Source organism: Paenibacillus sp. JCM 10914 (assembly GCF_001315105.1).
Taxonomy (GTDB): Bacteria; Bacillota; Bacilli; order Paenibacillales; family Paenibacillaceae; genus Paenibacillus_AQ.
In genome coordinates this window covers 1-57386 of record NZ_BAZR01000012.1, presented here as the reverse complement: position 1 = coordinate 57386, position 57386 = coordinate 1, and the positions used below count along the sequence as shown (strand labels likewise).

The 57386-nt window shown below is 50.2% G+C and carries 58 protein-coding genes, 5 pseudogenes and 1 riboswitch (1 of these 64 running past the window's edge); of the genes and pseudogenes, 12 read left to right on the top strand and 51 right to left on the bottom strand.

All coding sequences use genetic code 11. The annotated features are described in order from the left end of the window. Together JCM10914_RS15010 and JCM10914_RS15005 are read right to left on the bottom strand one after the other, a co-directional pair. Positions 1-460, bottom strand: the 5' portion of a protein-coding gene (locus JCM10914_RS15010) for a sugar transferase (protein WP_023962366.1). It extends 212 nt beyond the left edge of the window; 460 of the gene's 672 nt are visible here — the first part of the coding sequence; the start codon lies at positions 458-460; its stop codon lies off the left edge, out of view. Positions 461-827: 367 nt separating this feature from the next. Next, positions 828-1190, bottom strand: a complete 363-nt coding sequence (locus tag JCM10914_RS15005; protein WP_023962364.1) for a hypothetical protein — start codon at positions 1188-1190, stop codon at positions 828-830. Positions 1191-1454: 264 nt separating this feature from the next. Here JCM10914_RS15005 and JCM10914_RS15000 point away from each other — a divergent pair, with 264 nt between their 5' ends. Next, positions 1455-1823, top strand: coding sequence for a helix-turn-helix domain-containing protein (locus JCM10914_RS15000; protein ID WP_023962362.1), 369 nt, complete (start codon positions 1455-1457; stop codon positions 1821-1823). A gap of 108 nt (positions 1824-1931) precedes the next feature. Here JCM10914_RS15000 and JCM10914_RS29275 read toward each other — a convergent pair whose 3' ends face one another. From JCM10914_RS29275 to JCM10914_RS14985, 4 genes and pseudogenes are all read right to left on the bottom strand, one after another. Then, positions 1932-2078: a hypothetical protein gene (locus tag JCM10914_RS29275; protein WP_162834834.1), complete on the bottom strand. Its 147-nt coding sequence runs from the start codon at positions 2076-2078 to the stop codon at positions 1932-1934. 254 nt (positions 2079-2332) lie between these two features. Further along, positions 2333-6925 (bottom strand): annotated as a pseudogene (gltB, locus tag JCM10914_RS14995) (glutamate synthase large subunit). A 486-nt stretch (positions 6926-7411) separates the two neighbouring features. Continuing rightward, entirely contained in the window at positions 7412-9679 is a 2268-nt protein-coding gene (locus JCM10914_RS14990; protein WP_023962352.1) for a YhgE/Pip domain-containing protein, read from the bottom strand. Positions 9680-9858: 179 nt separating this feature from the next. Beyond that, on the bottom strand, positions 9859-10440 hold the full coding sequence (locus JCM10914_RS14985; RefSeq protein ID WP_023962350.1) for a TetR/AcrR family transcriptional regulator: 582 nt from the start codon (positions 10438-10440) through the stop codon (positions 9859-9861). 244 nt (positions 10441-10684) lie between these two features. Between JCM10914_RS14985 and JCM10914_RS14980 the strand changes: the two genes are divergently transcribed. Then, the gene (locus JCM10914_RS14980) at positions 10685-11860 is read left to right on the top strand and encodes a glycosyltransferase (RefSeq protein WP_023962348.1); all 1176 of its coding nucleotides are present in this window, start codon (positions 10685-10687) and stop codon (positions 11858-11860) included. A gap of 78 nt (positions 11861-11938) precedes the next feature. Here the strand turns inward: JCM10914_RS14980 and JCM10914_RS14975 are convergent, their stop codons facing one another. From JCM10914_RS14975 to thpR, 3 genes and pseudogenes are all read right to left on the bottom strand, one after another. Continuing rightward, on the bottom strand, positions 11939-12622 hold the full coding sequence (locus JCM10914_RS14975) for a metal-dependent hydrolase (RefSeq protein WP_023962346.1): 684 nt from the start codon (positions 12620-12622) through the stop codon (positions 11939-11941). 42 nt (positions 12623-12664) lie between these two features. Further along, a pseudogene (locus JCM10914_RS31875) lies at positions 12665-13562 on the bottom strand (cell wall hydrolase). Between the two features lie 107 nt (positions 13563-13669). Further along, positions 13670-14209, bottom strand: coding sequence for an RNA 2',3'-cyclic phosphodiesterase (thpR, locus tag JCM10914_RS14965; RefSeq protein WP_231638660.1), 540 nt, complete (start codon positions 14207-14209; stop codon positions 13670-13672). Positions 14210-14472: 263 nt separating this feature from the next. Here thpR and JCM10914_RS14960 point away from each other — a divergent pair, with 263 nt between their 5' ends. Beyond that, entirely contained in the window at positions 14473-15426 is a 954-nt protein-coding gene (locus JCM10914_RS14960; protein ID WP_023962338.1) for a D-2-hydroxyacid dehydrogenase, read from the top strand. 139 nt (positions 15427-15565) lie between these two features. Continuing rightward, entirely contained in the window at positions 15566-15898 is a 333-nt protein-coding gene (locus tag JCM10914_RS14955; RefSeq protein ID WP_023962336.1) for an MGMT family protein, read from the top strand. 12 nt (positions 15899-15910) lie between these two features. Here the strand turns inward: JCM10914_RS14955 and JCM10914_RS14950 are convergent, their stop codons facing one another. The 28 genes from JCM10914_RS14950 to JCM10914_RS14835 form a co-directional block, all read right to left on the bottom strand. Continuing rightward, the gene (locus tag JCM10914_RS14950) at positions 15911-16912 is read right to left on the bottom strand and encodes an RsmD family RNA methyltransferase (protein ID WP_023962334.1); all 1002 of its coding nucleotides are present in this window, start codon (positions 16910-16912) and stop codon (positions 15911-15913) included. Between the two features lie 18 nt (positions 16913-16930). Further along, positions 16931-17917, bottom strand: a complete 987-nt coding sequence (locus tag JCM10914_RS14945) for an LLM class flavin-dependent oxidoreductase (RefSeq protein ID WP_023962332.1) — start codon at positions 17915-17917, stop codon at positions 16931-16933. Between the two features lie 21 nt (positions 17918-17938). Further along, the gene (locus JCM10914_RS14940) at positions 17939-19354 is read right to left on the bottom strand and encodes a deoxyguanosinetriphosphate triphosphohydrolase family protein (protein ID WP_036718386.1); all 1416 of its coding nucleotides are present in this window, start codon (positions 19352-19354) and stop codon (positions 17939-17941) included. 506 nt (positions 19355-19860) lie between these two features. Next, positions 19861-20526 (bottom strand): glycoside hydrolase family 73 protein, encoded by a 666-nt coding sequence (locus JCM10914_RS14935; RefSeq protein WP_023962326.1) that lies wholly within the window; start codon positions 20524-20526, stop codon positions 19861-19863. Then, positions 20513-20965 carry a holin family protein gene (locus JCM10914_RS14930; protein WP_023962324.1) on the bottom strand — a complete coding sequence of 151 codons (453 nt, stop codon included), beginning with the start codon at positions 20963-20965 and terminating at the stop codon, positions 20513-20515. Before JCM10914_RS14930 ends, JCM10914_RS14935 begins: the two co-directional genes overlap by 14 nt. Before the next feature lie 82 nt (positions 20966-21047). Further along, positions 21048-21179, bottom strand: coding sequence for a hypothetical protein (locus JCM10914_RS31405; RefSeq protein ID WP_269433891.1), 132 nt, complete (start codon positions 21177-21179; stop codon positions 21048-21050). A gap of 46 nt (positions 21180-21225) precedes the next feature. Further along, positions 21226-21651, bottom strand: a complete 426-nt coding sequence (locus JCM10914_RS14925; RefSeq protein WP_023962322.1) for a hypothetical protein — start codon at positions 21649-21651, stop codon at positions 21226-21228. A gap of 27 nt (positions 21652-21678) precedes the next feature. Continuing rightward, a complete protein-coding gene (locus tag JCM10914_RS14920; RefSeq protein WP_023962320.1) occupies positions 21679-22521 on the bottom strand; it encodes a hypothetical protein in 843 nt (280 codons plus the stop codon). A gap of 70 nt (positions 22522-22591) precedes the next feature. Next, positions 22592-22741, bottom strand: a complete 150-nt coding sequence (locus JCM10914_RS28895; protein ID WP_156332322.1) for a hypothetical protein — start codon at positions 22739-22741, stop codon at positions 22592-22594. A 56-nt stretch (positions 22742-22797) separates the two neighbouring features. Then, positions 22798-22881 (bottom strand): hypothetical protein, encoded by an 84-nt coding sequence (locus JCM10914_RS31870; RefSeq protein ID WP_370570257.1) that lies wholly within the window; start codon positions 22879-22881, stop codon positions 22798-22800. A gap of 17 nt (positions 22882-22898) precedes the next feature. After that, on the bottom strand, positions 22899-23333 hold the full coding sequence (locus JCM10914_RS14915) for a hypothetical protein (RefSeq protein ID WP_023962318.1): 435 nt from the start codon (positions 23331-23333) through the stop codon (positions 22899-22901). 246 nt (positions 23334-23579) lie between these two features. Continuing rightward, complete coding sequence (locus JCM10914_RS14910; RefSeq protein ID WP_023962316.1) at positions 23580-24749, bottom strand: phage tail protein; 1170 nt, start codon at positions 24747-24749, stop codon at positions 23580-23582. 2 nt (positions 24750-24751) lie between these two features. Further along, positions 24752-25303, bottom strand: coding sequence for a putative phage tail protein (locus tag JCM10914_RS14905; protein ID WP_023962314.1), 552 nt, complete (start codon positions 25301-25303; stop codon positions 24752-24754). After that, positions 25300-26358: a baseplate J/gp47 family protein gene (locus tag JCM10914_RS14900; RefSeq protein ID WP_023962312.1), complete on the bottom strand. Its 1059-nt coding sequence runs from the start codon at positions 26356-26358 to the stop codon at positions 25300-25302. The genes JCM10914_RS14905 and JCM10914_RS14900 overlap by 4 nt, the downstream gene beginning before the upstream one ends. Further along, positions 26351-26764, bottom strand: a complete 414-nt coding sequence (locus JCM10914_RS14895; protein WP_023962310.1) for a DUF2634 domain-containing protein — start codon at positions 26762-26764, stop codon at positions 26351-26353. Before JCM10914_RS14895 ends, JCM10914_RS14900 begins: the two co-directional genes overlap by 8 nt. Continuing rightward, positions 26739-27056, bottom strand: coding sequence for a DUF2577 domain-containing protein (locus JCM10914_RS14890; RefSeq protein ID WP_023962308.1), 318 nt, complete (start codon positions 27054-27056; stop codon positions 26739-26741). Before JCM10914_RS14890 ends, JCM10914_RS14895 begins: the two co-directional genes overlap by 26 nt. An 8-nt stretch (positions 27057-27064) precedes the next feature. Continuing rightward, the gene (locus tag JCM10914_RS14885; protein WP_023962306.1) at positions 27065-28030 is read right to left on the bottom strand and encodes a hypothetical protein; all 966 of its coding nucleotides are present in this window, start codon (positions 28028-28030) and stop codon (positions 27065-27067) included. A 12-nt stretch (positions 28031-28042) separates the two neighbouring features. Further along, positions 28043-28744, bottom strand: coding sequence for a LysM peptidoglycan-binding domain-containing protein (locus JCM10914_RS14880; protein WP_023962304.1), 702 nt, complete (start codon positions 28742-28744; stop codon positions 28043-28045). 1 nt (position 28745) lies between these two features. After that, on the bottom strand, positions 28746-30464 hold the full coding sequence (locus JCM10914_RS14875; protein WP_023962302.1) for a hypothetical protein: 1719 nt from the start codon (positions 30462-30464) through the stop codon (positions 28746-28748). A 192-nt stretch (positions 30465-30656) separates the two neighbouring features. After that, a complete protein-coding gene (locus JCM10914_RS14870) occupies positions 30657-31079 on the bottom strand; it encodes a hypothetical protein (RefSeq protein WP_023962300.1) in 423 nt (140 codons plus the stop codon). Between the two features lie 30 nt (positions 31080-31109). After that, complete coding sequence (locus JCM10914_RS14865) at positions 31110-31568, bottom strand: phage tail tube protein (RefSeq protein ID WP_023962298.1); 459 nt, start codon at positions 31566-31568, stop codon at positions 31110-31112. 1 nt (position 31569) lies between these two features. Beyond that, complete coding sequence (locus JCM10914_RS14860; protein WP_023962295.1) at positions 31570-32889, bottom strand: phage tail sheath family protein; 1320 nt, start codon at positions 32887-32889, stop codon at positions 31570-31572. Beyond that, positions 32890-33063 (bottom strand): hypothetical protein, encoded by a 174-nt coding sequence (locus JCM10914_RS29270; protein ID WP_023962294.1) that lies wholly within the window; start codon positions 33061-33063, stop codon positions 32890-32892. Beyond that, a complete protein-coding gene (locus JCM10914_RS14855) occupies positions 33060-33491 on the bottom strand; it encodes a DUF6838 family protein (protein WP_036718383.1) in 432 nt (143 codons plus the stop codon). The genes JCM10914_RS29270 and JCM10914_RS14855 overlap by 4 nt, the downstream gene beginning before the upstream one ends. Positions 33492-33510: 19 nt before the next feature. Continuing rightward, positions 33511-35382 (bottom strand): glycosyl hydrolase family 28-related protein, encoded by a 1872-nt coding sequence (locus tag JCM10914_RS14850; RefSeq protein WP_023962290.1) that lies wholly within the window; start codon positions 35380-35382, stop codon positions 33511-33513. After that, the gene (locus JCM10914_RS14845; protein ID WP_052019812.1) at positions 35369-35695 is read right to left on the bottom strand and encodes a hypothetical protein; all 327 of its coding nucleotides are present in this window, start codon (positions 35693-35695) and stop codon (positions 35369-35371) included. Before JCM10914_RS14845 ends, JCM10914_RS14850 begins: the two co-directional genes overlap by 14 nt. 32 nt (positions 35696-35727) lie before the next feature. After that, entirely contained in the window at positions 35728-35988 is a 261-nt protein-coding gene (locus JCM10914_RS14840) for a hypothetical protein (RefSeq protein ID WP_023962288.1), read from the bottom strand. Positions 35989-36389: 401 nt separating this feature from the next. Continuing rightward, a complete protein-coding gene (locus JCM10914_RS14835; RefSeq protein ID WP_023962286.1) occupies positions 36390-36851 on the bottom strand; it encodes an ArpU family phage packaging/lysis transcriptional regulator in 462 nt (153 codons plus the stop codon). 299 nt (positions 36852-37150) lie between these two features. On the opposite strand from JCM10914_RS14835, the gene JCM10914_RS14830 reads away from it, so the two are divergent. Beyond that, positions 37151-37570, top strand: coding sequence for a transcriptional regulator (locus tag JCM10914_RS14830; protein WP_023962284.1), 420 nt, complete (start codon positions 37151-37153; stop codon positions 37568-37570). Between the two features lie 69 nt (positions 37571-37639). Next, positions 37640-38065, top strand: a complete 426-nt coding sequence (locus JCM10914_RS14825; RefSeq protein ID WP_023962282.1) for an ImmA/IrrE family metallo-endopeptidase — start codon at positions 37640-37642, stop codon at positions 38063-38065. Between the two features lie 199 nt (positions 38066-38264). On the opposite strand, the gene JCM10914_RS14820 is transcribed toward JCM10914_RS14825, so the two are convergent. The 6 genes from JCM10914_RS14820 to JCM10914_RS14795 form a co-directional block, all read right to left on the bottom strand. Then, positions 38265-39041 carry an rRNA methyltransferase AviRa gene (locus JCM10914_RS14820; protein ID WP_023962280.1) on the bottom strand — a complete coding sequence of 259 codons (777 nt, stop codon included), beginning with the start codon at positions 39039-39041 and terminating at the stop codon, positions 38265-38267. 19 nt (positions 39042-39060) lie between these two features. Further along, a complete protein-coding gene (locus JCM10914_RS14815) occupies positions 39061-39840 on the bottom strand; it encodes an AraC family transcriptional regulator (protein ID WP_023962278.1) in 780 nt (259 codons plus the stop codon). 6 nt (positions 39841-39846) lie between these two features. Beyond that, entirely contained in the window at positions 39847-40443 is a 597-nt protein-coding gene (locus JCM10914_RS14810; protein ID WP_023962276.1) for a LysE family translocator, read from the bottom strand. Positions 40444-40523: 80 nt separating this feature from the next. Next, positions 40524-41330 carry an energy-coupling factor transporter transmembrane protein EcfT gene (locus JCM10914_RS14805; RefSeq protein WP_036718380.1) on the bottom strand — a complete coding sequence of 269 codons (807 nt, stop codon included), beginning with the start codon at positions 41328-41330 and terminating at the stop codon, positions 40524-40526. After that, positions 41327-42949, bottom strand: a complete 1623-nt coding sequence (locus JCM10914_RS14800; protein WP_081739808.1) for an ABC transporter ATP-binding protein — start codon at positions 42947-42949, stop codon at positions 41327-41329. The genes JCM10914_RS14805 and JCM10914_RS14800 overlap by 4 nt, the downstream gene beginning before the upstream one ends. A gap of 10 nt (positions 42950-42959) precedes the next feature. Further along, complete coding sequence (locus JCM10914_RS14795) at positions 42960-43589, bottom strand: ECF transporter S component (protein ID WP_036718378.1); 630 nt, start codon at positions 43587-43589, stop codon at positions 42960-42962. A gap of 92 nt (positions 43590-43681) precedes the next feature. Beyond that, a riboswitch (TPP riboswitch) is annotated at positions 43682-43793 on the bottom strand. A gap of 181 nt (positions 43794-43974) precedes the next feature. Here JCM10914_RS14795 and asd point away from each other — a divergent pair. Then, complete coding sequence (asd, locus tag JCM10914_RS14790) at positions 43975-44781, top strand: archaetidylserine decarboxylase (protein WP_023962268.1); 807 nt, start codon at positions 43975-43977, stop codon at positions 44779-44781. A gap of 50 nt (positions 44782-44831) precedes the next feature. Here asd and JCM10914_RS14785 read toward each other — a convergent pair whose 3' ends face one another. The 4 genes from JCM10914_RS14785 to JCM10914_RS14775 all read right to left on the bottom strand — a co-directional run bounded on the left by JCM10914_RS14785 (position 44832) and on the right by JCM10914_RS14775 (position 48418). Then, entirely contained in the window at positions 44832-45692 is an 861-nt protein-coding gene (locus JCM10914_RS14785) for an SDR family oxidoreductase (RefSeq protein WP_023962266.1), read from the bottom strand. Positions 45693-45889: 197 nt separating this feature from the next. Further along, positions 45890-46012 carry a hypothetical protein gene (locus tag JCM10914_RS31400; protein WP_269433890.1) on the bottom strand — a complete coding sequence of 41 codons (123 nt, stop codon included), beginning with the start codon at positions 46010-46012 and terminating at the stop codon, positions 45890-45892. A 114-nt stretch (positions 46013-46126) separates the two neighbouring features. After that, positions 46127-46915: an AraC family transcriptional regulator gene (locus JCM10914_RS14780; protein WP_023962264.1), complete on the bottom strand. Its 789-nt coding sequence runs from the start codon at positions 46913-46915 to the stop codon at positions 46127-46129. A 42-nt stretch (positions 46916-46957) separates the two neighbouring features. Next, the gene (locus JCM10914_RS14775) at positions 46958-48418 is read right to left on the bottom strand and encodes a PLP-dependent aminotransferase family protein (protein ID WP_023962262.1); all 1461 of its coding nucleotides are present in this window, start codon (positions 48416-48418) and stop codon (positions 46958-46960) included. Between the two features lie 119 nt (positions 48419-48537). Here JCM10914_RS14775 and JCM10914_RS14770 point away from each other — a divergent pair. The 3 genes and pseudogenes from JCM10914_RS14770 to JCM10914_RS28430 all read left to right on the top strand — a co-directional run bounded on the left by JCM10914_RS14770 (position 48538) and on the right by JCM10914_RS28430 (position 50875). Further along, a pseudogene (locus JCM10914_RS14770) lies at positions 48538-49150 on the top strand (pyridoxamine 5'-phosphate oxidase family protein). Between the two features lie 132 nt (positions 49151-49282). Continuing rightward, on the top strand, positions 49283-50581 hold the full coding sequence (locus JCM10914_RS14765) for an aminotransferase class I/II-fold pyridoxal phosphate-dependent enzyme (protein ID WP_023962257.1): 1299 nt from the start codon (positions 49283-49285) through the stop codon (positions 50579-50581). A gap of 168 nt (positions 50582-50749) precedes the next feature. Then, positions 50750-50875 (top strand): sporulation protein YjcZ, encoded by a 126-nt coding sequence (locus tag JCM10914_RS28430; protein ID WP_081739801.1) that lies wholly within the window; start codon positions 50750-50752, stop codon positions 50873-50875. Positions 50876-51012: 137 nt separating this feature from the next. On the opposite strand, the gene JCM10914_RS14760 is transcribed toward JCM10914_RS28430, so the two are convergent. The 4 genes and pseudogenes from JCM10914_RS14760 to JCM10914_RS14745 all read right to left on the bottom strand — a co-directional run bounded on the left by JCM10914_RS14760 (position 51013) and on the right by JCM10914_RS14745 (position 55445). Continuing rightward, a complete protein-coding gene (locus tag JCM10914_RS14760; RefSeq protein WP_023962255.1) occupies positions 51013-52236 on the bottom strand; it encodes an ABC transporter permease in 1224 nt (407 codons plus the stop codon). After that, positions 52233-52985 (bottom strand): ABC transporter ATP-binding protein, encoded by a 753-nt coding sequence (locus tag JCM10914_RS14755; protein WP_023962253.1) that lies wholly within the window; start codon positions 52983-52985, stop codon positions 52233-52235. Before JCM10914_RS14755 ends, JCM10914_RS14760 begins: the two co-directional genes overlap by 4 nt. A 51-nt stretch (positions 52986-53036) precedes the next feature. Continuing rightward, positions 53037-54382 (bottom strand): annotated as a pseudogene (locus JCM10914_RS14750) (DEAD/DEAH box helicase). Positions 54383-54560: 178 nt separating this feature from the next. Beyond that, positions 54561-55445, bottom strand: coding sequence for a LysR family transcriptional regulator (locus tag JCM10914_RS14745; RefSeq protein WP_023962246.1), 885 nt, complete (start codon positions 55443-55445; stop codon positions 54561-54563). Between the two features lie 183 nt (positions 55446-55628). Between JCM10914_RS14745 and JCM10914_RS14740 the strand changes: the two are divergent. Together JCM10914_RS14740 and JCM10914_RS14735 are read left to right on the top strand one after the other, a co-directional pair. Continuing rightward, a pseudogene (locus JCM10914_RS14740) lies at positions 55629-56904 on the top strand (adenylosuccinate synthase). Between the two features lie 233 nt (positions 56905-57137). Next, positions 57138-57386 (top strand): nucleotidyltransferase domain-containing protein (locus tag JCM10914_RS14735; protein WP_036718375.1); only part of this gene is annotated, 249 nt, incomplete at its 3' end.

Here is a 57386-nt window from a genome sequence, read left to right as displayed (position 1 = left end):
CTTCAGGCAGAGGAGGTCTCGGTCCAACAAGGCTCATATCCCCCTTGATGACATTCCAGAGCTGCGGCAATTCATCAAGACTCGTCTTACGAAGCCAACGTCCCACTCTCGTGATCCGGGGATCATTCTTAATCTTGAACATGGCACCGGATACTTCATTCAAATGAAGAAGCTGCTCTCTCATCTTCTCGGCATCGCTGACCATGGAGCGGAACTTATACATCCTGAATAATTGTCCGTTCTTACCTACCCTTTCCTGTGAAAAAAAGACGCTGCCGCGTGGATCCTCCCGCTTTATGCACAAATAGATTACGGCAAACACCGGCAACAGAAGAATCACACCGCTACCTGCTAGGATAACATCCATTAACCGTTTGGAAATTTGCATCTTAGCGTCCGGAGTTTGGGCATATATCGTTACATCTGGCGTTGTTCTTTCAATTAATGCATTGGATTCCATGATAAGCTTATCGTCTCCCCCTATACTTATTGAGGCTATAATCCATACATGCTTATTGACCCACCCCATTTAGACATAGGAAATCTGCACCATTTCAACATGCTGATCTTCCCTCACCCCAGTCTCCAGCATGGAATTGGCGATAGCCCCGAACACAATAAGATAATATATACATATGAAAATCAAATATGTATTTCATTGCAACTAAAAATAAATAACATTAGCCCACCCTCTCCCCTTATAGGCGCTCGGATTTAAGGTAAAAGAACTAATGACCACACATCATAAATATAGTAGAATAGCTATTAGCGGCAATCTTTATCCCAATTCCCTGTTAGCAGCAGGTAATTCTATACTAAATTAAGCTTCAATTATAGTAGCGGAGTTTGCCAGTATCCATCTTGCTGAACATCATTCTATTCAGCATGCCAATCATTCGGGTTTTTTGCTCACTGTCCAGGTCAAAATCAGTCTGATACAATGGATGGCCATCGCAAAGCCCCCGTGATTTAATGTTGCCTGTTAGCAGCAGGTAATCCACCTGATCATCCATTTCATAACCTAGCTTGACATTTGTATTCATCGGAATATCCCAGGGGCAGAGGAAAACAAGCCCACCAGGCAGCAGCTCAAGCGGTGTAATGGAATGACTTCTTCCATGAATGGTTAAATTTCCGATTTGCAAAATCCGGATTTTAACCGTAATTTGGTGTTGTCCTTCATATAACATCTCAGGTATGCCAACCGCTCCTTATTTTAGATTTTGGGGGTATGAGACAACTTTTGTTTGGATATCATGATACTAATTGTTTCACCACCGCAATTATAGATACAATATGTATCGTCTTATGCCTTTATAATACGATACATATTGTATCTAGTCAACAGAAAGCTGACCTTTTTGCAGCTTATTTCCAGCATTTTTTTCAACGTACATATAGATGTAACCAAACTAACTTCTATAGATACAAAACATTTGAAAGGGGGACAATGCATGAACTACGGAGAACGGATCTCAGAATTACGTGAACAGCACGGATGGACACAGGAAGAGCTCGCCACCTCTGTTGGTATTACACGTGCGGCACTATCCCACTATGAAAAGAACCGGCGCAAACCGGACTTCGAAACATTGACCCGCCTGGCCGACCTCTTTGAAGTATCCATAGATTATTTAATCGGGAGAACCACACAAGAGAAGTCTGTTCTCGATCCGGCGGTTCGCTCCTTCGTTGATGGTCTTGAACTGTCTGATCAGGATCTACTAGAGCGGTTTAATCTTACCGTCGATGGCCATAAGTTAACCGAGGAAGAAGCAAAACGCTTCATCGCCTTTGTACGCATGGAACGGTCGATGAAATAGCCAAGATGCCACAGAAAGTACCGACAAAAAATCCCCGTAGCCTTGATACTGATTATCAGCGGCTTCGGGGATTTTGGTTTATACAGCATCATGATCATTGACATCCCGCTAATCTACAGAAGTCTTCTCCACGTAATGCCATTTATCAGGATGGATTCCGATTTGGGTCATGAGCAGGTAGATGTCGATTTCCGTCTTGTGCTGATCAAGCTGCTGCTCGGTGCTTCCAGAGCCATTCTCCTTATCTACTGTCATTTCCGCAATAACCTCACTTATTATAGTTTTCTCTCCACCCTGGATGCGATAACCCGATGTTAAACGACTTTCGTTCTTTCATAATTTACTTATCCATATTATACCTAATGAATTTACATGATGCTGTCGTCTCATGGAACCATTGTCCTATGCTTCTGGTTCTATTTTTGTCGAATAAAAAAAACCACCCTGTATTCAGATGAATACAGGGTGGTATAGGGCACATGGTCAAACTTCTTAGCCACTAGTAGTTACTAGTTACCTGCGCGTGCCAGTTCCTTCATATTCGCTTCGAACGCCGCCAAGAGCGCGGCCTCGCCGGTCAGACCTTGACCGTGAACCTTCTCGATGTGCAGCAGCATCCGCTTATAATCCTTCGGAATGATGCGCACGAAGTCCTTCTTCGCTTGGTCCCAAGTGGCAAGAATCTGCTCTGCCGGGACACTGTCTGTGTATGCCTTATGCTGCTCGATCATCTGACGCAGGCCTTCAGCCTCCAGATCATCTTCGATTCGCTCCAGCAATACCATCTCCAGGTTGCAACGGCTCATAAACGTACCGTCCGGATCGTAGACATACGCGATACCGCCGGACATTCCTGCTGCGAAGTTACGGCCAGTCTCGCCGATTACGACAACACGTCCGCCAGTCATATACTCACATCCGTGATCACCGACGCCTCCACAACGATGTTGGCTCCTGAGTTCCGCACGGCGAATCGCTCTCCCGCGATACCGCGGATATAAGCTTCCCCGCCGGTAGACCCATAGAACGCGGTATTCCCGGCAATGATGTTCTCTTCGGCTTTAAACGTTGCTTTTGGTGATGGCTTCACGATCAGTTTGCCTCCGGAGAGACCTTTACCGATATAGTCATTCGCGTCTCCTTCAACGGTCAATGTCATCCCCTTCGGCACGAATGCACCAAAGCTCTGACCTGCGGAGCCCACAAAGTTGAATTGAATCGTATCTTCCGGCAAACCGGTTGCACCGTACTTGCGGGTTACCTCACTACCGAGAATGGTACCGACTGCACGATCGACATTCGTAATCGGGAAGGTACCTTCGACGGCTGCACCGTTCTCCAGAGCAGCTGCTGCACTGTCAAGCAGTGAACGCATATCCAGCGTATGCTCCAGTCCATGATTCTGACGCTGTGTACGATAGCGCGTGCCGCCTTCCGGAAGCTCAGGTGTATACAGTAGCGCGGAAATGTCCACGCCTTTCTTCTTCCAATGATAATCGGCTTTAACCGCATCCAGACAATCGGTACGGCCAACCATTTCGTCAACGGTACGGAATCCAAGCTCAGCCATGAGCTCACGCATATCCTCAGCCACAAATTGCATGAAGTTCACCACATGAGACGGATCGCCTGTGAAGTTCTTACGCAATTCCGGATTCTGAGTCGCGACACCGACAGGGCATGTATCCATCTGACAGACTCTCATCATGATACAGCCGACAGCAACCAGCGGTGCTGTGGAGAAGCCGTATTCCTCCGCCCCTAACAGAGCGGCTACAACCAAATCGCGACCGTTCAGCATTTTGCCGTCGGTCTCCAGTACGACACGATCCCGAAGATTGTTCATCATCAGCGTCTGATGAGTCTCGGCCAATCCGAGCTCCCACGGCATACCGGCGTGACGAATCGAACCTTGCGGCGAAGCACCGGTACCGCCATCATAACCGCTGATCAAGATAATGTCTGCACGGCCCTTGGCAACCCCTGCCGCAATCGTGCCGACACCGACTTCAGATACGAGTTTTACGTTAATATCCGCACGCGGATTGGAGTTCTTCAGATCATAGATCAGTTCAGCCAAATCCTCGATCGAATAGATATCATGATGCGGAGGTGGCGAGATCAGGCCCACGCCCGGTGTTGAGCCACGAACTTCGGCAACCCAAGGATAGACTTTACGTCCTGGCAGTTGACCGCCTTCACCCGGCTTCGCGCCTTGCGCCATCTTGATCTGAATCTCATCGGCATTTACGAGATAGTTGGAAGTTACCCCGAAACGTCCCGATGCCACCTGCTTGATCGCACTACGACGGGAATCGCCGTTCGCATCCGGAATGAATCTGGCCGGATCTTCGCCGCCTTCACCCGTATTACTCTTACCGCCAATTCGGTTCATACCGATAGCCAAGCTCTCGTGCGCTTCCTTACTGATCGAGCCGAATGACATCGCGCCCGTCTTAAATCGTCTCATGATCGATGCTGCCGACTCTACCTCTTCCAGCGGAATCGGCTCCCCGGCCGGCTTAATCTGCAGCAGCGAACGCAGCGTCAGATGCTGCTCATTCTCGCCTTGCACCAGCTCTGCGTATTTCTTATATGTCTTATAATCATTAGTCCGCACGGCTTGCTGCAGCAGATGGATCGTTCTCGGGTTGAACAGATGCTCTTCCCCGTCGCTCGCCATTGATACTCACCCGCAGAATCCAGCACCTTATCGTTGCCGTCCTTATCGGTAAAGGCGCGATCGTGATGAGCCAGCGTTTCCTTGGCGACTTCCTCAAGTCCGATGCCACCGATACGGGATGGCGTACGCGTGAAGTAACTTTCGACGAAATCCTCTTTCAGACCAACCGCCTCGAAGATTTGAGCTCCGCGGTATGATTGGATCGTGGAGATCCCCATCTTGGACAATACCTTCACGACACTCTTACTTGCCGCTTTAATATAATTCTTCACAGCCTTCTCATGCGAGATGCCGCGAAGCATGCCTTCCTGAATCATATCGTCCAGCGTCTCGAATGCGAGATATGGATTGACGGCACTTACACCATAACCGAGTAGAAGCGCATAATGATGTACCTCGCGCGGCTCCCCCGATTCGAGCATAATCGCCACCTTCGTCCGGGTTCCCTGACGAATGAGGTGATGATGCAGTGAGGAGACAGCTAGCAGCGATGGAATCGCCGCATTATCTTTATCCAGTCCACGGTCGGACAGGATAAGAATGTTATGCCCTTTCGCGATAACGCGATCTGCGGCCTCGCACAAGGTATTGATCGCTTTACGCATGCCTTCCGCGCCCTCGGCGGCCGGGAAGAAGATCGGAATCGTCATCGATTTGAATCCTGGACGACGGATATGCCGCAGCTTCGCGAACTCTTCATTCGAGAGTACCGGCGAATCGAGCCGGATATGACGACAGCTCTCCGGTTCCGGCTGGAGCAAGTTACGCTCCGGTCCAATCGTCGTTGCCGTGGATGTAACCAACTCTTCGCGAATCGCGTCAATCGGCGGATTCGTTACTTGGGCGAACATCTGCTTGAAGTAGTTGAACAACCGCTGCGGGCGGTCAGACAAAACGGCGAGCGGTGCATCATAACCCATCGATGCTACGGCTTCTGCACCGGTAATTGCCATCGGCTCCAACACTTTGCGAAGTTCTTCATAGGTATAACCGAAAGCTTGCTGAAGTTGACGCACGTTCTCGTGCTTCGGATCCGGCAGTTCCGGTGCTTCCGGAAGATCATGGAGCTCGACAAGATGCTCATCCAGCCAATCCGAGTATGGAAGCTCAGCGGCAATGCTGGCTTTAACCTCCTCATCGGAGATAATACGGCCTTCCTTCGTGTCGACCAGGAGCATCCGTCCCGGACGCAAGCGGTCTTTATAGAGTACATTCTCCGGCGGCACATCAAGTACGCCCGCTTCGGAGGAGAGAATGATCAGATCATCTTTCGTTACATAGTAACGGGATGGACGAAGGCCGTTACGATCGAGTGTTGCACCGATCTGAACACCGTCGGTAAACGCCATCGCAGCCGGACCGTCCCAAGGCTCCATCAGCGTACTGTGATATTCGTAGAATGCCTTTTTCGTAGGATCCATACTCTCGTGGTTATTCCAAGGCTCCGGCACCATCATCATGGCGACATGAGGCAAGGAACGTCCACTCAGGTACAGAAATTCAAAGGTGTTGTCGAACATTCCAGTATCCGAGCCATCCGGATTGATAACCGGTTTGACCTTCTCCAGATCGTCGCCAAACAGTTCGTGTTCGAACAACGATTGACGCGCATGCATCCAGTTCACATTCCCGCGCAGCGTGTTGATCTCGCCGTTGTGAATCATGAACCGGTACGGATGCGCACGTTCCCAGCTCGGGAACGTATTCGTACTGAAACGGGAGTGAATCAGCGCAATCGCGGATTCAAGCCCTTCTTGCTGCAGATCGAGGTAGAACTCTCCTACCTGCTCAGTTGTCAGCATGCCCTTGTATACAATCTTACGGCAGGACAGACTCGATACGTAGAAGCTGTCGCTTCTGGCTTGCCGCTATAACGAATCGCAAGCTCGGCCCGGCGACGGATAACGTACAGCTTGCGCTCAAAGGACAGATCATCCTTAATGCCTTCACCGCGTCCGATGAACACTTGGCGAACATACGGTTTTGCCGCTTTGGCAGATTTGCCGAGCATGTCGTCATGCGTCGGAACGTCTCGGAATCCGAGCAGTGTCTGACCTTCTTCTGCGATAATCGAAGCCAACTGGCCCTCATGTGCCGCACGTACATCTGGATCATGAGAAAGGAACAGCATCCCCGCACCATAATGACCAGCTTCAGGAAGCTCGAAACCCAGCTTCGCCGCTTCCGCCAAGAAGAAAGAGTGAGGAATCTGCAACATAATCCCAGCGCCGTCACCGGAGTTCGGTTCACTGCCCTGACCGCCACGATGCTCCATATTAGCCAACATCGTCAGCGCGCTGCTGACGATCTCGTGTGAGGGTTTACCCTTGATATGAGCGACGAAACCCATGCCGCACGCATCTTTTTCGAACTGCGGATCGTAGAGGCCCTGCTTGTGGGGGAAATCAGTATGTTTCATAAGATGCAACCTTTCTTTGTATAGAATAAAGTGCTGCTGAGTGTAAACAACAAAACATAAGGATCTGTCATCGCTCCTCAACCGTTAGCATGCGACTGCGATGAGGTGATGCAGTATTGTGCAAAAGCGCCTAAGGTTGACATTTACCTAACACGTAAGTTTAATTAGTTCTATATATTTTATCACCGACGTACCATGCAGGCAATTCAAACTTTTTATAAATATGATAAGAATTGTTTTAATGGGTTTTCGCCTACAATGAAGCTCAAATTTATGTAGGATAATGCAAAAAAACATCCAAATATAACATTCTAAAACCGCAGAAACTTTCGGACTTTTAAGTTATATCGCGTTAAAGGGTTACGATTTACTGCCATTTACCTCATCATTAAGGACAGATTAACCCACCTCCATAAATAATAGAGGTTACCCCAAGGGGCATAAATCGCCTCATCGAGATAACCTCTACCGATATATCAAAAGATGTTATGCCGTTACAGCCTGATCCGCATTGGCTGGCTTCTTATCTCCGCGATTAAGCAGGAAGTATACCGCAGTCAAAGCCAAGAACACCAGACCAAAGCCTGCCAAAATGCTAATGTTTGCCCACATGCCGTCAAAGTTGCCTGTGGACACCACATCCTTATAGCCTTTGACGCTATATGTCATTGGCAGTAACGGATTGAGTGCCTTCATCCAGTTCGGAATCAGCTCCAACGGGAACGTACCTGCACTTGTCGTCAACTGGAAGATCAGAATGACGATCACAATAAAGCGTCCAGGCTGATCAAGCCACGTCACGAACGCTTGAACCAAGAACATGAACGACAGACTCGTTACGAACGAGAACAAGTAGAAGAGCGGAACGCTCAGCACTTCCAGCTTCAAGCCGTACAGCATAACCAGCACCGCCAGCAGAGCTTGAATCAAGCCCATCCCCGCGAATGACAAGGTGCGGCTCACAAACCGGTTCCATCCACTTGCGCCAGGTACAGATGCACCACGGATCGGCAGAATGATTGTCGAGATCAGTGCCCCGACAAACAAACCGAGCGACAAGAAATAAGGAGCAAAGCCCGTGCCATAATTCGGTACTTCATTCACCTTATGCTCTTCGATCTTCACCGGTCCGGCGAACATGCTCACCGTCTCATCCGTCGTATGAATGCCGCTAGTCTTATCAGCCGCTTCATTCAGCTTGCCCGCCAGCTCCCCGCTGCCGTCTTTCAGTTCACTCATACCGCTCACAAGCTCACCTGCACCAGAGTCAAGCTGCATCGAGCCGTCGGCGAGCGTAGTCACGCCGCTACCCAATTGATCGGCACCGCCTGCCAATTGCGCTGTGCCTTGGGATAACGCTGCCGCTCCTGAGGCCAGCTCCTGACTGCCTGCAGCGGCTTCGCCCAGCTTGGAACCAAACATCTGCATACCCTCGGCAAGCTCGCTTTGCCCGGCATTCAGGCGCTTGACCCCTGCCAGCAGTTCCTGACCGCCCGCATTCAATTGCTGCCCTCCGTCAGCTAGTTGCGCAGCTCCTGTCTGAAGCTGACTCGCCCCGGTCTGCAATTGCTTCGCTCCCTGGTTCAACTCAGCCGCTCCCTGAGCAAGCTGCTTCTGACCTGCGTTCAGCTCGCTTGTGCCCGAGGCCACGGACTGGCTTGCAGCCAGCAATGCCTGCACTTCCTGACTCTGGGCAAGCTCCGGATTGCCTTCAGCCAGCTGCTTCAGCCCATCGGCAACCGCCTTCGCTCCTTGTTCGAGTGATGCGGTAGCATCCAGCGATTGTTTCAAGCCAGCGTTCAGGCTGCTGCTGCCCGTATGAACCGACTCCGCTCCGGCTGCAAGCTGTGCAGCTCCTGTCTGATTTGCCTGCAAGCCTTCATTCAGCTTCGCACTTCCTACGGCGGCCGATTCAATCCCGGCTTGCAGCTGCACGCCTCCCTGGCTGACTTCTGTTGCTCCAGCTTGCAGTTGGCCATGACCGCTCTTCAACTGGTCGAGGCCAGAGGTCAGGGAGCTCGCTCCCGTATTCAGTTTACCCGCACCTTGATTCAGTTCTTGAACGCCCTCGCTCAAAGGAGCAAGCCCAGCCTGCAGCTCTTGTGTTCCCGCTACCAGCTTCGCCAGATTCTCCTTCAGCTTCAGCGTACCTTCATCCAGCTTCACCGCGCCGTCCGACAACTTGGTTGCACCGTCTCCGGCTTCCAGCAGCCCTCCGGATACCTTCTCCACTTGATCGAATAACGTCTCGGTATAAGCTTCCGTTACCTTCGCGGACACCTTCATCTGGATCTGCTGCACGGCACTTCCGCCAATCTGGGACGCAAGGAAGTTGTAGCCCTCATTCGGCTCGAATACGATCTGCGCCGGCTCCGGATGATCATCCATTAAGGTTGTGGCCTGTTGCGAGAAATTATCAGGAATCGTAATCGTCATATAGAACTTGTTATCCCGCATTCCCTGCTCAGCCTCGTCATGATCGACGAACTGCCAGTTAAAATCCTTCCCTTTCTTCAGTTCGGCAACCAAGTCATCGCCCGCCTGCAGTTTCTTCCCCTCAAATTCAGCACCCCTGTCGTTATTCACGACCGCTACGGGCAGTTCATCCATCTTTCCATAGGGATCCCAGAAGGCCCCCAGGAACAGGGCGCTGTACATCACCGGTATGAACAATACCGCGATGATCGGAATTAATATTTTCGGATTCCGCATGGCGGCGCCCAAGTCTTTAGCAAATACAGATAGTGATTTCATCTATGGTCCTCTCCTCTTTATCTCATCTAACTTTTAATTATAGTACGAAATGACCATATTTCTCATTTAGTCATTTTAGGTTAAAAAAAACGCAACAAGAAAGTCGACCGCCCGTGGATCATCCGACTTTCCTTGTCACCATCGTGAACAAACAGCGAATTGTCATCGTCTTCTAATGATTATACGCCCTTCTTCAACCCGTCAGCCAGAAATACCATCATGTATTCCTTGATCTGCTCCTTATCGAGCGGATCATGCAGTTGATTGAAATCCGTTGTCAATGCAATGTACAGCTTCAGCATCACATAAGAGACAACCTCCGCATCCAGCGGCTTAATCTCACCGATCGCAATCGCCTGCTCTACGATGCCCTTCAGATAAGAGACGATGCCATTCTCTACCTTCGTCAATCCTTCATGCACCTTCGGCGTGCCAATATCCCGCAGTTCCTGAGACAGCTTAATAAACAGCTCATGCTCGCTCCGGAACTCCAGTAGCGCATCTAGTACGCGATACAGATTGTCGTAGAAATCTCGATCGTTGCGAATCTCCCGTTCAGCCAAATGCTTCATCTCCATAATGGCCGATAGCAGAATCTCGTCGAAGAGCTCTTCCTTATTCGTAAAAAAAGTATAGATCGTCCCTTTCCCCACATTCGCGATCTTCGCTACCTGATCCATCGTAGTCGCTTTATATCCGAATAAAGCAAACGATTGGGATGCAGCCGCAAGTATTTGCTTGCGTCGGTCCACAGCCGGCATGCTATCCCTCCTTCATTCATTATCAGTTGTTAATCATGAATGACTAAAAAACATATTCAGTCATTCGGTCAATTTATAATTTATCAGAATATTCATATGAACGCAATACCTTTTAGTCAACAAAATAATTGAAATGCTTTTCCCATTTGTGCGTATACATTAGGGCATGCTCTTTTTTTCGCACTGCTCTTCAAAAAATGATTCCTGTTTTGTAAGATAGAGGGAGAAAGAAGTAGGTGATATCATGCGATATACAAACGTGCTCCTCTTTAGCGAGGGGTTCGGTACAGGTCATACGCAAGCAGCGTATGCACTGGCTGAAGGCCTACAACGGATGCATCCCGACATCCATTGCCGTGTCATCGAGCTTGGCAACCTGCTTAACCCGACGGTTGGACCTCTGATTCTGTCCGCATACCGCAAAACAGTCAGCACTCGCCCGCGCCTCGTCGGTATGCTGTACCGTTCGCAATATAAGAAATCCCTGAACCGGTTGACGCGACTGGCGCTGCACCGCATATTCTATGCGCAGGCCAAAAAGCTGATCGAGCAGCTACAGCCGGATCTGATTATATGTACCCACCCTTTTCCGAATGCGGTTGTCTCCCGATTGAAACGCCAGGGGCTGAACATTCCACTATATACCATGATAACCGATTACGACGCACACGGTACCTGGGTCAATCCGGAGGTCGATGAATACCTGGTGCCCACACCGCACGTCAAACAAATGCTCATACTAAAGGACATCCCTTCATCCTACATCCATGTCACCGGCATGCCCGTTCACCCGAAGTTCTGGGTCGCGGAAGAACGTGAGCAGTTGCAGTATGAGCTCAGGCTACATTCTATGCCAACCGTACTCATTATGGGGGGCGGATGGGGACTCGTCTTCAACAAGCATCTGCTCAGCAAGCTTGCGAGCCGCGCGAATGATATTCAGCTCGTCTTCTGCATGGGGCAGAATGATAAGCTCGTGTCCAATATGAGGGAGGACTCGAACTTCCAGCATCCGAACATTCACGTGCTTTCGCACCGCGATGATATACATAAGCTGATGGACGTCTCCGACCTGCTCATTACGAAGCCAGGCGGGATGACCTGTGCGGAGGGTGCGGCCAAAGGCATTCCCATGCTGTTCTATGAGCCGATTCCCGGCCAGGAGGAAGTGAACTCGCACTTTTTTGTCAGTGAAGGTTATGCTGAGATACTGGACTCCACCGAAGTAATGGACAAATGGCTGCACCTGCTCTCAGATCAATATGACATCGTTCGGGATCAGCGCGAGCATGCGGCAAGAAGACGTTCAGTCCACCTTGAACCTGATCATTGCGCTCTTCAGGTCATGGGGCTGTTAAACAGAGACCGCATCGAAGAGCATAACGAAGAGCCCGTACCACTCGCGGCACTGCAACCCTAAACGTCACGCATGCATCTATAACGCAAAAAAGAAGCTTCCCCGCCACAACGACGGAGGAGCTTCTTCGTCTATGATCAATTATAACTGAAGACTCTCTCCCGCCTTCAGCGGGTGTCCCTTTATGCCAGCCTTGGCAAGATCGCTGCAGAACGCATCTGCATCCTGCGATATGGCCGGGAAGGTATTATAGTGTACCGGAATCACATGTTTGGTTCGCACCCACTGTGCAGCGAGCAAGGCGTCTGCCGGTCCCATGGTGAGCATGTCTCCAATCGGCAGCACGGCAGCATCGATATGATTCATCTCGCCGATGAGGCGCATATCGCCGAATAAACTCGTATCGCCGGCATGGTAAAGGGTTCTATCACCCATCGTCAACAAGACGCCGCAAGCCGGCCCCGCATACACCCAGCTATCTCCCACGGAGATGGATGAAGAATGGAGTGCAGGGGTAAACTTCACTTTAAAGCCGTCGAACTGGGCACTGCCGCCGGTATTCATGCCATGGGATTTCACGCCCTGGTTCGCACAATATACGGCTAGCTCATAGACCGCAATAATCGGACAATCATTCTGCTTCGCAATTTCGATACAATCGCCATAATGATCGGAATGCCCGTGGGTCAGCACCACGGCATCTACTTGTACGTCTTCAGGCTTGATGCCTGAGCCTGGATTGCCGGATAGAAATGGATCGATAATGACACGTGTCCCGTTCTCTTCCACCAAGATGCTAGAATGGCCGTAATACGTTATTTTCATTGGTTAACACACCTCCTACTTACTAGTTTACCCATTCAGGCGTTACTTGTAAAAAGAGTGGTTGCCAATTTTCTTTACTAACGATTTGGAACGATGCACCGTTAAATCCTGTGCAAGCTTGAGGGACAGAAAATAATACGTATCATCGGGTACCTCTTTCTGGCCATGAAGTGCCGCATTGACGGATTTGATCGTCTCTTCATTTGCCGTGACGCGTTTAAGACGCCCGTTGGCAACAGGACTAAATTGATGCTTTTGATAGATGACATCGGTAATGGTATCGGGAAAATTAGCTGACCGTAGCCGGTTTAAGACAACGTTGGCAACTGCCACTTTGCCTTCGTACGGTTCGCCCTCTGCTTCTGCCATAACGATTCTTTCGAGCAGTCGCAGCTCTTCAGCTGACAAATCATAAGTCCAGGTGGCTTGATCCTTCTGATCCTGGGTTAACGTATCTGTTCTTGTGAAGAAGTAAAGTTGGGGGGGGTTTTAGGCTTTCAGCCTGAGATTTGACGACTTGAGTCCCCTGTTGTGTTGCCGGTTTCCCGTCCGCAGATTTGGCTTTTGATTTCTCTTCCTTGCCCTGATCTGCTTGTTTGACCTTCTCGGATTCACCATGCTCGTCACCAGCGACTGCCATTCCCTGCAAAAATGGGCTCAGCACCACATGATCGGTTGGCTTGCTCCATGGATCGTAAACGATAGTCGTCAACATATTGACAGGTTGTCCGTCTTGCCTATAGCTAGATTCTAATTCCGCCTGACCGATTTCACGTTCCGGATACATCGCAGCCATTACATACGTCGGCATGTCCTGCTGCTCTTCTCCTTCTGTTGCGGTCGTCTGCATACCCAGCAAACTTATAAGAGACAAGCTCACTAAAAGCGCTCCCAAAAGAAGCACAATCCAGCGATTTTGCCGTAGCACTTTCATAACCATTTTTTTCCTCCTAATGATGTCGGCACATTCTCACACTATGTAACCACATTTTTAGGCTTTGAAAACATGGTAATTTTATGAACGATCATTTTCATTTTCATAAAAAATCAGAAAAACCGCGCCAAACCGACAGTTTCGTACATCGGTGTTTGGTGTAAATTGGTTTGTAATAGTTCTATTGCATGGACGTTCCATTGGATATTCACAACATCTTTCCCTGCAATATCCATAACGAATGGATCGGTTCCCTGATATTTTCGGCCTAAAGTAATATGTGGTCGATAAGGTCGTTCCTCCGGTTCGAACCCGAAAGGCGCCATAGCGGATACTACCGACTGTTGTAATGTAACAAGTGCGTTCAGATCACCACCGACTCCTGCCCATAATATACGGGGAGAAGTAGCTGAGCCAAATACACCGACTTGTTGTGTCTCAAGCTGAAAGGGACGCCGTCCCTTAGCCACATCTTGAAGTGCCTGCGTGATCGCTGGAATACGGCCAGTTGGCGTATCTCCGAGAAACTGCAAGGTAATATGATAATCCTGCGGATGGACCCACTTCTTGAACGGCATACGTTCTGATAGCTCCGTGGCCCTTCTGTTCAGTGTTAACGCAGCTTCAGCTGACACTCTTACGGCGATGAACAAGCGCTCCAAATCTCCCTTATTGCCAGGTACATCCGGACACTTCCCTTCCTCATATTTTGCGCTAACCTGCCGTCGGGTGATCTGATGTTGAAGAATGAAGCTACACTATACCACAAATCACAAAATAATTCACGTACCGAGTTAGCTATGGCAGCAGGTAACATAGGTAACCATGCGCAAAACTTCAATTTCTGATAATATGTTCAAAAAGAGATTTCGCTTCTGCCATCATTCATTATTCCATTTCCCAGGAGGTCATAACCATGCCGAAAATCTTGGCCATTCACGAGCTTACAACCGATCAACAACAACGAATTAAGGACACCGCTCCAGGATTTGAACTGGAAGTCATCAACGCCAAGGATTTGGAGCTTGCCTCATTAAAAGAGATCGAAATTCTGATCGGGTGGTCGCGCCGGATGCAGGATGAAGTCCTATTGCCAGATAGCAAGCTGAAGTGGATTCAGGCATGGTCGGCTGGCGTTGATAAAATGCCGCTCGAAGAATTCGAGGAGAAAGGCATCCAGCTGACCAATGCCAGCGGCGTACATAGCATTCCGATCACCGAGCATATTCTGGCCATGATCCTCGGCTTTGCCCGCAACATTCACCTTGCCGTACGTCAGCAGTCGGATAGATCCTGGGACCCTGCAGGAACATTCAGCGAGCTTCATGACAAGACGATCGTCATCGTCGGGGTCGGCCAAATCGGCAGCCATACCGCCAGAGTTGCTCAAGCCTTCGGCCTGCGGACGGTAGGCGTGCGCAATTCAGGCAAATCCGATCCTTATATTGACGTCATGTATAAGGTGGATGACTTGGACAAGGCGCTGTCCGAAGGCGATTATATCGTTAATATCCTGCCGCTCACCGATGATACGCAGGGCATGTTCAATAAAGACCGCTTTGCAGCCATGAAAGACTCGGCTTTCTTTGTTAATGTTGGCAGAGGCCCCACTGTCGTGACCGATGACCTACTGGAAGCTCTGACATCCGGCAAGCTGGCCGGTGCCGGCCTCGATGTGTTCGAAGAAGAGCCGCTGCCTAGCGACCATCCGCTCTGGGGCCTCCACAACGTGATCATTACTCCGCATACCGCAGGCAACACCGAACGTTATGCGGAACGTACGGTGGAGATCTTCCTCGATAACCTGGCCGCCTACGTCAAGGGCGATCCGTTGCCGCGCAATGTGATTGACTACAACAAGGAATACTAGGTCTTGTAGTTCACTGTGCATAGATGCGCAAATCCGGTCCGTTGACTAGATACTAAAAAGGACGTCCGAGCAGCCGAGTGGCGATCAGGGCGTCCTTGTGTTATATGTTTAGAGAATGAATGATAAATCGGAGGTATCTATGTTGCAGCCATTTACGAAACGTGTCATCGAAGTCATCCGGAGCATACCTGAAGGTCACGTCATGACGTATGGGCAAGTGGCCCGGGTAGCAGGTAGTCCCCGCGCTGCGCGTCAAGTCGTCCGTATTCTGCACTCCATGAGTCAGGCGCACAAGCTGCCCTGGCATCGGGTTGTCAACGCCAAAGGCGAAATTGCCGTCAAAGACGAAGAAACCCGGCTGATGCAGGAATTGTATCTGCAAGGAGAAGGCGTAGGCGTGTCCGGCCAGGGAATCATCAACCTTAACAAATACCTTTATGATCCAGCCGACTCCATGGGAATGGATGATTGAAGAGCGAACGAGCTATTCACATAACCAGATATCCCTTACAAAGCTGCCTCGACTAGCCGTGGCATGGCGAAGCACATGCCATCCGGTCTCTTCGAGCTGGCTCCGTATCGACTCCGAGCTTACGATGACAGCTCGGTCCGCCAAATGGCGGAGACTGCCGAGCATCTGGATCTTCTCATCCTCCGGCAACACCGAGCAGACATTGTACGGCATATCCAGAATAGCCGTATCATAATGTCCTTGCAGCTCATTCATATCCTGAACAGCGACGATCCCGTTATCATAACCGTAATGCTGGAGATTCACCCTGGCCCCTCGAATCGCCAGCGGATTAAGATCCCTTCCCTCGATCGATATACCCATGGATAACGCCTCGATTAATACATTTCCCATTCCGCAGCACGGATCAATCATCGTGCGCCCTTCCGTCTTCGGTGCGACAATGTTCACCAGAGATCGGGCCAGCCTAGAACTGAGGCCGGTGGAGTAATTCTGCGGCTTGCACTTATGTTTGAGCCATTCCCGGGCAGGCGCATGTAGAAGTCCCATCTGCCAAGTCCCCTCGATGGAGATCAATCCAAAGGTGATGTCCGGATTCTTCATCTGTGCCTTGCCCCTGATCTGCTGCCCCACTATTCGTTCAAATGCGCGCATCTCATCGTAACTGTATGACTCTCCCGCCTTCAGGCAGGTCACTTTAAAGGTAGGAGCTGTCGTTTCTTCGCTGCTTGGGGCTAAAGTGATTCCCGCTGCGGCCTTGCTCAATTCCTCGATTGAGCTGCCTGTCATCCTCACGTCCAGAAATGCCGTAATAAACGGACTGCGATCGGGATTCACCCATGTTCGGCTACTCAGCCAATCCGTCCCATCCGGTTCGCGCCCGAACAGCTCTCCCAGCTCCAGCAGGCACAATTCCCGCTCCGTCTCATGACATGCGTAGGTGTACACATAACCGGATTTATCCCTTCGTTCGGCAGTGCCAAAATCAACTCGTTCATCGGTGACATGGTTCATCAGAAATCATCTCTTCTATTATATATACTCGGCTGCCTGATTCATCAGGAGCCGGAAAGATTCAAGCCGTGCTTCGTAGTCTCTCACCGGGGTTGTAATCAAGAACTCATCACAACCATACGTTTGCTCCATATCGCGCAGAGCTTCAATGACGTATGAGGGTGTGCCCACAATAAGCTGGCCTTGGGCAAAAGATCCCTTGTCGTTGCTACCCTGTTCTAGTGGCTGATGCACTGCCGAGGACGGCGGCTCATTGTGCTCCTGACGATGGGATGCAGCCTGGTTTGCAAGCTCGGATGCTTCCCCATCCGTCTCGGCGCAGATCACGCTGACCGCTACCATCGCATGCGGCTCCCGAACATGGACGGAAGGCTGGAAGCCTTCCCGGTAGGAGCGCAGCACGCTTGTCCCGTCTGCCTCGCTCATAAATTGACCGAAGACGTAGCATGCCCCGAACTCAGCCGCAAAGGCTGCACTCTTCGAATTCGTCCCCAGCATCCATAGCATCGGGGCTACTTGTGGAACCGGCTTCGCTCTCACCGGCACATCCTCATAACGGTACGCGTCCGCCAGCAGCTCGGTTAGGGCCTGGACCCGGTTCGGCATATCGGCCACATGTCCAAGGAAGTTGCCGCTTAGCGCCATACTCGTATGCGCCGAGCCGCCCGGTGCCCTTCCGATGCCGAGATCAATCCTTCCCGGATAGAGGGAAGCCAGCATTCGGAAATTCTCCGCCACCTTGAGCGGACTATAGTGCGGCAGCAGCACAGCGCCGGAACCGAGCCGAATCGTATTCGTGCGCGCCCCAATGTGGGATAGCAGAATCTCGGGGGAAGCGCAGGCGAGATGCTCCAGATCATGATGCTCTGCCGCCCAATATCGCTGGTAGCCCCAGCTTTCGGCATGCTGCGCTAATCTCACCGCCTGCTGGAGTGCTTCTTCAAAGGTATGATCCATCAAGCGCGGCACGAGATCAAGTACGCCCAGCTTCAACGATGTTGTCATCCTAACTCCTCCCCTGAGCATTTAGTCGAGATCGTAGATCGAGCCTACCTTCAATCCGTAGAGTTCGTTATAGATCTTCTCGGCAAAAGCATCGGTCATTCCCGCGATATAATCGATCACCATGTGCTCCCATGTCCAGATCGGATGGATTCGCTTCTGGTCGGCCTCGTAACGCTGCAGCCAATCCGAAGGAATGATCGCTGTGGATGCTACGGGATCAAGGAAAGCGTCCCACAGACGCTTAATGATCCATTCGCTGCGCTTCTGCAGCCGCTGCACCCGCAGGTCGCGGATCATCGTGACCCAGGCGAAGCTTTTCAGGACGCTGACCGTCCGCAGCATATCCTCGTCTTCGGCGCCGTCGCGGACAAACGTCACCTTTTTCCAATCCCCGGTCGAGATAACGCCCAAGCTAGCGACAAATAAACTGACCCAGTAAGCTTTGACTTCCCGGCGGGTTCTCGAATAATCGTTCTCGCAGGTCGGCATCTTCTCGTTCCAGATCTTCAGGAACTCATCCAGCACCGATTCCACCTTCGGTCCAATGCATTCGCTGGTCCAGCCCTTCCACACCTCGTCCTCCAGCGTCATAATCTTCTCCACGATCAGCTTGTTGAGGTGACTATCCCGCAGAAAATGCTCGTGTACTTCAATCTTCCCGGCCTTGATGCCATCCTCCAGATCATGCGCGGAATACGCGATGTCATCGCACAGATCCATCAGCTGCGCCTCAAGCGTCCGCTCCGTACCGGGAATCTCCCACGTCTGGCGAATATGGGAGATGTACTCCCATTCATGCCGGTACATTCCTTTCGGATTATCCAGGCCGGAGAACGGATACTTGTTGATGCCAAGCAGCACCGCATCGGACAGATTCAGTCCGTTCACATTCTCCCGCTTCTCCAAGAACATGATCAACCGGAAATTATGCGCGTTCCCTTCAAAATGCTCGTACTTACGGCGCATCGCCAGTTGCACCTCGGCTGCTTGCTCAGGCGTCGGGGTCTCCGTGCGACCCGTCAGCTTCTCCAGCGTCCGGCGTTCAATCAGCTTCCCCAGTATGCCTTGCAGCACTTCTTCGCCCTTGTGTCCGAATGGAGGATGCCCAAAATCATGCGCGATTGCCGCACACTCCACCACCTCCGGGTCGATCATCAGTCCGGCGTTCTCCGCCAGCTCCGGCATCACCTCAGGATAACTGCGGGCCAAGCTCCGCGCAGCCTCCCGCGCGATCTGAGCAACCTCCAGCGAATGCGTAAGCCGCGTCCGGTAATAGTCCCCGGTCCCCGCGCCAAATACTTGCGATTTCCCTTGCAGTCGGCGGAAGGTCGGCGAATGGATCAGCCGGGAATAATCCCGCTCATACACCGCGCGCGACGCATCCGTCTTCGTCTGCTCCGGGTATTGGCGATGCTCTCTAAGCTCATTCAGCGTCATTTCTCCCCACCCCTATCTCTATCTGTTTATCCTCTATTCATTTTGCTATTCCTCCATTGTATAACCAGATCGGCAGGATCGCTATCCGCTAGTGGGCAAAATCGCAAGAAATCCATTTCCGGGGTGATGCAAATACGACAAATGCTTATATGAATAACACAAGACGGCTAAGGTCACGCCAGACCGATACCACCCCGGGACAGACCGATCATGTGAAAGCTACGTTCTTTGCTCTTACGCATACGCATCCATAAGGAAACGTGCTGGAAATACCCGGCCCCGTCTCATTCGGCGGGTTCGGGTTTTTCAATGGAGAATATAGTTAACGACCGGTGTCTATGTATATTAAAAAAAAGGAAAAGACAGCCATGTTTTCTCCATGACTGCCCTTGATTTTCGATTCGGCGGACATTTCCCGCCCCACTCTTTACTGGTTATTGCCATTAAATATGCCACGCCGATGCAAGATGGTCATGATGCGGTAGAAATCATAGCTGCCAGATGGATCATTGAGCACTTTCGCCCGCTGTGCTGCTCGAATCGCTGTATCTGCATGTGGGTACTTTCTCCAGCGCGAACCGTCCCGTCTCCACTTCCTGCAGCCGTTTATTCAACTGGGCCACCGTAGCACTCAATTGATTCACCTGCTCTTGCGTCTGCGACAAGGCGGCCGTCAACTCTTCGATCTTCATCCGTTCCTCCTCCTCTGGATTCACATCATATTGCTGAAGCGCGTACTGCTCGATAATGGAGATCAGCTTCTGCGGATAATTAGGGTCGGTAGCGTAGCCACCTCTCCATATTTCCGTTGCGGCTGTCTTATAGTCAGCCCATAACACACCGTGGTAGCGCTGCGGTTTATCCCTCGTCCCGTTCAGGATCAGCCGAGTGTGGTCGGCAACCGATTCGTTCCAGCTGTTATATTTTCGAAACTGGGCATTGGTCGTATAAGGGGTCTGCCCCCGGTATTCCGTGGTCTTCATCGTCACGCTGCCCGCGGGTCCCGTTCCTTTGATGCCAAAGAGATTGTTCGCTTGCTGAACCAGACCGCTCGTGCCCCAACTCGACTCCAAAATCGCCTGGGCCAACGTGAGCGAAGCCGGAACGCCATACTGGCGCATGTCCGCTACGGCAATCGGCGCGAGCCGGGCGATAAACTCAAGAGGCTTCATCTTTTTTCTCCTCCTTTCGTGCGGGATTCTCTTCCCCTTCTTCGGATTTGATCCGGAAGACCTGTACCACATTACGCAAGGACTGCGGAATTGGAACCCCCATTCGCCCGACATTCTCGATAATAGACAGGAGCTCATTGGCGAGGTAGAAGAAGATTACCGTATTCTGAAAATAATTCATTTCCCCCAGCACCCGATCAACGAGATGCACGAGAGCGATAATGACAAAGATCGTGATCTTGCGGGCAATGCCCTCATAACCGATCCGGCTGCGCAGCTCGCCATTCATCCAAGCCGCGCCCCAACCCGTCAGCCAATCAATCATCACGAACCACAACAACAGATGCAGCGGCAGCGACCAGCCACCCCAGAAGTACCCTGTCACGGCCCCCGTCCCCGCCACCAGCATCTTAACCAGTTGACCGATGTGCTCATACATGATGATTCCTCCTTTAGGGGTAAGAAGCCCCCGGCGAGGGCCGGGGGCAATATAAAAACGCCTTGCGGCGCTGCAGATAACACTATTCTTGGATAAAAAACTCCAGTCCACTGTCAATCAGGATATTGCGTACACCCGGCTGCAAGCTTGTTGGGACCTCGCTAAACTTGGTTTTGTCCAAAATCACACGGTGAGCAAAAAACATCGCCATCATATCGCTCCACCTCCTTTCCAGAGTATCCAGTAAAGGAAACGGCGTATCACTGGTAAACCTGTTTTACCATCTCGGCGATTACGTCCTCGACAAAATCGGCCCTCTCGGATAATGCGGCATTTTGGACTTTCAATAAGATGTTTTCTTGTCTGAGTTCGTCGACTTCTATTGACAACGGTTTTCGAAATGTAGGCGGTTCCTCCGGGTCATTTAGATCTGGATACAAAAACTGAATCTCTCCTGTACCCGGGTTTACGCGATAACCGTTACATGCAGCAAATTCTTCGGCATATTGGCCGTGCTCAAGTTGCACAACACCGATGGTGTTGGGATTATAATCTGCCAGTTTTGAATAGGACGCGAAATCTTGTTCTTTTGTCGATTCGATCACATGTCCAGTCATTTCCCCACGGGTAAAGACTACGTTCCCTGTGGATGGTTGATAGTATAATTTTCTTCCGAGCTCATTCATTCTATCGCCGCCCCTAAAATAATCATGTTATATTCCGATTGCATCCCATTTTCCTATTGATGCGGATATATTATTAGTAGATGATGATGTCCGTGTTTGAACATTTATTTTAAATCCGTTCAGATACCATGATACTGTTGGGTTGATTTCTATACTGGTTGATCCGTCGCGTCCCGTAGTGACTATAGCTGAGATATTATAGTTACTTTCCCCTTTTACAAAATACATTGCCCCACCTATTTGGGCTGATCTGTTCTCGTTCCCCTGATGGCCATCATTGTAATAAAAACTACCATTACACCTAATGATGATTATTAATGGCTCAAAGTCTAAATTGGCTATTTCCACGACGGATGCAGCTCCATTCCCGGATGCTCGTTTTAACCCCGTGCTGATCTGATCAATTTTAGCAGCCAATGTATTAAATGGATCGGCCATAGATGCTGTAACACCTTTTGAATTGATAGCGTTCACGAAAGGCTGCTTACTAAGTGTTCCTGTAAATTCACCAGTGTCATTAGTAAAAGTAAAGCCCGCCTCAACCTGATCAGGATGTACGTTTCCACTCCCCCCTTCACCCAGTAAGATAAAAGCCGATCCATCCCAAAACAGCGTATAGACACTGGCGTATAGTTTGGCATTACTTCCGTTTGCCTTTTTAATAGGAGTAGCTGTACCGTTATTGATTTTGAGTGTCGGAGAAGTAGCACTTGCCGCGTTAAATGTAATTGTGAATTTTTGATTTACACCGATTGACGCATTGGTTGTTATGCTATAGTTGTCTCCACTATTAGTGGTCGTGCCAAGGTGAGGTACAAGACTTTTAATTGTCGATGCATCCAGCTCCTGTAATGTAATACCTTTTGCCATTGTTGTTCATCTCCTTGTTTATGGCGTTATATACCCCTGGGCCATCCAGGGGCATAAAGAAGACACGCTCTTATACAGCGTGCCGTTTATATAATATTTCCGTTGCTATCCATACCACCGATCTCCAACGCCTCTCGCGTACCTTATCGCGGCTTGCTGATGGTACATCATTAATCGTAATCACGCCTTTGTGGATCATCATCACGTATACAGCCAGCATAGTCTCACCCCCTTTGAGGAGAGCTACCGACCAGACTATAAGCATACAGGCGAGCTTTATGCTTGATCCAAGGCATGACGTACGTCCTCCCTACTTGATTCCGGCACATCTTCAATAGCGATTATGCCTTTCTGTATCATCTTAACGTATACACCAATCATTTTGGTTCGCCTCCTGTCAGACCGAGGATCATTATATGCAGTTCCATGAGGGCAATTTGATTAATTGTGCTTTCCTCGGCTAATTGATCGTTGCGTGACTCAGAATCTGCTAGACGTTGTTTTAAATGTTCCACCTCTTCAGACAATGGCTGTCTAGGCTCTTCAGGCTCCAATTCATCTGGATACTGAAACAAGGGAACCAGCCGATCTAAGTCCACGCCATAAATTACGCCGCCTGATACGTAATCATCTCGATACTGGCCATACTCTAGTTGAATCATACCAACACTATCAGGATTTCGATCAGACAAGCTAAGGTATGATTCTAAATCCTGTTCAATTGTAGTTTCTACGCCTACGGATCTTTCTCCAACCACTTGAATTAAATTACCCGTGACTTTCTCGTAATAAATCCTTGATCCGATCTTCAAAAATAACACCCCCTCTATGCAAATGCATGCCATACATACGTCGTGTTGTACTGTGCTGCTAATCTAAACCCTGTTTCTGTGATATAAGATGCCGTCCCATCCACTCTATAATTCGAACCTGTGTCTGACATGTCGTACATTTCCCAACCGTCAAACGTGTATCCGAGAGGTCCTAAATATACTATCAAGTTTGTTATTTGATTAATATTTGTTCTATCTGGGCTAAATAGCGCAAGAATTTTCGGCTTAAAACTCAGCTGACACTTGTACTGGGTAATGGGGATAAGAAGAAGGTACTCCTCGAGCAGTTATAAACTCGGCGGATGTCATGGCTGACTGTGTAATTCCAGTGGCGTAAAGTTCAGGTTTCAATGCGCCTATTACACCGAATATTTCCATCCCTTCACGGATATTCGCTGCCACTAAGTCTGGATCACCAAGAACTGTAAGCGCCGATGAATAATAACCGGCTTCTTTGGTCTGATTGGTTGTTCCAGGCGTTATGGTGCCACCTACACCTCGGTTCGGTATAGATCCTATCAGGTTATTTCCGGTAGCATTACTAAATGTCTTCCCTGCTAGTACGTCTGCCGCCGTCGCATTACCTGTGGCCCGGATCACCGCCGATATCTTAGGTATGATCTGCGCCCATGTCTCGCTTGTGGATGCCGGTACTCCGATGGCAACAAGCGCGGCAACCACTTCCGCTTTCCGCTCATTGCCAGCTTGAAAAGCCTCGTCAATCTGACCTTGCAATCCATTAACTCGATTAATAGGTACGCTATCCACCGCCAGCACTGCACCATTGATTGCGCCCCCTTCGCCGAGTGGAACATTTTTAAGAACGACCATCGTCACCTCAGACGTTGAGGACACGCCGGAAAGAAGAGTGATCTTCGCTCGTTGCGTAACTTCACCGTCTCCGCTTCGGATAGTATTGGTCACCGTGTATTGGGTCGGGTCCAGAACCGCCCGGTTAATCGAAACCAGCAATGTATCCGTATTAACATCGAATAAATCAAGCGGAATCTCAAATACCGTTTGATTGTCGCTAGTAGCTATGATCTTCAGCGGGTAGCTGACTAGTTTGGGGATGCCTGTCTCAGTGACCAGGTTGATTTGCTGATCCGTGTAAGATTTAGATTGCAGGGCGGCGTCTTTGATTGCTTTTGGTGTCGCAGCTTTGTCCTCGGCTGAGCTATCCGTTGCACTGGAGAGCTGGACGATACCCGCCTTCGTCAAAGATGCGAGAGGGATATCCACGACTACGTTTTCTAATTCTTCTCTTACTTCTCCTATAACTTCATCAAGCTTATCCCAGTTGTCGTTAAGTACGACATCAACGTTAAACGTATCATTGCCGTCTGTGTCTCCATCGACTTTGAATAAATTCAAATTCGGTGTTTGTTTTGGCATGGTTACAATCCTCCCGTTCTTCTGAATGCCAACATACTAAAAGGTAATTCTTTCAGTTGATTGAATGTCATCACATTATTGATGTCTCGAATGAGTAGAAATCTAAAGTCATAAACCAATGACAGATGTGCTGGTTTGATATCATCTAAAGCTTTCTTCAGATCATCAATGTTAACGGGAACACCTAGGGTATCAATAAAGGTGATGATAATTCGGTATCGTGCTGGCTCGACTGAGACATTCACTTGCCCGCCGTCATATGCTTGCGCTACGCTTTTCAATAAGTTGCCGGATACCTTTCCATTGCCGCGCATCTTGGAGATGATGACGGACCGCCGTTGCTCAATGGGCTTCCCGGCTTCAGGTGTAATGTGTAGATCTTTTTCATACCTGTTGAGGGTCCATGTAGCCAAATCAGGATAGGACTGCATTAGTAATTCCTCAATCCTCCCCATCAACTTTTCGACTTCAACACCTTCTGAACTTAGTAGTTCCTCCATCTCTAGTACACCGTCATAGTAGTCGGGCAGATATTCCTTTAGAAGCTCACTCATGTCACTGTCACCGCCCCAAGCACCGCGACGCCATCCATGCCAATCTCAATATTCTTAGCCTCACCAATTACCAGTAGATCCGAGTAATCGATCACCGGTGGGATCCCGAGGATAATGCCCTGAATGCGCGTGTACCGCACCAGCGGATCCGTGAAGGCCAAGTCTCGGAAGTACTCCGCAGCTCCCAACTCCAACTGCTCCTGCACGTCTTGCAACGTGGCTCCTGTAGCCAGCGTCACCTTGACTGAGATATCAATCGGGATCTCCATAGCGCCCACCACGGTCGTCACGGAGCCGATAGGCGCCGTACCTTCCCCCATGCCATCCTGTGTCGGATCGATGTATGCTTGAGCTGCTTCCACAACCGTCTGTAACGGGGAACGCATGTCATTATCCAACAACACCACTTTCACCGTCCCTGGACCATCCCACTCCGGGAACGCTCTCGCCCGACCTACGCCTGTAATTTCCCTTGCCCATAACTCATATTGATATCGATTGCCTGACGTGATGGGCCGAGATACCTTTTCTTGATACCTTTCATACAGAACAGGGTCCTCTTCTGTATCCTCACCAGGAGTCAACAGCTCGGTCAGCTCTCCACGTCCAAGACCCGGTATATAGTTAATGGGCAGCAGTGGACCGAAATACCGATTCCCTTCTGCACCAGCCATTTCACAATCCACACGGAAGTTTCCGAGAGTCAAGCGATCTGTTGCAACATAGTTAAGTTCTCCTAGGGAAAAGCGACTACCGATTGGGACATCCATCAATTCATTGGAGGCGTTGTAAAACACACCTCTTAGCTGCGCTTTACTGGCCTGCTTCCGTTTCACATCTGCCCAGGCAATCGCCCGGTCAAGATACTCGCCTGATGCGGTATCCGGGAAACGTTGATTTGCATTTAATTGCAGCTCCACATAAATCTGAGCCAACTCCGCAGCCGCAGGTGCCAACGCATCATAAATGATACTGCCCTCTCGTTTGTCCATGCCATCTGGTATTCGATCCAGCATTCGCTCGAGAATCGCTTCATACGTCTGTTCCTCAACCATCCTTCCTCACCTCCTTCGCCATATGAAAAGCGCCATACATACTTCGGACTGTGAATTCGGCCATGGCCTGCTCACCCGAAAAGGTAATGTTCATCTCATCCACCGACATAATCCGGTCATCCTGTAGCAGTGCTTCCTTAATGTGCCGCTCGATCTCAGCATACGCCCATAGCGGGTCGCGCCCGATGACGGAGTCCAGTTCCTGGCCATAGTTGCTACTGTAGATCAAATGCGCAAAACGGCGAGTTTGAAGTATTTTGACAACCGCCTGCTTCACCGCTTCAAGACCGTCGATGTGACCGGATATCGTCCCCTTCTCCAGATCCAAACGATACGTCAAGCTAGGCTGCTCCAATGTCTCGACCATCTCACGCTCTGGCTCAATCGTTCCTCCCTGCGGAATCATGATGCTTCACCAACCGATCCAGCACAAGGTACGTCTGTCCACCCTGGTAACGAATGAGCAGCACAGTATCTCCGATCGCAAGTCCTTTGCGAATGATATACTCTTCACCGCTGATTGTGAGCTTGTATTCCGTCATCGATTCCCCCACAACCAAAAAATCCTCCGTCAGGCTAAAACGCTGATCCACGTTTACCTCCAGAGGATGAACCGATGTGACTGTGCCATACTGCACCGCCACCGGGTTGGTACTTCCCACGGCGCTGAGACTAGCTTTTTTGATAATATCCAGCATCTATTTGCTTACACCACCTTCATATTCAGCGACATCGTATGCGTTCCGCCTCCGAACTTATGCTTGCACTCATCGATCAGATATGGCTTCAAGCCTTCTTCGGGCAGGTTGACGTAGATCGTATGTCCCGCACGGACGCGCAGATCACCGATCGCCTCGATCGAGAGCGTCTGCTGTTCCTTATTCTTCAACTCCAATAAGTTCTGGGCAAGCTGCTTCAATTGAGCCGGGTTCATGTTCTCATCTGCGACCTCATACAGTTGAAGCAAGCCCCACTGCGCGATGTTCTGCCCATGCTGATACATATACACGTCCCGCTTCCCCGTCTGCTTATTGTCGCGCACAACTTTAATGCGGTTGTACGTATCGTTGTCGATGCTTTTTTTATATGAAAAATCCGTCATTAGGCTGTCTTCTCCCACAGCAAGCATCAGCAGCATATCATTCATATTGGTCAACGTCAGTTCACCGAACTTGTCATAAAACATATAATACTGCTTGGTTGCGATTAGCGTGGAATCCAGCGCTTTGCAGATGATATCGATCAGTTTTTTGTCTGCTTCCAGCATGGCAGGGATCGTATGCCCCGTATTGGCCAGCGTCCCTGTCTTCAAATTGAAATCCTTCGCAATCTTGCGTATGATGTCCTCCACCTTAGTATTCGTGAACCGGTAGGTTTCGTTGCTGGACAAATAGCGCAGTTGGTCATACGCCATGAGCTTCACTTGGCCGTCCATCCCCCATTCTTTGGAGAAAACATAGCCGTAAAACAGATTCTGGTCATCCTTGCGAAAACGCACAATATCGCCATTCTCCACTGCGAATGCCTTGCTCTGCGCAAGTCCGTCGTTCACATAGTTGATATCCAGACTCGCTGGCTTCGCCTGACGGCTGGTGGTCCACGTAATATCAGTGACGATCTGACCCAGATCCCACACACTCCCATTCTTGCGGTCGATCATTAGTTCGATCATGCAGCCACCTCCTTAGGGAATCTTGAGAACTCGGCCGATGGTTAGCTTCCTAACTTCATGGTCCTTGATTCCATTTAGTTTTTGAATCTCTGCATGGCGCGAACCGCTGCCGAGGAGCTTCTGGGCGATGCCCCACAACGTGTCGCCTTTAGCCACGGTATAGGAAGTCGGCTTCTTCCGATCATCCGGCCGGTCTTTAGTCTTCACGACGGCTGCCGGCTTGTCTTTGACCGGAACCACTTTCCGTGCTCCGTAGAACACATAGCGCTTGAGCGTAATGGAGAACTCCACATCCTCCGGTGATCCTGACATCGTATTCCAGTTGAAGCTTTCAATCGAGGCCGCCATGTTAATACCAAAAGACTTCATATTCTCCTTACCGCTCAGCGGATCAGGGACAAGCCCTGTCATCACAAAACGCACCGGTCTGCGAGTCTCCATCCAACCCTTAATGGTGTTGACGTAATCCATCGGCAGCATCAATTCCCCGTCAGACCCCAGATGTACGAATGGATAAACCCGACCTGGAAAAAAGCTTTCAAATGATATTTCCGTCAGTTTCGGTGCCAGAATGGCATTAATCTCGCCAAGTCCCGCTACCGTATAGGATTTTCCCTCACCGCTATCCTTAACATCAATCCGCTCTGGATTGACCGGAAATCGAAAAACCTCCTCTTGATTATTGAAGCTCAGGAATAAGCCATAGTCGCTCATGCTACAAATACACCCCCTCGGCACTCGACACAAACTGCTCCTCCAGCGTCCGGTTAATTCTCGACATGATCGTATCCAGATCGGCCCCAGAGTTAATATCCCCTGTCGTCATCTGTACCGTCGGCGTCAGGGTGATCATATTACTGATCGCTTGCACCTCTGCCAAATCCCGCATCACCTTTAAATCCTCGCTCGCCACATCCACGGAGCTGTCCACCTTGCCAATGGAATCGATCTTGCCGCCCGCAGGCGTGACGGGAATCGGAGCGGTTGGCGGAATTGGGCCGGATTTCGGATAGGAGACGTCGAGGCCGGTTTTGCCGATATTCCAATCTTTTAACAAGTCTTCGTTGGCGTTCTTATCGGCTTCGGGAAGAAACTGACTTTTAAACTTGTCCATGGAAAAGTCTTCGATAAAGTCCTTTCCTTTGTTCTTGAAATCCGTAAAATCTGCTTTATATTCGATCTCTGCCATCTGCTTGGTATCTACGCCAAGAATCTTGCCAAAGAAACCTGCTACCGCATTGACCCCCTTAATAATGCCATTGATGACTGAAATAACAGCGTTAGCTGTACCCTGAGCTAGATCGACAATGAAACCAAATACGTTGCTAAATATCTGTTTCAAGCCCATCGTCCTCGCTTGCCAAGCTGCAAAGGCTGCGATAATAGCGATGACTGCAGAAACCACTAGCATGATCGGATTGGCTCTCATCACCATATTCAAGATTCTCATGGCTCCAGCCTGAAGATTCGTTGCGGCTGTTAAGATGTTTGTTTTCATGGCTGCCATCCATTGTGCTGTTGCATACCCTAAGGCGACCAATTTGCCGGTAATAAAACCAATATTAAGCATCCCTAAGAGGACAGCTGCAAATACGATGATAGGCAAGAATCCCATAAAGATATTCATAATGTTCCAAATCGCCGTCCCCACACCAGATACCGCAACCTTTATCAATTCCCAAGCAGGTGGCACCAGTTCAGCAATCCACGTAAAGGCTTGGGCCAGAACCGACAAGCCGATCGTTAATGCATCAATAAAAGGTTGAAACGATCCCGATTCGAATGCGTTGATTAGCATATCCAACACGGGTATAAGGGCCGCCAATGCCCCTGCCCCCATCTGACTATAAGAGTCCTCCATATAACCCATGATCTTCTGCCATTTGTTTACGGGTGAATCCAGCATCGAATCCATGGCTTCCTGGGTCATGCCTGATTTTTGTAATAAGCTGTCCATAGAATTCAGAAAATCAGCAAAATTCCCCTTGGATGCCACAAGTTCTTGATTAAATGCTTGAATGTTGGATTCTGGGATATGAAATTCCTTCACCAATGCCGAAGTATCCCCTTCCATAGCGCTCATGATGGCAGAAGTAGCATCTGTCGAACTTTTGCCTGACGTCAGCACACTCATGCGGTCTGCGAAGCTGTTCAGCTGTGATATCTGATCCGAGTTTTGGGTTACTTTCATCAAAGAGAGTGCATTTTCAAGAGATTGACTAACATCTGCTCCGGCTCTCAACGCCTCTTCTCTGAACGTCTGAAACATCGCAGCACCTACATTCGGGTTACCGATCTTGATCTCGAATGTGTCCTGAAATAATTGCCCTTTTGCAGCCGGAACTACCGTAAGTTTGACGATAGCTTCCATCTCCTTGAATGCCACCTGAGTCATTTTTTGCATCTGTGACAATGCATCCTTCACACTCGCCATTCCTTCACCCCCTTCTTCTACAACTTATCTCTTCCTCCGCACACGCTCGCGCTTCTCCTTCTCCACTCGGATTGAAATCATGGCATAGATGGCGGCCCGTTCCCGGACCGTCATCGCATGAGTTGGTGAGGAAGAATATGCAGTTCGTGGAGGGCGTAGTACGCATAGTTCGCGTCACCGTCGCCTCATGGATTAGTTTTTTACGTCGTCCACCAGATCGTTCATATCGCGGTCAAAGCCGTTGAGAGCCTGCACCCGCTCGCCGAGCGCGGCGAATTCGCCGGGCAGCAGCATTTTGCGCAGCAGGGATTCGGCACCGAGCACGTTGTAGGATTTTTGCAGATCACTGTTCTTCAAATCCGGATAGATGACGCTGGAAATCATCAGCTTCGCCATGTAGTCATTCGGATCGATTTCGGGTGTGAAGACACCGTTCTTGCCTTTGACCTTGCGCGTCGCCGCTTTGCGACACTCCTGATTCTCTTCCTCTGTGATACTGCGCAGCTTCCAAGGTACTGGGCTCCCTTCAGCGTCCTTAAAACGAACAGAGACCACGAATTCCTCCGTGATCTCCGCAGATGATTGTCCAGCAAAAAACATACTAAAATCGCTCATATTCCTTCATCCTCCAACTTGTTAAAAGTATTAGACCAATGGATTAAACGGCGTCTCGATCCGCACATTTTCAAACGTGAACGCCACTTCTTCCTCCAGCGCCTCCGCTTCGGTATCGAGGGAAGCCATGATCACACTATCCAGGTTGACCCCTTCCAGAATCACCGTCTGACGTCCCGTCGACGAACCCGGATCCTCATTACGCACTTCGATCATGAAGTAGGCGTCTTTGCCGGTCTGAATGTACTCCAACATCAACTCGCGGAAGAGCGAGGTCACGTAATAGATCGTCATCGTGCCACTGCCTTTCCAGCCAATGGCTTTGTGCTGCACGGCGCGCTGGCCCATCGTTTTCAGCTCGGCTTTCTCTTTTTCCACCGTGGCTTCCAACGTTTTAATGTAGAACATCTCCTCCATACGCTCGCCGATCTTGACGAATGCCTTGCCCTCTTGTCCAGAAATCGTATCGTTTGCCCGCAAAAATGCCATCTTAGACCACCTTCACTTTCATGTATACTTTTTCAATGGCATCCACGGGTTGAACTTTGATGTCTACGAATAGCACATCGCCCTCATTGCCCGGTGTCACCACAATATCCTCGTTTGCATTGAAATTCTGAATCGCCCCCATATTCTGCAAGGAAGCAAAATACGCAGCACATTCCGCCCAGAATAGCGTTCGACCATCCACGTTGTTGTCTACTTTTCCAATATAGGATTTTTCAAAAATCAATTTCAGATCATTCGCAATGCCATCCAGCACGCGGACTACACGGTTTTTGGAAAAATGGCGCTGTTTCGCCGGCTCAATCGAAGTAAAGCTGTTAATATCCTGCTCGACCACGGCTTTGCCGCCGCTGTAGCTGAACAAGAATTCGCCCTTCACGAGCGCTGCTTCAATCTCCGTATGGCTCAGGCGAACATCGGTATCCACCGCTTCGTCGTAAGCTGCATACGTCAAGGATTCGTTGACCGCTGCCGCTGCTGTAGCACCTGTGACCCAAGCAACTGCTTTTGTTTTATCCACAACTGTGCCATCGGTGAGAATAACGCCATTTTTCACGCTAATAATGCCTTCATAATCTGCCGCAGGGTAGTCAGGCAACACGGCTTGAATCTTCTTGCCTTCCTGTTCACGCAGACGCTTGACGAAAGCGGTGTACAGGGACTTAAGCGTTGGGTCAGCAGACAACAGGCCGACGGTCTGGAAGTCTTGGACCTCAAGCGCGGCAAGGAAATCCACATGTTCCTGATTCGTCACCGTGCCGTTCGCGCCATCCGTCAGAGCAAAGCCAGCCGTTGCCGTGAGATCACCGGAATCCGGTGCGAAGGTTACGTACAGGTTTGGTTGCAATTCTGCTGCACTAGCTACAAGCTGCTTGTCTACGGCTTTGCCGCTAAGCAAGGTGCTGACCACGAACTTGCCGGGATCATCCACGGCTTTCTCAATGACGATCTGGATGTCGTTGCCGCGTTCACCGCCATAGCGTGCGGTTACTTGAAGTCCAGCAACGGAACCCGCTGCCTGCACACCGCTGTTCAAGCGGTACAACAGAAGCGTGCCTGCTCGTTTGAGCACTTCTTTGACGGTGAGCAGCTGCGGAGCTGTGATATCATATCCCAGCACTTCGACCAAGTTGGTTCCTGGTTGGATCGTCTGGATCTTATGAGGCTCCCCCCATGGCAGGGACAAACCCAGCGCCGCGATCCCCCTTTCACCTAGACGTCCGAGCGGCCGCTCCTGTGATGAGATTTGCGTGTATACGCCTGGTCTTACTTTGTTAGGGGTTGTCCATGTTCCTCCGGCCATTTAAATGACCTCCTTTTTCAAAAATGTCGTAATCTGCTCTTTCGCTTGCTGGATCGTGTATGTCTTGCCCTCTTCAAGAATGGCGCTCAGCACATCCTTCTCGCGATTACTGAATTGATGGGACTGTGCCAGTTGGTGCTTGTTAAATGCAGGTGCTGTCTCTTTTTTACTCATTTCAATCCGCCTCCCTGTTTCAATGTTTGCATCTTGGTTCCTGTTTCGACCTGATCGGTTGTCAACTGAATGGCGTACTCTGCGCGAAAAAATCCTTCCTCCGACTCCGCTTCCGGTCGTTGCCACGCCACGGACGAAGCTCGGCACAACCTGTCGTTGACTTCGAGGGAAGTCAGGGTCTCCAGCATCTGGTCCATGATCGCGGACACTGGCTGCATGCCTGGCCCCGTGACGTAAAAGATCCGGAAATGAAAACGAGCCGCATAGCGGCTCTTCGAGAGAGGAACGAGCTCGGCAAGCGCCAGCTCTGTCCGGAAGTATGGGGATTGGGGTGATTGTGTACCGTCCTCTCGGAAAATGAGTGGGATGTCTGGGAACCAAGTTGTGAGTTTGGTTACCAGGGCGGTGCGTGTTGGGTGGGTGGGCATGGGTGGGCCTCCTTTCAACTTATATTTCACGCCATGTAAAAGAACCATCGCTTAATCGCTTGCAAATGAATATCTTGTCCTCTTCGCCATTACCGTCTTGCCTAACAATCATTCCTCTAGTTTCCCAAGAAGCCGGAGGAAGTGATGGCTGTGCTATTAACTGAACGCCCGAAGCCTGTAACCCCACCACTTCCATTTTGGAGGCTGCTAACACTTCAGAGCCATAAGGCAGTTCCGTAGCCAATCCAGGTACTACATACATCGCCAAGATATCGATATCAATCGCCTGATAAACTACGATATCTACAATTTCCGTTTGTTTTGCCTTAAAGGTTTGGGTTTGAGTAAATTGCTGATCTCCGCTTGGTGTTCTCACCACAAAATCATTGGTATCTCCGCCAATATCGATCCATATCTGATTAGATACCCCCGAACGGTTGCGTCCAATGAAAACGAAAGTATAGAAATCCCACTTATCCATGCTTTCCACGGTTTTCATTCGGAATCTGCATTTAGAACCGTCTGCTTTCGATTGTTTGACATTTATGCCCGACTTATAATCCAGCTGTCTCCAGGTCCATTCACCTTCAACCAAATCTATATCTTGAGGCTGTGAACCCTGTCCGACAGCAAATAGAGACGGGTTTTTTAGAATATTCGCACCTGCCGATCCGATTCTCGGAACACTTCGGCGCTCATGCTGGTCATTTGCATTCGAGTACGGGGTATAATCATAATGATTTTGAATGGAGACACAACCCACATTATCAATCCACTCCGGCCCGACCGTTGACCCTTCATGATCTACCTGCGTTCGATACGTGTTTCTTGTAATGTATATATCACGAGAATGTACGGAGTTATCATCGACCACGACAAGGTAACCCTTATTTGGATTATAGGTATCGATTGCGTAATGTGCTAGTTTTCCCCCGTCGATGATTACCCCGGAAGTATGGCCGTAAATTCCCACAAAAGCCTCGAACGTCCATTCAGCATGACAATTAAGAAGTTTAACCGAATGGCATGCATCCAACTTGATTAAAGGTTCGGTCATCAGCGCATTCGCCGCACGCGACTCGGCCGCTACCATTTCTTCTGTTCTACCGTTTGCAGGATCAGCTTCAGGGATACCCTCTTGCTCCGAACGTTCGAATGCGCAATTATCCACGGTCACAGTATCGCATCGAACCAACTCAAGATGTGGAAAATTAGCTAACGATCTTGAAAAGAAACAATTTCGGAATTCCGTGCAAAGTACGGAATCTTCCACCCTGACTCCAGTGCCCTTATACCCCCCATGTTCTTGCCAAAATCTGCAGTTTCGAAAAGAAACCATATACGAGCCATATCCGGCAGTTTCCCGATTGGGTCTCTCTGGAGTGGGCTCACCAACCAATCCCTGAATGTAGACACCATATTTTCCGTGTCCAACTGCAGTTGAACTTACTCGTTCGAACATTTGGTGGGCACCCTGAATAAGATGGATGCCACTGCCATTTCTGTGATTCATATAAAAATCTTGAAACAAGCAGGCTTCCGTCATATCATGATCGGACTCAAAAATGTAACCGATGCCATCGTAAATAAACCCGGTATCATATATTCCGTCTCCAACGAGCTTAAACCCAAATCCTTCGGTATGATAAGTATTCGGCCGTTGCTGAAAAGGTAGTTTCAACGTGCGAGTAATCTTATACTTACCGATTGGTACATAAACAGTGTTGAATTTACCCGGTTTACATAGATTCAGGGCCGCCTGCAGCGCATCTGTCGAATCTTTTATGCCCATTGGATCCGCCCCTAAAGCTAGAACATTCACACGATTTTCAACTAGACGAAAACGATCTGCCAAAAGACTGATATCTGGAATCGGATTATAGCGCGACATAAGATATACCCTCCCCATCTACAGATGCATCTAGATAGATTAAATTTGCGTTATTTACTGGAAGCGTAATTGAGTTGTCGCCTTTTAGCTTTGCACCATATGACACAGCGCTACAGCCTTGTCCACCCACATAAATGATCCCTATATTGCTTTCTTTTGCAATTATTGTTATTTCTCTACATGAAATACTAGGCAGTTGAACGACAGATCCAGCTGTCGTAATGTTAATTAAACCATGATGTAAGGAGCTAGAACCTGTCGCATTTAATTCTGCTGAAAATTGACCGGTAAACATTCCATTCAAATGATCCATTGAATATCACTCCTTAATTAAACCTATTCACTTTAGCTTATTTTAGCTTTCATACTGAAATGATCTGAGAGCACCCGAACAATTTTTCCAGCAGCCAGCGAGGATCGCTCCCCGTACAGCTTCAGGCGTATCACTTGTCGATACCCTGCCCAAGCCGATTTCCACACCTCTTCTCCGAGTGTCAGGACCGCATACGATGCGTCTTGGATACCATCCGGCGGATGAATGTCATAGACTCGATCTCTTAAGGCGGGCACGATGCCGATTACGGCATCTTTCAGCGTGCTCCTCATGTCATAACCAGCCCATCCTTGTTGGCACTGCCCAAGGAAGTATCGAAGGTAATGTGCATCATCAATTCGGCTCCTCCTTTCTTGAAGATGGTCGGGAATGAGACCAATTCGACATCACCGCAGCAAAAAACCGGCCCATCATGGCCGGCTCACGTACACCGTGTGTGTTCGGTATGCCTGTATTGCTTCATTCCCGATGATACAATCTTACACCCCTGAAACGGATGCGCTGACGGTTAGTTGGATGAAATCAATCGATCTTTCAGAGGCGTACGGGCGGAAAATAGTACGAATATATGTTCGTATTTAAAACTAAAAACAACTTTCTTCCTCCGAATACGAACATAAAAAACCGGAAGACCACTAAGGCCCTCCGGTTCTGTTATACATGTGTAAAATAATTACATCACCTTCTGCAGTTCCTGCAACTCCAACAGTCCTCTGTCTGCAAAAGCCAGCGCCAGTTTATAGAACGCGCGGGCGCGAATCCTGGTGTACGTGTCCTTGCTGACCGGTGGATCGAGAATATGATTGTATACTTTATAATCGTAGACGTCGTCTTGCTTCATATAGCGCTCGCGTATCAGTAGCTGTTCGCGTTCACTCAGCCTGTCCACCATCATTTCAATTGTCTGGCAATAATGCTGCCTCGCCGCGGGCACATCTACATTATAAATGGCTGCCTGTGCGGTTTGATCTGAGGTGACGTTGGTGGGACCGTGAAATCGCTCCGTATAGGATGCTGTTACACTCACCTCTCTTATTTCGAATGTGATCGTCTTATATATGCGATACTTCTCAAATAACGCTTCTACAGCCTGCTGGGTTCTTCGCTTGTCCAATTCCGGTAATATCGGATTCATACCGTCTTCACTCCCCATAATAATCGTTGATGGTAACTCTTATTGCCATTTGGCAGTGTTGAATCTACAACCACTTGTTCGTATATTCGTTCGTATTTTAAATTAATATACCACTATTTGGAGAGATGGGTAAACCGCCGATTACGTGAACTTTTACCGAAATCCTGGATGCTGGCTTCAATTTCCTTGCCTTTTGGCAATAATACTCATTATTTTTTACCTGTTGGCAAAGGTGTGGGAATGCGTTTATACTGGAAGTATGAGTTGAAGATAGATAAGGTAAGGAGTGGCCATAACGCGTGGAGCATTCATTCGGAGCATACTTAAAGGAAGTTAGGGAAGACCAGGGTTTAAGCATCAACCAGCTGGCACAAGCAGCTGACATAAGCGGTTCCCAAATCTCCCGGATTGAGAACGGATTAAGAGGTATCCCGAAGCCGCATACCCTGCGTAAAATTGCAGAGGCGCTTCAAATTCCTTACGAAGATTTAATGGATAAGGCGGGATATTTGAAACATGAGGAGCATCCTGATATTGAATCGGCAGCACCCCCATGGGCGACCTATCGGGACAAGCGGGATTTTAAGAAGATGCTCGAAGATGACGGCGAGCTAATGTTTGACGGGATTCCCCTCGCGCAAGAGGATAAGCAGCGCATTAAGGACGTGCTGACCGGCCTGTTCTGGGAAGCCAAGCAGATGAACAAGCGGAAGAAATAATTCAACGCGAAGAGGAGTTATCAACCTTTACAATGATTCAAATTTTATTAAAATGGCAGGTGAACCCGCATGGATGATCGGATAGAGCCTACGATCCATCAATTGATCCGCAAGCATCATACGAACTGCCCCTTTGAGATCGCTGCCGCACTCGGCATTCATATCCGCTTCGCGGACTTGGGCACCACGACCAAGGGGCTTTACTTCCGTAAGCTAAGGCGGCGATTTATCGTCATTCATAACCAGTTGCCTCCGGCTTGGCAGCGGTTTGTGTGCGCCCACGAGCTCGGTCACGACCGACTGCATAAAGGCATTAATCGATTCTTCCTGGAGGAGCACTCGTATTTCAGCCCGGGCAAGTTCGAGCGGCAGGCGAACCGCTTCGCGATTGCGTTGCTAACCGCCGAGCTAGCTATAGGACCGGGGGAATCACTGCACGAATTTTATCTCCGGGCTGGCATTCCGCAGGAAATGCTATATTTTTTTCGTTTTTGATCGAACATACGTTCCTTTATTGACCAAAAAAAGAAGTGACCCACTTTAAGGTTGGCAAACCGTGGGTCACTTCTAACAGCCATTATGCTCTTGGAGGGAGTAACCCCGCTCAAGATGTTGTACGGAGGACGGACGGCCATCCGTCCTCATTCCGATTGTTATCATAACATTCCCCCATTTAGACCTCAATCATCGATCATCATCTCCGATGGAGGCTGGGGATAGAGACTTCTCCCGCATCATACCGGTTCCAGGATGGCCACCTGCGCTTGCCTGCCTTGAACTGCTGCAGTCGCTTAAACCGGTCATGCCGCAGCTTCTGGCCTTTATCCGCAATAACAGCCACAACGGAATGGCCCGGGTCCAGCATTGGATGGATTTGTTCGAAAAACTCACGCACCGGCTCGCCGCTGCCACCATGCCAGCTCACGATATCACCATACGGCAGGTCGGTGATCACCATATGAATACCGGCGGGCCGATTCAGCGCCGCTTGCGATTGCGAATCGGTAATATCCGCTGGATAACACGAAGCGTCCTCCAACCGGGAACGATCCAGCAGCACTTTCAATCTCGCCGCGCTCTGGAGTGCTTCCTGATGGGAGGGCTTGTGATAGCGCTCGAATAGTTCCTGAAGTTGCCCGATCCGATGGTCCAGCCCCTGATGAGTAAGCAAAGATAAGTTCTTGTTGGCTATGGCAAGCACTTCAGGGTTCACGTCAGAGCCGATCACGCTGGAGAAGCGCTGCCCGTGCATAAGGCCCAGCACCGTCAACAGATATGCTCCGCCACAACACGGATCGTACAACGAATATGGTCCCCCAGCACCCTTCTGCTCCAATATATGAAAGCAGCGCTGCGCAATCTCGCTTGCCAGCCGAACCGGAAATGATGTCGTACCATGCGCGTTATATAACACCCGGCCACTGGCATAATCCTCATAGCTGCGCTGAACCGATTCATACAAATATTCCATAGGAAACGTTCCTTCCATTTTAATTGCTCAGATGTGACATATAATCATAGGCCGTCGTTCCGTACGTGTTCTTGAAATGGCGGTTTAAGTGTGCCAGATCCGTGAACCCGCATTCGGCAACGGCCTGATACACATCCCTGCTGCCTTCAATCAACTGCTTGGCACGCTCAACCTTGCAATTCAGATAGTATTGATAAGGAGATAGACCCGTATTCGCCTTAAAGGAGCGGATAAACTGAAATTTGGACATGCCGAACGCCTCGCTCAATTCATCCAGCTTCAACACATGGTCCAGATGATCATGCATTAACTCCTTTGCTTTGAGGGTGAAGCTATTGTCGCTTTGCGTAGCCGGGTTCAGAATATCTTCATTGAAATGAGCAGCCAACCCCAGCAATCGTTCATGGCACAGCGCCTCTGGCTGCCCCGTAAATACGGCCTTGGTCACATTCAATATACTGTTGCGCAATCCTTCATGATACACAACCGGCGATTGAAACCGGACGATATCCGGTTTGCCAATCATCTCGAGGAACAGGTCCGGATGAATATAGATCATAACATAATCGATTCCTGACCGCTCGTGTGACCATCCGTCATGGTTCTGCTCGGGATGAAACAGCATCACTCCGCTTTGGCAGGAAACTTGCTGGCTTCCATCCAGCACGTATTTCTGAATGCCGCGCAGGGTTACGCCAAGCGCATATTCCTCATGGTAATGTTTCTTATATTTAAAATCGGTTAGGCTGGCGGACAGCGCTGTAATGCCGGATGCTTTTTTATACGTGAACTGTTCCATCTTCCATCACCCCTTTATGAGCTCCGGTATACCGGAAACCACGATCGCCGAGTACACTAGAAAACAAGCGAGAATGGTTTTGGTGGTTCTCCGATATTTTTGCATAATTCCTTGAAAAAGGCTACCGCATACCGCCCAGGTCATGTAAGCAGAGCATCCGATTAAAGATACGGCAACAACAAATATAGAGATTACCACACCGGTTGTATAATGCGGCATCACGTAGCTCGGAATGACGGTAAGCGTGAACAGCACCACCTTCGGATTCAGAAATTGCATCAAAAAACCTGAGGTGAATGAAGCGGCTTGGTTTGCCGCCGAGGCAGAGACGTCCATCCGGTATACTTGGTATGCAAGATACAACATAAACGCACAACCGATTAGACGCATCAACGGCAGGATGATGGGCATGCCTGCTGACAGCAGCTGGCCTAACACAACTGAGGCCGCTATTAATAAGAAGAAAGCGATCGACGCTCCGGCGATATATCTCAGGGTCTTCTTTATCCCGGAGTTCTGAACGGATGCCAGGATGACGATGTTGGACGGCCCCGGCGAGAACGAAACGATAAAGCAATAGATAAAAAAAGAAAATAGATTCATGTGGTCATAGCTCCTTACAAGGAATTCCCTTGCATTATAGAGCGATGATCATCCTCGGGCATAGTACATTATTGCAACCGTTAATCAAAGCGCACATCCCCGATTCCGAACCACGGCATGAATCCGGCCGCCACGTAAGCCGTCACAGCGGCAGCCAGCAGCAACAAGACAATCAAGATATCGTAACGCGAATAGGCCGAAGGATAGAAGTAGGTACGAACCCGTCCCCGATCCCCGTCGAATTGTTTGGCCTCCATGGCCGCCGCAACCCGATGGGCACGCCGAATGCTCTGGGCAAGCAGCGGCACCACATACATCCCTGCCCGCTGCACCACGCCGCCAAGCCCGCGAATAGGCATGACACCGCGCACCTTTAGCGCCTGGCGCCGGATTACATATTCCTCCCACACCATGGGCAACAGCCGAATCGAGGCCATAAAACTGTATGCATACTTCGGGGCCAGCCGCAGCTTCTGCATTAAACTGTAGAATAAATCCACCGAAGAGGTGGTCGTTACAAGCAGTAAACCTTCGGAGGCAAAAGCGATGCCTTTAAACCCAAGGTGCAGCCCTCGATAGAAACTCTCTTCCGATACCTTGAACAATCCCCACTCCCACCAGACGGTATCCCCCTTACCGAAGAGCATCATGGATGAAGCGGAAGAGATGAAGGCGATTAGAAACGGGATGAAGAACAGCAGCATCTTCCACGGCTTCACGCCGCTTAATACGATCAGGCAGATCATGAACACCAACGCCTGATACATTACAAAATCCAGATTATGGGTCAATACGGTCATGAAGAAAAGCGAGCATATCAGCATCAGTTTTACTACGGGATTGGCCCGGTGCAACCAAGTCACTCGTACAGGATTCCATATGTTCATGCCATCACCCCTGTCACAGCGGGATTGCGTTCAATGGCTTGAGGATCAACATCAGAAGAAAGGAGTCTTGGACCGGGAATACAAGACGTCACTTCGCCACCTGCTACTTCCCAAATATTCGTCGCGAGCCGCTGAGCGATCTGCATCTCATGGGTAACCATGAGTATGGCCGTACCCGCGCGGCGCAGCGCCTCGCACATCTCGAGGATCGCAAACGTGTTACGAGCGTCCTGACCGAAGGTGGGCTCATCCAGCAACAGAATTTTAGGCGCTCTCGCCATAGCCGTAGCCACGCTTAATCTCCGTTTCTGCCCCGTAGATAACTGATACGGATGACGATCTCCCGTACCCGTTAACCCGAAGCGCTCAAGGCAATCCTCCGCCTCCTTCATGGCCTCTTCCCGTGAGGCGCCATCCACAAGCATAGAATATGCTACCTCATCGGATATTCGCTCGGTAAGGAACTGAAGCTCGGGATTCTGGAACACAAACCCGATCTGGCGGAGCTGTCTTTCTCTATCTTGCCGCTCCTTCCGCTTATTGCCGAGAGGGACTGGCTCTCCGCAGAGCGTATAGTTGCCTTCCGATCGCAGCAGTCCCATCAAGCTCAGCAGCAGCGAACTCTTGCCCGCGCCATTAGGTCCGACAATCGCGATAAACTCGCCCGAATAGACCGTTGCCGACGGCATGGATATCACGGGCCGTTCCCAGCGCTTGCCCACGAACGGCCCGAGCTTCAGCACATGTCCGGCGGCACCTGTTCCGTTCCTGTCCCGCTTCGCCTCAAAAGCTGGGCTTTGCTGAAACTCGGCTGCGACTAATGAAGAAAATGTCTCTCTCCCGGCAGAACTTTCGGCATAATCCTCCCATACGCCCGGGTACCAAATGCCATACGCTCGCAGTTCATCCTGATAGCGCTCAAACACATCAGCGGGTGAACCCTCACCCAAGATCTCTCCGGTAGCACTGAATAACACCACCCGATCCACATAATCGGCCATCTCTTCAATCCGGTGCTCGACGATAATAAAGGTTCGATTAGAAGAGACGGCCTTGACCGCCTCCCAGATCTGCTCACGCCCCTCCGGATCCAGCAAGGCAGACGGTTCATCCAGAAACAGCACCTCGGGTTCCAATAATAGCGCGGAGGCCAGAGCCAGCCGCTGCTTCATCCCTTGCGATAGATGCGCGATGGGCACGTGAAGCTCTTCCAGTTGAAGCCCGACTTCAAGAAGTACAGCTTGCATTCTCTCATTCATCTGCGCCCGCGGCACGCTGAGATTCTCCAGTACAAACGCCAGTTCCTCATCCACATAAGGCATACAGAATTGCGTATCCGGATCTTGAAATACATATGCCCACGAACGCGGCAGCAGCTGCGCCGTGCATTTCATCGGAACTTCGGTCGCATTCGGGATCATACCGCTGAGCACCTGAAGCAAGGTCGACTTGCCGCAGCCGCTTGGACCGAGCAGCAGCACCTTCTCGCCAGCAGCTGCCGAGAAGGTAAGATCCCTGAACATTAAGTGCTCGGTTCCGGGATATTTCAAGCGCAATCCTTCGACTTGCACGACCGGACGTTGACCGGTCTTCACCGTTTCCTTGTGCGGTCGGTTCATGTTCGCTTCCTCAGACATGGCGCGGATCATCCAATGCTTCGTAATCCTGCTTGGAGGCTGGACGCAGCAATGAAGTTACGCCCGTGCGATCCAGTGCCTTCGCCAGAACGAGCATGAGCAATCCGGCAATAACAGCCCCGCTAAATACCCGCATGCCATACTTGGCCAGGAACATCCAGGTCTGCAGATCGTCGGTATAACTGTAGTAGAAGTCCATCATCATCGATCCGATCGCCGCACCGGCACCTGCCAGCATCAATGTCATGGCTGACGTACTTCGGTAACGAACAGCCGCGAACACCAGTTCAGCACCTAATCCTTGAATCAGTCCGTACATGAGCAGCGTTAACCCCCATCCACTGCCGAACAGCACCTCCACATGGGCTGCAGCCACCTCAGCGATAATGGCTACACCTGGCTTACGAATCAGAAGATACGCAAGCGTAGCCGCTGCGAACCACATGCCATATAACAGCTCATCCGCTTCAAAAAACAGCGGTTTTAACAAATTGTACACCGAGCCCCAAAAATGATAGATGACACCCAGCACGAGCGATACCAGCACCGTTACCAGAATGTCGCTTAATCGGAGCCCTTTACGAGGCTGAACCTCCAGCTTTTGTTGCATTGACGTTCCCATGATCAAACTTCCCCTCTCCATTGCTATTTTTTATAAGACCACAACAAAAAACCGTCACGGAAAATTCGCGCAGACGGAAAAATAGGCCCTATGAAACAGGGTCGGATATTCTCTACGCTGGCATTACCCAGTTCAGATTAACGGTCAACAGCGGATATAGCTGCAATCTCAGCCTGATTCTCTCAAGCCCCCGTATTCCATATTCGGTTTGATGTTATTTTTAAAATACAGCGATGATCCAGAATTTGCAAGAACCTTTTTTTGAAACGGTCTATTTATTGATTTCCAGCTCATTCTATGTCAATATCAGAGTGATTGGCTATTTTATAACGATATAGATAGCGTACTAATATTGCTAAGACCTAAACGCAAAAAGGAGAATGACATGGCTAAACCACTGCTGCGTCTGATGACAGAGCTGTCCTCGCGAAAGTGGCTGTCCCGCATGATGGGGCGATACTCTCACAGCCGGATGAGTCGACATCTAATACCTGCATTTATACGAATGTATCAAATACCGGCCCATGAAGCGGAAAAGGATATTCACGAGTACCGCTCATTGAACGAGTTCTTCTCACGTCGGTTAAAAATAGGACTGCGCGCCATAGATGAAACTACGGATGCGATGGTGAGCCCAGTCGATGCCACCGTCTCAACCATGACGCCGATTCAGGCCGGCACGATCCTGAACGTGAAAGGTCAGGATTATTCGCTTGCCGATCTGCTTGCGCAATCACCCCGAATGGAGAACTATATTAACGGGTTCGCATTCGTGTTATATCTCAGTCCAACCGACTATCATCGCATTCATTCGCCGGTCTCCGGTGTCCAGACCGAGAATGAGCACCTGCCGGGCAAGGTGTACCCGGTTAACGATTTTGCTATGACGCACATTCGATCGGTGCTCAGCCGCAACGAACGTCTGATTACCTATATTGCGCATGAATATGGTGAGGTAGCCGTTGTTAAAGTCGGCGCCATGAACGTGAGCAGCATCCGTTATGCCGATGAGAACGTGAAAGAATGGCAGATCGGCGACGAGTTGGCCTATTTTGAATTCGGTTCCACTGTCGTGCTGCTGACCGAGGACGGAACGTTTACGCCGAGAGGCGACCTGAAGCCAGGTTCAACCGTGAAGATGGGTGAATTACTCGGATTATTGCATCCATCTGAAGTTAAACACCACGCTTAATCCCTCTGATGGCATCCGTTAATGAGCTCCATAATCAACGGTGCTAATCATCAGCGCCGCCGAAGCATCCGATATACAATCCTCTGGAACAGCCGATCCGGCAGCAGTTGCTTGGCCCACGCCGTCCATAGCGTGCCTTGAGGCAGGCAATAACGGAACTTGGGCCTGCGCATGCCCGCGATCCTGGCCACGAGCCTCGCGACCTCCACCGGGTTGCCGCTATCTCTGGCTGTCCGTTCCGAATAATCCAGTACATCCTGCAGCAGCCCCTTGTATGGTGAACCTTCGGTGACTTGCAGCTCGCCGAAGCTCTTCTTCCAGATCGGCGTTCCGAATGCTCCCGGCTGGACGATAACCACATCCATTCCAAACGCCATCACCTCCAGCGACAGACTTTCCCCGAAGCCCTCGATTGCGAATTTGGACGAGGCATAGGGACCGTAGCCGGGAAAACCGATAACGCCGCTTATGCTGCTCATTAGAATGATCCTCGATTGGCCAGTATGACGCATGAGGGGCAGCATGTTGCGGGTGACCGCGATCGTCCCGAAGAAATTCGTCTCCATCTGCCTTCTCCAGGCATCCAGCGCCAATTCTTCCACCATACCTCCTACCGCTTCACCCGCGTTATTCACGAGCAGGTCCAATCGACCGTATATCTGCTTCATCTCAGCAGCAGCAGCGCTCACTTGTTCCGCATCGTTAATATCCAGCTGTATGATCCGAATGCGTTCAGCAAGCTGAGCCTGACTGGCTTCTTGCATGAGCGTATCCGCTGATTCTGGTCGGCGTACTCCCGCAGCAACTTGATATCCTGACCGCGCCAGTTCCAGGCAGATCAGCAGTCCAAAACCGCTTGAAGCCCCCGTCACTAGTGCCACTTTAGCTACTTGTCTATTCCATTCACTCAACGAGGCGTCCCCCTTGCCCTATGTATGATGAATTCATTCTTCATGATCATGCTATGTGTATTCCTAATATATCAAATTCCTACGCGATTGAAAGAGAAATCGGTCCAGCCAAAAAGGGAGCCGATTGGCTCCCTGCGGGTATAACAAATACTATATGATATCGGGTGGTTAATCCCCCGTACGAAGGTTAAGGCTCATTAGAACCACACATCTTGGTGGTTGTCGTTCATCGTCGTCTTCAAGCGGCGCAACCGGTTTCTAAAAATCCCGCATCCACCACGGCTGAAGAAACGACCCCGTACCCGTCTTCTTGGGTCCATATTCTCTCCTCCCTTCATTGAAATAACTGTAAGTCACTTTTACCCTAAAGCGCCTACTATGAAACCCACAACTGCTTCCACTAATATCAGGTAAGTTATGGAAGGTGCAGGGAATCACCGAATTTCGGACGGACTCTTGCCCGTGTACTGCTTAAATTGCCGGCTGAAAAAGAAAATGTCTCGATATCCCAGAGCGTCGGCGACTTCTGTTACATTCATGCCTTGATGCAGCAAAAGATGCTGCGCACGCTCGATCCGCATCTGGATGATATAGGACTGAACCGGTGTACCTACCAGTTCCTTAAACTTGATCGAGAAGTAACGCGGTGACAGCCCGGCCCTGGCGGCCAAATCCTCCACTCGATGAGGTACTCCGGGATGCTGACGCACGTAGTTAGCGATCTCATGAATGGCTTCGGACAGCTGGTTGCTTGCTTTTTTGACAACCGGTTCGTCCAAATCCGAACGCAGCAGATGAATCATCAGCTGCTTCAGTATGAGCTGCCCTTCTTCTACGGATCCATACGGCTTGTCCAGATACAGCCGCACATAGCGAGCCAGTAAATATTCAAAATCCATCGTTTCGGTCAATTGGCGGTATGCAGCCGGAATATGCGTTAAATCGTCATGGAGCACATCGAAATGGATATATGTCAAAACGAGTGGCTTCTGCGGATTATGCGTAGCACTCGTATGATCACCAGGCTTAAATAGGAAGCAGCTTCCCTTGCCTACGGCGAAAGGCTGGTCATTCAGCTCCACCGTACCCTCGCCGCTCCACACGTAGAATAAATCATAGTTTTGCATCGGTTTTTCGCGTTTCTGCCATTTCCAACCCGGCTCGCATACAATCTTCGCGAGCGCCGGCATGATTACAAAAGAAGACGGCGATGCATTCAGCATCACGTCATGCCCCCTCATCTCATTCAAAATTGTTCTATACCATCATACCCGGTCTGCCCAAGCCTGAGCAAGCCTGCGCACCCCTTCCTGAATCTGAAGCTCATCCAATTGGGAGAAACCAAAGCAAGCGGCTGGAGGCCCAGGCGAATCATAATACAAGGAGGCATCGCGAAATTGGACGCCGCGCTTGCGTGCAGACTCCTGAAATGAAGCGAAATCCTCTGTCGATCTCAGCCATTTGGCGAATACATGTAGTCCGGCATCGCTTGGCTCCAGCCGAAATAATCCCGATAGCTCCGATTCCATGGCTTCCCGTAGTACCTCGTACCTTCTTCCATAGAGTCGCGTCATTCTTCTCAGATGCTTCCCGTAACCGCCACGCGTTATAAATCTGGCTAATGCACGCTGTTCAAGAATCCCCGGCGATATCGGCTCATACAGCGCTTTGGCCTGCACGACCGCCTCCGTTAAACTCGGTGGAAGGAGCGCATATCCGATCCGCAGCCCGGTGAACATCGTCTTGGAGAATGAACCAACGAAGATGACCCGACCTCCATCATCCAACATCTTCAATGGCTCAATCGGCTTACCGCCCCAGCGAAATTCGCTATCGTAATCATCTTCAATAATAAAAGCGTTCCTCTGTCTCGCCCATTTCAGCAAGGATCTTCTTCGTTCCAAGGGTAGCACCGCCCCGGTCGGGTATTGGCGGCTGGGACTGACGACAAGCAGCCGCGCTTGCCAATCGCCTGGTATGAGTCCCGCTTCATCGACCGGCGAAGGCAACGGAATTCCACCGCATAAGCTAACGCCGCGGTAAATGCCTTGAAAAGCGGGATTCTCCAGTACCACCGTATCCTTTGGATCGATAAGCAGTTGGAACAGCAGCACCAGGCCTTGCATAGAGCCGCTGAAGATCACGATATGCTCCGGATCGGCCGGAATGCCGCGCGTAAAGCGGAGATGTCCGGCAATCGCTCGTCTTAGTTCCATGTCTCCCGCCGGAGGCGCACCGTCTTGCAGTTCTATTCCCCCGCTTCCGCCAGCATATGATAAAGCGCTTCTCCACTCTGCATACGGGAAGTCCTCGATCTTCATCCGCGCATTGGCGAAGGATATCATCTCCGGGCTCGTGTCCTGGCGCGGCAACATCGTGTTGGCAGCATAAGCCCCGCTCTGCTGAAGCAGGCTTCTCCCCCAATCCGATAGCACCGGCTCACAATCTGCCAGCGGCGGCACATCTGACATGGTCACGCCATCGGCGACATACGTTCCGCTCCCCGCCCTCGATACGACGTAGCCTTCAGCCAGCAGCATGTCATAACTTTGTGCAGCCGAGCCTCTCGACATGCCATACAGCTTCGCCAGCTTCCGCGTGGCTGGAAGACGGGTACCTTCTTGCAATGCACCGCTATGTATCGCGGCACGCAAAGCATGGTACAGCGCTAAATATTTATACCGATATCGTTTCAGATACGTATCAAACGGTAGACTGAGCTCCATTGTCATCCACTCCCATCCGCGGCCATAATTGGACTATATAAATAAATCTAGATTGGCGCTTTTTCCTTGTCAATATTCCATTTATGCTGAGACTTATAACGATAAAGGGGTGTGGGGATATGAGAAGGAACGAATTTGTGATGGAGGACCCGCAAGAAATCGAACAATTTTTGAGTGGGATGAGCTTTGGCTTTCTCGGAACGACGGATGAAGCCGGTCAGCCGCGTGTGACGCCGCTCAATTTTAGTTATACGAACGGTGCTTTTTATTTTCACGGCAGCCGTATGGGGGAGAAAATGGACCATCTGCGTCATACCTCCACGGTCTGCTTCACCGTAGCCGATGAATATGCCATCATACCATCCTATTATTCCGATCCCGAGATGGCCTGTCCAGCGACCGCTTACTTCAAGAGTGTCAGTGCGATCGGGAGTGTCATCATCGTGGATGATCTAGAGGAGAAAGCCATGGCAATGGAAGCTGATGCAGAAGTTACAGCCTGAGGGAGGCTACCGTACCATCGACGCTGCAGATCAATCCTATATTCCAAGACTGAAGGGCGTAGCGTTAATCAAGCTGGTTCCAGATCGATTGACAGCCAAATTCAAATTTGGGCAGAACCTCAAATCCGATCGCATGAACGCGGTTGTCGAAGGACTTACAAGCCGTGGTAAGGATCGAGATATTGAGACCGCCGATTTGGTTTGTAAATATCATACAGGATCGCGTTAAAGCGTCATATTTATCCGTGACGGTTTCTGGGGTAGGTGGTATAATGTTAGGCAATGTATTCATAATGAAATAATTAATTACGTGATAACCTCTCACTTCAATCTAACGTATTCGGAAGGAAGGAACCATTTCATGAACCCACTGGCTGGTCAATTGAATGAACAAATGCAAGCTGGCAATCCGCATATTTACAACATGCTCTCCACGCTCGGCAAAGAAATCTACTTCCCGAAGGAAGGTATTCTGAGCCAATCGGCGGAAGCAGCGAACCATGCGCACAAATATAACGCGACGATTGGCATTGCAACCGAAGGTGGCACTCCGATGCATCTGGATGTCATTCAGGATAAGCTGTCGTCATTTCAGCCGAAGGATCTGTACCCTTACGCCCCGCCTGCCGGCAAACCGGAGCTTCGCTCGGTTTGGCGCAGCAAGATGATTCAGGATAACCCGTCTCTTGAAGGAAAAGCCTTCGGTAATCCGATCGTGACCAACGCGCTTACGCACGGACTTAGCATCGTTGCCGATCTGTTTGTTGATGAAGGGGACGCCGTCATTTATCCTGATAAGAACTGGGAGAATTACGATCTGACGTTTGGAATTCGCCGCCATGGCGTTCATATAAGCTATCCTCTCTTTACTGAACACATGAAGTTTAATGCAGATGGCCTTCGCCAGGCGCTGCTGCAACAGCAAGACAAGGGCAAAGCCATCGTACTCCTTAACTTTCCTAACAATCCGACCGGTTACACGCCTGGTGCGGAGGAAGGTAAGGCGATCCTGGCAGCCATCCAGGACGCTGCCGAAGCTGGAATCAACGTTGTGGTCGTTACGGATGATGCCTACTTCGGTTTGTTTTTCGAGGACTCCTTGAAGGAATCCCTCTTTGGCCACTTATGCGGACTTCATCCACGTATACTGCCAATTAAAGTCGACGGTGCTACCAAAGAAGAATTCGTCTGGGGATTCCGCGTCGGTTTCATTACGTTTGCCTCTGATGATCCAGGCGTATTGAGTGCCCTGGAACAGAAAACGCTGGGCATCATTCGTGCCACCATCTCCAGCGGTGCCCATCCTTCCCAGACCTTCGTGCTGGAAGCCCTGAAATCGGCGGACTACCAGGCACAAAAGGAAGTAAAGTTTGAAATTCTGAAAGGCCGCGCAAATAAGGTCAAATCGCTGCTCGACAGCGGGAAATACGGGGACGTATGGCAATACTATCCGTTTAACTCCGGATATTTCATGTGCTTGAAACTTCGTACCGTATCGGCCGAGGCACTACGTTCCCATCTGCTCCATAACTACGGCGTGGGGACCATCGCCCTCGGGGAACATGATCTGCGGATCGCCTTCTCCTGCATCGAGGAATCCTATCTCGAAGAGATGTTCGACTTGATCTATCAAGGCATCCTTGATCTGCAGCAATCCTGAGAATAACCCGGCACGATACGGGTAAATAACGCACAGACAACAGACCAGGGAATTCTCCCTGGTCTTTCATTTTTCTTCTGCCATTAATAAACGCTCGCCTATACATTTAGCCCTTAAGCGACATACAATACCGTGTACTACAAATCGCGAACCGAAAGGGGAATGAACATGAGTGGAGTAGTTGAAGAAGCAAGATATGGCGGATATGGCGGATACGGCGGTGGTCACGGAGTTGGAGCCATCCTGGTACTCTTTATCCTGCTCGTAATCATCACTCGTTCTTTCTGGGTGTAATATGATCTAGATAAACAGCATACAGAAATCGCAGGTTGCGGATGAAGCACTGCGATTTCTCCAGCCTGAGCAACTCATACTATACTCACTAATAGAAGGACCTCCGATCATGATTGGAGGTCCTTCATCCTGTTTATCTATTCTTCATCTTCATCGTCTTTACGACGAAACTTGCGATCAGCATTCCAACGGAAGAGGAAGACTAGCGCAACACCCGCAACACCGGTTCCCAGCACCTGTACGGGTGCGCTGATGATGCCCGGCAGAAGCGGGAGCCATAACAACAACGCCCAGAACAGCTGTACCTGAAAGATCAGCTTCCCTTCGTTCTCCCGGCGCGTTCCCGCGGGTAACGGGTACACATGGAGCCAGAACGATTCCGGGTGCAGCTTTCGTAGCGAAGACAGCTGCAGCCCGATAATCATCAAACTGATCAAATATACGATCACAGAGGTCAGACCCTCTCGAGTAATCCATACGAGTACCGCGCCAAGCACGCCGATCCGAATAAGGATACCAAGAATATCACTCCGTGTTAGACTCTTGATCAGAAGATACCGATATGCTGTCTCTTTCCTCCATGGTAATCCCTTGCCCCAGCCAGACAGCCATCTCCTTGCGTGGACACGCTGTTCCCGTTGCGGAACATTCACGAACCAACTAAGGACCATCATCACGCGGCTTGCTTGTCTTCGTTCCACAGCAATGAGGCGCTCCCAGGCTACCCGATGTCGAACCGGAACAGATAACGCAGCATAATAGGTAACCGCGATCAGAGCCATAAATATTAAGGCTTTACCTGTTGGATACCAGAGCCAGGCGGCAAACGCAAGCGTAGGTACAAGCCAGCGCAACGCTCGATACGAGGCTGCTGCGATTCTCGATACCATCAGTTGCTCCCTCCAGCTGCCATAGCTGGATAACAGCTTGAGCACAGTCAGAACCGCAAAGGTCGCTAATAACGGTCTGGGTGCGATATCACTGCGTATGTACAGCGGCCACAAAGTCAGCAACACAATCCCTAAACCGATGATTTTATAGATTACGCCACTAATCCACCCGCTCCGAAAGTACGTATTCATTCTGGACTCCTGCGGGAGTAGGAATACCGTGTCCGCGATCCGCAAATACGTGCGAACACTGCTGTTAATGACGATCGGGACCAGCACAACCAGCATAATCCAGCGAATCGGGAGATCCGGCGGGACATTCTGGAGAATGGAAGTATACCATGCAGCAAAAGCGATCAGCACAAACAGAAATACAACAGCAACGCCACTCTGAATCACATAACCGAGATATGGAAGGATCTCGCCCCAGAACTGTCCGCGTCGTTTAGCATGCAGCTCGCGCAGATTCATTCGTCATTACCGCCTTGAATCAGCACATTGAACAGCTCCTCCAGCGGCATGCCGGGTTTCCCTGCTTGATCCTGTATATCCTTGAGAGTACCCTGAGCAATAATGCTGCCGCGGTGCAGCACAATAAACCGGTCACAGTAATTCTCAATGGTCGACAGGATATGAGAGCTTAGCAGAACGGATGAACCTGCTGCCTTAAGCTCCAGCATGAAATCCAGTAACGAGCGTATACCGAGCGGATCCAATCCGAGAAACGGCTCATCAATAATATAAAGCGACGGTCTGGCAACAAAGGCGCACATAATCATCACCTTCTGCCTCATACCCTTGGACAAGTGGGTGGACAAGCTGTCCATCTTCTCTTCCATGCGGAACATTTTGGCAAGCTGACTGGAACGCTGTTCGTAATCTTGGGCGGAGACCCCATAGGAACGTGCTGTAAATTCCAGGTGCTCGCGTACGGTCATTTCTTCATACAGAAGCGGGGATTCCGGTACAAATCCAAGCGCACTATGATAGGCTTCTGAATGCTCTGCCCGTCGTTTTCCTTGGACCAGGATATCGCCTTTCTGCGGATTCATCAGCCCCAGAATATGCTTCATCGTGGTACTCTTACCCGCTCCGTTCAATCCGATCAGACCTACCATCTCTCCCGGATTCACATGAAAGGAAATATCGTGCAGGACGGGACGATTGATGCTGTACCCCCCGCTCAGTTCTTGAACAGACAATACCGGCTGTTCGCTCATCTAGACATCACCTCATTCTTAACAAGTCTTTCGTCTCTTTGCCATTCTTCTTTATCCACGTGGGGGCTTATTCTTCAGCCACTTGGGAGCGCCTTTGTTCTTACGGTCGCGCTCTCTTTCACTTTGGCGTTCGCCTGCTGCCTTACCAGCTCCCGAACGGCCATTGGCGCTGACAGAGGCTGACTTTCTGGCCGGTTTATCCTTACGTGCTCCGCCTCCGCCAGTTCCGCGGGCGCTGCTACCGCGATGTTCAGCTGTCACGCGCGGGGTTCTCACCTTACCTCCATACAGCGCGCGTTCTTCGGTCGTAATCCCAAGCTCGCGATTGAACTTGCGCATAATGAACGTCTGGCGATCCGTAACGAGCGTGATTGCATCCCGCTCCGCCCCATACGTCCGGTACGACCCGCACGGTGTGTGTAGTGCTCGGCATCGATCGGCGGATCGTAATTGATCACCATGCCGAGTCCTTCAATATCGAGGCCGCGCGCAGCAACATCGCTAGCAACCAGAAGCTTGGTGCGTCCTTCCCTGAATGCATTCAGTACCCGGCTTCTTGTCATCTTGTCAGCATCGCCGTAGATCGCAGCCGCATTCAGTCCAAGGTAATTCAGCTTCGCTTCCACCTCGGCCAAATCCTCCGTGGCATTAACGAACACGATCGCGCGGTCCGGGTTATAATGCCGAACCACCCTGCGCAGCATGTCCAATTTATCCCGTTCTTCTGTTACAAAATAATAATGCTCCAGCGCAGAAGGTGTTCGCTGCTCAGGATCGATTCCGATCTCAACCGGCTGATCCATCTCCTTCTTCACGACCGCGGCGGTTTCCGGACTCACGGTCGCGGACAAGAACACCAATTGGCGGTCACGCAGCGCGCTGCGCAGAATGCGATCCACGTCGCCGGCCCCACCCAGATTAAATACCTGATCCACCTCGTCCACGACGATCGTGCTCACTTGGTGCATCTTCAGCTTCCGGATTTCGATCAGTTCGCGCACACGCCCCGGCGTACCGACAATCAACTGCGGATGCTGCTTCAGTTTCTCAATCTGACGCTTGGCGGCCGCTCCGCCGATTAATCCAAGCACTCCGATCCCGAGTGGCTCCCCGTAACGCTCGCTTTCTCTAACGATCTGCACGGCCAGCTCTTGGGTTGGAGCGAGGATCAATTTCTGGGTACCCTTAAGCTCGGGGTTAATGCCTTGCAGCACGGGCAACAGATACGCGAGTGTCTTCCCCGTTCCGGTCTGGGAGGTTGCCAGTACGTCCTTGCCCTCCAGTATGGGCGGGATCGCCTCGGACTGAACAGGCGAGGGCGTCACAATGCCGAACTCCGCCAGCCTAGCGGACAAATCCTCCGCTATTCCTAGTGTATGAAATGTAGTTGATGTCATATGTTAGTCCATCCTTTTTGGTTAGATATCAGAAGTCTATTATTTCAAAGCGCGTCTGCCTGATATCGCTAGAAAAACTTCCGTCCCATAGCATTTGGTTAAACTCTCTTTCATTATATGCCAAAACAGGAGTCCCCACCAAATTAATCATTAAACATATTCAGATATGCGTTTACGTCTAAGGCAATATGGCGAGAAACGACTTAGCAGCAGCCGAGAGCGGAACCCCGCGCAAGGTAGCAATCCCGATGCTCCGTTCAGGAATAGGCGGCTCAAGCGGCAGTTCCATCAACTCCCCGCGCTGCAATTCGCCTGAAGCATAATCCCGGATGACAAAAGCAAGCCCGAACCCGCTTTTTGCAAACTGCACCAGCAACTCGAGACTGCCGAGCTCAAAATCGGGCTTTAAGGTAACGCCTTGCTGCTTCGCATATTGATCCACGTACTGCCTCGTACTGCCGCCTGCTTCCAGCATAAGCAGCGGATAGTTGTGGATATCTTGCAAAGGCAGCGGAGACGGAATACTACTCCGCTCCGCAAAACCTTTATCGACAACGACACAGTCGTGAATGGGCGAACTTCTACGAACATCGACCTGTTTATCGGCAGCGGGCAGATGAACGATACCAAAATCCAGCTTTCCTTCCTTGAGCAGAGACAACGTTTCAGGGGTCGTGCGATTGGTGATGCGAATGCGGATATCCGGGTAGGCGGCGTGGAAAAATTCCAAATGCGGCAGCAAATAATATTTGCACAGCGTATCACTCGCCCCGATACTGATTTCACCTCGATTCAGATTATGCATGTCCTCTATCGCTTTCTCACCAATGTCAATGAAGCTGAAAGCTTGCTCGATGTAGCGAAACAGCACCTCTCCCTCCGAGGTCAGCTTCGCTCCCTTGGTTGTCCGGAAGAACAATGCACCGCCAAGAGATTCTTCCAAATGTTTAATTGTATGGCTAACCGCGGGCTGGGTAATATGAAGATGCTCTGCTGCCTTCGATAAGCTCCCGAGGCGGGCTGTCCAGTAAAATACGCGATACCATTCCATGTTAATGTTCATACGATAACCTCGACTTTGTCTCATGATGGCCTGAGATGAGATCATAACTCCGACTTCTCGGTTCCAGTATATCACGTTATATAAATTCAACTAATGCCTATCATTATTAATATGAATTATATTTATATATATTTATCTCTATAATGACCTTGTACTGAAAAATGATCGTAGGAGGCGAATACATTGACTGTCACAGCGATAGTAGGTGCTAATTGGGAGATGAAGGGAAAGGGAAGATGACGGATGTGCTTGCTGCACAATCGTCATACGTCGTGCGGTTTCAAGGAGGGAGCAATGCCGGTCACACCATTATTAACGATTTCGGGAAATTCTCCCTGCATATGCTGCCATCGGGTGTGTTCTATCCAAACGTCACCAACATTATCGGTCCGGGAACGGCATTGGATATGGAGATCTTAACCAAGGAGCTGCAAGAGCTCAAAGCCCGGAACGTTCCAGAACCGCAGCTAAAAATATCGGAGCGCGCCCAGGTGGTGCTACCGATCCACCGCCTGCTGGATGAACTGGAAGAAGAACGCTGGGCGCCAAGGGTTTTGGTTCCACAAGACGCGGCATTGCGCCGTTCTATGCGGACAAATATGCCAAGCTTGGGGTACAAGTTGCAGATCTGTTCCATCCTCACCGATTACGTGAACGACTCCAGCAACTGATGGTGATTAAGAATGTACAGCTTCAGCATCTATACGGAACAAATCCAATAAACGTGGATGACATGGTCGCTGTGCTATTAGAGTCGTTCTCATTCATAAATTCGTATGTTGAGGATACTACCATGCTGCTGCAGCAAGCCTACATGAAAGGCGAGCTATTCTGGTTGAGGGTCAATTAGGAGCACTTCGTGACCCGGATCACGGAATCTACCCGTATTCCACCTCCTCCTCTACGCTGGCCGGGTATGCCCCTGTAGGTGCAGGTCTGCCGCCTTATGCCATCGGTAATGTCATCACAGTCGTAAAGGCTTATTCAAGCTGCGTCGGAGCGGGTCCATTCGTGACGGAGCTTCATGGTGATGAAGCTGACGAACTGCGTCGACGCGGCGGTGATGCAGGTGAATACGGTGCAACGACCGGACGGCCTAGACGCATGCTGGTTCGATACGGTAGCTACGCGATACGGTTGTATGATCCAAGGCGCTACCGAAGCCGTACTCACCAATCTGGATGTACTCGGGTATTTGGACGACATCCCCGTATGTGTCGGATACGAATTAGCAGACGGTATTACCATCGACCAATTTCCAGTTACGGCAGAGCTGCAAACCGCCAAGCCAGTACTTAGAACATTAAAGGGCTGGAAGTGCGATCTGTCGCATATCCGCTCATTCGAAGAACTCCCGGAAGCTGCGCAGCAATATGTACAATATATCGAATCATCCATTGGTGTTCCGATTAAGACGGTATCCGTCGGTCCTAGGCGCGATCAGGTTATGACAAGATAGAATTTGATTATCTCGCCACCGACTGCTCAGCTTAGGCGCTCCAAGATTCGCCCAACCGTTCGAATTACCCAGTATGTAGATGACCACGGTCTATGCTTCCACCGCCTATGGTGACAGATTCGCGATCACCAAGAGAACGCTGTAAGACACGCCCGAAAGCCACCATGGTGAGCTTCGATATTTCGAGGTACAATTGACTGTAGTGATATGAACGTGTAATGGAGGGAACGAATATGGACTCTCAGGTGGGGCGTATTATTCAGAGGATAACACAAGAACTGCAAGGGGTGCCGGGTATGGCAGGAGTTGTTCTGGGCGGCTCCAGAGCCAAAGGTACAGCGAGGCTCGATTCCGATATCGATATCGGCATTTACTATGATCTCTCGCAAGGATTCAAGGTGGAGGACATCGCTGAAGCAGCCCGGCGATTAGACGACGATCATCGGGATAACATCGATGAAGCTTCGCTTGGGGGATGGGGG

Excerpts from the sequence above, each read along its gene's own strand:
- JCM10914_RS15005 (WP_023962364.1), bottom strand. The coding sequence starts at position 1,190 with ATGTTATATGAAGGACAACACCAAATTACGGTTAAAATCCGGATTTTG.
- JCM10914_RS15000 (WP_023962362.1), top strand. The coding sequence starts at position 1,455 with ATGAACTACGGAGAACGGATCTCAGAATTACGTGAACAGCACGGATGG.
- JCM10914_RS29275 (WP_162834834.1), bottom strand. The coding sequence starts at position 2,078 with ATGACAGTAGATAAGGAGAATGGCTCTGGAAGCACCGAGCAGCAGCTT.
- JCM10914_RS14990 (WP_023962352.1), bottom strand. The coding sequence starts at position 9,679 with ATGAAATCACTATCTGTATTTGCTAAAGACTTGGGCGCCGCCATGCGG.
- JCM10914_RS14985 (WP_023962350.1), bottom strand. The coding sequence starts at position 10,440 with ATGCCGGCTGTGGACCGACGCAAGCAAATACTTGCGGCTGCATCCCAA.
- JCM10914_RS14980 (WP_023962348.1), top strand. The coding sequence starts at position 10,685 with ATGCGATATACAAACGTGCTCCTCTTTAGCGAGGGGTTCGGTACAGGT.
- JCM10914_RS14975 (WP_023962346.1), bottom strand. The coding sequence starts at position 12,622 with ATGAAAATAACGTATTACGGCCATTCTAGCATCTTGGTGGAAGAGAAC.
- JCM10914_RS14960 (WP_023962338.1), top strand. The coding sequence starts at position 14,473 with ATGCCGAAAATCTTGGCCATTCACGAGCTTACAACCGATCAACAACAA.
- JCM10914_RS14955 (WP_023962336.1), top strand. The coding sequence starts at position 15,566 with ATGTTGCAGCCATTTACGAAACGTGTCATCGAAGTCATCCGGAGCATA.
- JCM10914_RS14950 (WP_023962334.1), bottom strand. The coding sequence starts at position 16,912 with ATGAACCATGTCACCGATGAACGAGTTGATTTTGGCACTGCCGAACGA.
- JCM10914_RS14945 (WP_023962332.1), bottom strand. The coding sequence starts at position 17,917 with ATGACAACATCGTTGAAGCTGGGCGTACTTGATCTCGTGCCGCGCTTG.
- JCM10914_RS14940 (WP_036718386.1), bottom strand. The coding sequence starts at position 19,354 with ATGACGCTGAATGAGCTTAGAGAGCATCGCCAATACCCGGAGCAGACG.
- JCM10914_RS14935 (WP_023962326.1), bottom strand. The coding sequence starts at position 20,526 with ATGAAGCCTCTTGAGTTTATCGCCCGGCTCGCGCCGATTGCCGTAGCG.
- JCM10914_RS14930 (WP_023962324.1), bottom strand. The coding sequence starts at position 20,965 with ATGTATGAGCACATCGGTCAACTGGTTAAGATGCTGGTGGCGGGGACG.
- JCM10914_RS31405 (WP_269433891.1), bottom strand. The coding sequence starts at position 21,179 with ATGATGGCGATGTTTTTTGCTCACCGTGTGATTTTGGACAAAACCAAG.
- JCM10914_RS14925 (WP_023962322.1), bottom strand. The coding sequence starts at position 21,651 with ATGAATGAGCTCGGAAGAAAATTATACTATCAACCATCCACAGGGAAC.
- JCM10914_RS14920 (WP_023962320.1), bottom strand. The coding sequence starts at position 22,521 with ATGGCAAAAGGTATTACATTACAGGAGCTGGATGCATCGACAATTAAA.
- JCM10914_RS28895 (WP_156332322.1), bottom strand. The coding sequence starts at position 22,741 with ATGCTGGCTGTATACGTGATGATGATCCACAAAGGCGTGATTACGATT.
- JCM10914_RS31870 (WP_370570257.1), bottom strand. The coding sequence starts at position 22,881 with ATGATACAGAAAGGCATAATCGCTATTGAAGATGTGCCGGAATCAAGT.
- JCM10914_RS14910 (WP_023962316.1), bottom strand. The coding sequence starts at position 24,749 with ATGCCAAAACAAACACCGAATTTGAATTTATTCAAAGTCGATGGAGAC.
- JCM10914_RS14905 (WP_023962314.1), bottom strand. The coding sequence starts at position 25,303 with ATGAGTGAGCTTCTAAAGGAATATCTGCCCGACTACTATGACGGTGTA.
- JCM10914_RS14900 (WP_023962312.1), bottom strand. The coding sequence starts at position 26,358 with ATGGTTGAGGAACAGACGTATGAAGCGATTCTCGAGCGAATGCTGGAT.
- JCM10914_RS14895 (WP_023962310.1), bottom strand. The coding sequence starts at position 26,764 with ATGATTCCGCAGGGAGGAACGATTGAGCCAGAGCGTGAGATGGTCGAG.
- JCM10914_RS14890 (WP_023962308.1), bottom strand. The coding sequence starts at position 27,056 with ATGCTGGATATTATCAAAAAAGCTAGTCTCAGCGCCGTGGGAAGTACC.
- JCM10914_RS14885 (WP_023962306.1), bottom strand. The coding sequence starts at position 28,030 with ATGATCGAACTAATGATCGACCGCAAGAATGGGAGTGTGTGGGATCTG.
- JCM10914_RS14880 (WP_023962304.1), bottom strand. The coding sequence starts at position 28,744 with ATGAGCGACTATGGCTTATTCCTGAGCTTCAATAATCAAGAGGAGGTT.
- JCM10914_RS14875 (WP_023962302.1), bottom strand. The coding sequence starts at position 30,464 with ATGGCGAGTGTGAAGGATGCATTGTCACAGATGCAAAAAATGACTCAG.
- JCM10914_RS14870 (WP_023962300.1), bottom strand. The coding sequence starts at position 31,079 with ATGAGCGATTTTAGTATGTTTTTTGCTGGACAATCATCTGCGGAGATC.
- JCM10914_RS14865 (WP_023962298.1), bottom strand. The coding sequence starts at position 31,568 with ATGGCATTTTTGCGGGCAAACGATACGATTTCTGGACAAGAGGGCAAG.
- JCM10914_RS14860 (WP_023962295.1), bottom strand. The coding sequence starts at position 32,889 with ATGGCCGGAGGAACATGGACAACCCCTAACAAAGTAAGACCAGGCGTA.
- JCM10914_RS29270 (WP_023962294.1), bottom strand. The coding sequence starts at position 33,063 with ATGAGTAAAAAAGAGACAGCACCTGCATTTAACAAGCACCAACTGGCA.
- JCM10914_RS14855 (WP_036718383.1), bottom strand. The coding sequence starts at position 33,491 with ATGCCCACCCACCCAACACGCACCGCCCTGGTAACCAAACTCACAACT.
- JCM10914_RS14850 (WP_023962290.1), bottom strand. The coding sequence starts at position 35,382 with ATGTCGCGCTATAATCCGATTCCAGATATCAGTCTTTTGGCAGATCGT.
- JCM10914_RS14845 (WP_052019812.1), bottom strand. The coding sequence starts at position 35,695 with ATGGATCATTTGAATGGAATGTTTACCGGTCAATTTTCAGCAGAATTA.
- JCM10914_RS14840 (WP_023962288.1), bottom strand. The coding sequence starts at position 35,988 with ATGAGGAGCACGCTGAAAGATGCCGTAATCGGCATCGTGCCCGCCTTA.
- JCM10914_RS14835 (WP_023962286.1), bottom strand. The coding sequence starts at position 36,851 with ATGAATCCGATATTACCGGAATTGGACAAGCGAAGAACCCAGCAGGCT.
- JCM10914_RS14825 (WP_023962282.1), top strand. The coding sequence starts at position 37,640 with ATGGATGATCGGATAGAGCCTACGATCCATCAATTGATCCGCAAGCAT.
- JCM10914_RS14820 (WP_023962280.1), bottom strand. The coding sequence starts at position 39,041 with ATGGAATATTTGTATGAATCGGTTCAGCGCAGCTATGAGGATTATGCC.
- JCM10914_RS14815 (WP_023962278.1), bottom strand. The coding sequence starts at position 39,840 with ATGGAACAGTTCACGTATAAAAAAGCATCCGGCATTACAGCGCTGTCC.
- JCM10914_RS14810 (WP_023962276.1), bottom strand. The coding sequence starts at position 40,443 with ATGAATCTATTTTCTTTTTTTATCTATTGCTTTATCGTTTCGTTCTCG.
- JCM10914_RS14805 (WP_036718380.1), bottom strand. The coding sequence starts at position 41,330 with ATGAACATATGGAATCCTGTACGAGTGACTTGGTTGCACCGGGCCAAT.
- JCM10914_RS14800 (WP_081739808.1), bottom strand. The coding sequence starts at position 42,949 with ATGAACCGACCGCACAAGGAAACGGTGAAGACCGGTCAACGTCCGGTC.
- JCM10914_RS14795 (WP_036718378.1), bottom strand. The coding sequence starts at position 43,589 with ATGGGAACGTCAATGCAACAAAAGCTGGAGGTTCAGCCTCGTAAAGGG.
- asd (WP_023962268.1), top strand. The coding sequence starts at position 43,975 with ATGGCTAAACCACTGCTGCGTCTGATGACAGAGCTGTCCTCGCGAAAG.
- JCM10914_RS31400 (WP_269433890.1), bottom strand. The coding sequence starts at position 46,012 with ATGGACCCAAGAAGACGGGTACGGGGTCGTTTCTTCAGCCGTGGTGGA.
- JCM10914_RS14780 (WP_023962264.1), bottom strand. The coding sequence starts at position 46,915 with ATGCTGAATGCATCGCCGTCTTCTTTTGTAATCATGCCGGCGCTCGCG.
- JCM10914_RS14775 (WP_023962262.1), bottom strand. The coding sequence starts at position 48,418 with ATGGAGCTCAGTCTACCGTTTGATACGTATCTGAAACGATATCGGTAT.
- JCM10914_RS14765 (WP_023962257.1), top strand. The coding sequence starts at position 49,283 with ATGAACCCACTGGCTGGTCAATTGAATGAACAAATGCAAGCTGGCAAT.
- JCM10914_RS28430 (WP_081739801.1), top strand. The coding sequence starts at position 50,750 with ATGAGTGGAGTAGTTGAAGAAGCAAGATATGGCGGATATGGCGGATAC.
- JCM10914_RS14760 (WP_023962255.1), bottom strand. The coding sequence starts at position 52,236 with ATGAATCTGCGCGAGCTGCATGCTAAACGACGCGGACAGTTCTGGGGC.
- JCM10914_RS14755 (WP_023962253.1), bottom strand. The coding sequence starts at position 52,985 with ATGAGCGAACAGCCGGTATTGTCTGTTCAAGAACTGAGCGGGGGGTAC.
- JCM10914_RS14745 (WP_023962246.1), bottom strand. The coding sequence starts at position 55,445 with ATGAACATTAACATGGAATGGTATCGCGTATTTTACTGGACAGCCCGC.